Here is a 57,671-nt window from a genome sequence, read left to right as displayed (position 1 = left end):
GCTGGCGGTTTGAAGGACATCATATCTCATTCAATTTCTCTTTCAACAGAAAAACGCTTGTGGCAGGTACTCCCGGGTTCATGGGAAGTAACCCGGCAATTGTACTTAACGGACCAATGGCTGGCAAACAAGTCTTGAAACAGGAATCTGACAGAGGCTTTGCTGTAATCAATTCATTTACTTCAACGCAGTTAAAAAAGGCCATCATTGATACAGTAGCTTTTAAAGATATTTTGACCTTTGATAAGCGCAAGGCTCTTCTGGGTAAACCCGAAGGAATCAGATTTTCAGAATTATCAAGAGAACAACAATCTTTATTGTTACAACTAATCAGAGTTTATGTTCACAGATACAGGCATGATTTCGCTAAAAAAATGATGCAGGAAATCCAGAAGGAGGGTTTAGACAATATTTGGTTTGCCTGGGCGGGATATACTAAGCCTGAGATAGGTAAAGGATCATATTACCGCGTTCAGGGTCCTACAATCGTCATTGAGTATGACAACACTCAAAACAATGCCAATCATGTTCATTCCGTAGTCCGCGATTTAAAAAATGATTTTGGCGGGGATCTGTTATTAGAGCATTATAAAAAGGGCCATTCGCATTAATTAGAGATTGTTAATATAGCAATGAAAGGAAAAGCCCCAATACAATTTCTTGTTTGGGGCTTTTTTATGAACGAATAATTTATTCTGTCAGAATAAATCTGAATTATATTTCAAAAGAGAAATCATCGCTTTCCTTTGCAGGCTCAGTATGATTTTCTGAATATTCATAACGCTTTTCTACTACTTCCTGGTGAGCTTTGATATAATCTATAGTTTCTTTAAGACCTTCAGCAAACTTTTCAAAGTCCTCTTTGTAAAGGAATATTTTGTGCTTGATAAAAACACCATCTTCTAAACGCTTCTTACTTTCAGTTACTGTAACATAGTAATCGTTTGAACGTGTAGCTTTAACATCGAAAAAGTAGGTGCGCTTCCCGGCTCGTACCTTCTTCGAAAAAACCTCTTCTCTTTCTTTGTTGTCGAAATCTCCCATAGTCATAATTTAATTTGGTAGGGGTAAATATAATAGATATTAGTAAAGTAACAAATTGATTTTTTTTTGAACAAAAACAGATTTCAGTTGATAGTTGAGAATGGAGAGTTGAGAATTAAATTGATAATTGACAGTGGATTTTAGCCATTGAACAAAATCCCATTATCCATTCTCCATTTCCTAATTGCTATTCCCCCGCCGTTTGCTCCTCCAAAAGTTGCTTTTCAAACAAATCAAAATAACTGCCTTTAAGATCCATTAGTTCGTCGTGAGTGCCCTGTTCAATGATTTCTCCACCATCCATAACCAGTATTCTGTCCGCATTTTTAATAGTTGATACCCTATGAGCAATCAAAATGCTGGTTTTGTTTTTCATTATCCTGCTCAAATTATTAAGAATTTCTTCCTCTGTTCGGGTATCTACGGCAGAGAGGCAGTCATCAAAAATAAGAGTCTGTGGTTCTTTAATTATTGCCCTGGCAATAGAGAGCCTTTGTTTTTGTCCGCCGGATAAGGTAATTCCCCGCTCTCCAATCATTGTTTCGAAGCCCTTACTAAACTCCATGATATTTTTGAATACTGCTGCATTTTTTGCTGCCATTTCAACTTTGCCAGCATCAGCTTCCATCATTCCAAAAGCAATATTATTATAAATTGTTTCAGAGAACAGGAAAACTTCCTGCGGAACAAAGCCTATTTGCTGCCTGAAGTGTTGCAGATCAAGCTTTTCAATGGTTTTGCCATCGAGTAATATTTGTCCATCATCTGCATCATACATTCGCATCAAAAGATTGGCAATGGTGGATTTTCCTGAGCCTGTTCTACCAATAATGGCAAGAAACTCACCGCTTTTTACCTCAAACGAAATATTTTTTATCGCCTGTATACCTGTATCAGGATACCTGAAGCTCACATTCTTAAAGCTAACATTTCCTTTTAACTCTGTTTTTTCTCCGGAGACGGAAATAATCTCTGGCTTCGTATTTAAAAATTCATTTATCCTTTTTTGGGATGCAGCTGCCCTTTGTATCAGGGAGGTAACCCAACCGAGAGACATGACCGGAAATGTAAGCTGATTAACATAGACAATAAATTCAGCAATATTTCCGGAAGTGATATTGCCGTTCATAACTTCAACACCTCCGATATAAACTGTTACGATCGTACTAAGTCCCACAAGCAAAAGCATCATCGGATAGAAAAGTGCCTGAACCTGCACCAACGACATGGAATGTGATTTATAGTTTTCGCTTTCATTATTGAACTTTTTCCGGATATCACCCTCCCTGACGTAGGCTTTAATCACCCGGATACCTGAAAAGGTCTCCTGAACAAAACTTGATAATGATGAAAGCTGCTGCTGTATTTTTTCACTGCGATGGTTGATCATTGAATGAACATAATAGATCGTAATCGCCAGAAGAGGCAAAGGCAGCAATGAAAATACAGTAAGTCTTGTATTAACATTAAACATGGATATGATGATCAGAATAAAAAGTACGCTGGTATTAATTGTGTACATGATCCCCGGTCCAAGGTACATTCTGACTCTGCTTACATCCTCAGTTACCCTATTCATCAGATCACCTGTATTATTTCTGCGATAAAAGGCCATCGACAGTTTCTGATAATGCTGATAAATCTCATTTTTAAGATCATACTCAATATGTCTTGACATCAGAATGATGGTCTGACGCATAAAAAACAAGAATATCCCTCTGAGCAGGGCCAATAGCAGGACAATTATTCCAAACAGCAATAAACTGTGGCCAAAAACCCTCGAGATTAGTTCCTGTCGGTCGAATCCATCAAAAAGCCTGAAAAGTGCTATGTTTTCATTCACAAGGTCAAAAGCTATCCTTATCACCTGAGCCGGAAGTACTGCGAAAAGGTTTGAAATTATAACGAAAAGTATGCCGGGCAACAAGCGCCAGCGATATTTATAGAAGAATTTATTGAGATAAGCCAGTTCTTTCATCTGATCCTTGTCTTGCAAAAGTAGATAGAATTTAGGGAATTGGTAGCTGACAATGGACAATAGTGGAACGAATTTTTTGCGGGTCAAGCCCGCCATGACAATGTATTGCTGAGAGAATAAGGAGATCTCCAATCATTTCTGACATCCGACATCTGACAACAGGTAACGGGTAACAGGTTTTAAGAAAAACTATTACAAACCATTATGAATAATTAAAACAACATTTTTTACTACTTTTGTGGCGTAAAGCCAGGCATCCAACATGATTTTATCTCAATTTGAAGAACATTCAGTTTTTAGTCAGCTTGACACATTCGGTCATCAAAAATTAGTTTATTGCAGTGATCCGGGTACCGGATTAAAGGCAATAATTGCAATACATGATACCACACTTGGCCCTGCATTGGGTGGGACCCGTATGTGGCCTTACAAATCAGAATCAGAAGCACTTCATGATGTTTTGCGTTTATCACGAAGCATGACCTACAAAGCAGCCATAACAGGTTTAAACTTGGGCGGAGGTAAAGGAGTAATTATCGGGGATAGCCGAATACATAAATCAGAGGCTCTGATGCGCAGGTATGGCCGTTTTATTGAAAATTTGAACGGATCATTTATCACAGCCGAAGAAGTAGGAACCAATCCAAGGGATATGGAATATATCCGTATGGAAACAAAATATGTTACAGGTGTACCAGAATCTATTGGTGGAAGTGGTGATCCCTCTCCGGTAACCGCCAGGGGTGTATTTATGGGTATTAAAGCCAGTTTGAAGGAGTGTTTTGGGAATGATAGTTTGGCTGGGAAAGCTGTTGCGGTGCAGGGAATCGGGCATGTTGGTGAGAGTCTTGTTTCCTTACTTAGAAATGAAAATGCTAAGGTTTATATCAGTGACATTAATGAGGAGCGTTTGGGCCAGATTGCACAAAAATATGGGGCAATAGCTGTTGCCAATAATAAACTGTTTGATCTCGATATTGATATTTATTCACCCTGTGCATTAGGTGCTACGGTTAATACAGAAACTATAAACCGTTTAAAATGTTCCATTATTGCGGGATCTGCAAATAATCAGCTTGCTGATGAAGTTGTTCATGGCAATATGTTACTCGAAAAAGGTATTATGTATGCCCCTGATTACCTGATCAATGCTGGTGGCCTGATCAATTGCTATTCAGAAATTGCCGGTTTTAATAAAAAGAAAACATTTCAGATGGCCGAAAATATTTATGAAGCCACCAGAAGGGTGTTACAAAAATCAAAACAAGAGAATATTCCGACCAATGAGGCAGCAAATAAAATTGCTGAGAAGCGGATTGAGGATATCAGAAAAATAAAAGCTTCCTATTAATTTAGGATCAACAAAAAAAAATCGTTCTTATACATGTTAAATAGAAGGCATCTGAGGGTTAAAGCATTGCAGGTTTTGTATTCCTACCAGCAATCGGAAGTAAAGGAAATATTGCCTTTTGAAAAGGCGCTTTTACAGAGTGTTGATAAGGTACATGAGATGTATTTCTGGTTACTTTCACTTTTAATTGAGGTTGCAGATTACAGTATCATTGATGCAGATGAACGGGCCAATAAACATTTGCCCTCTGAAGCTGATCTTAATGCTAGTGTTAAACTCCAGAACAATCTCTTTATCAGCTTATTAAAGCAAAATTTAGAATACCTGGCAGCTGTAAAAAAATATAAAATTTCCTGGAATTTTGACCCTGAAGTAAGTAAATCAATTTTTATTTCCTTAAAGAGTTCTGCTGAGTACGCAAGCTTTAATAGCCTTCCGGTACATACAATTCAGTCAGACAAGGATATCATCAAGTATATCTTTAAAAAGCTGATTCTTAAATCACCGGGTATTGAGCAAATCTTCGAAGAAAAGTTTATTAACTGGCCGGTAGATAAGGAAGTACTTCAGGCACTGGTGGCTAAAACATTCAAAAACTTTGCAAGTGAAAATCCTGATGATAACAATCTTGCTCAGGTTTGTCCTAACTGGGATGAAGACCGGCCATTTATGCTTGACCTTTTTAAAAAGGCAGTCGCTTTTGAATCTGAATATCAGGAAATGATAGCACAGAAGACAAAAAACTGGGATTCTGAGCGTATTGCGGTGATGGATACCCTATTGATGCGAATGGCCATTACTGAACTCATTCATTTCTCTTCAATACCTGTCAAAGTTACCATGAATGAGTATATTGAAATCGCAAAAGAATTTAGTACACCCAAGAGCAATTCATTCATAAATGGTATTTTAGATAAAATTTTAGCAGATCTGAAAACTTCAGGAAAGGTTCGTAAGTCAGGACGTGGATTAATGGAGTAAATTTGAACATATATTTTTCATAGTGTTATTTTGTAAATCATAAATATTAATTAGTAATGAGAAAAATTTTTTTATCAATCGCTTGCCTTGTTGTTTTAGCAGCATGTAATAATCAGAAAACAGTTGAAAGCACGGCAGATTCGAAGGAAACTAGTGAAATTGCAGCAGTTGACACAGCCAGTGCACCCGCATTCAAATTTGAAAAGGAAGTTTATGACTTTGGAAAAATCACAGATGGAGATGTTGTTACCTACGATTTTAAATTCAAGAATATTGGGAACAGCCCTTTAATTATAAGTAGTGCAACAGCAAGTTGTGGTTGTACCGTACCGGAATATCCTAAAGAGCCCATAGCTCCGGGTGCTGAGGGAGTTATTCGTGTGGTGTTTAACAGTGCAGGAAAACCGGGGATGCAGAATAAAATAGTAAGTATCACAGCTAATACAATACCATCGCTAACCGAACTGAATATACTTGGAATGGTTGATGCGGCTAAAGCAAAATAAAAATCAAAATTAAACAAGAATAATATGGATATGCAACAGATCGGCCAGTTTTTACCAATGCTACTAATTATTGTGGTGTTTTATTTTTTTATGATACGCCCGCAAATGAAGAAAGCAAAGGATCATAAAAAGTTTGTGGAGGAACTAAAGAAGGGTGATAAAGTTATCACAACCTCGGGGATACATGGTAAAATTGTTGACTTGAACGAAACTACATTTCTAATTGAAGTTGAGAGCGGTACAAAGATTCGTTTTGAAAAATCTTCTGTTTCTCTGGAATCTTCAAAAGCTCTTAGTCAGTCAGCAGCTAAATAATACGATCGTTAAATTAATATGAACGCCGCTTCATTTTTGAAGCGGCGTTTTTATTTGACTAAATTTGATTAATTCATCTGATATGCCTTTAATTAAATTTACTAAAATTGAAAGACGCAGGATCTCCCTGTTTTTCCTCTGCTTACTATTGGCAGTGGGAGCATGGTTGTTTTTTGCACTTTCCAATAGGTATGTTTATCAGGTTCAAACCTTGGTTCGGTTTGTTGATCTGCCTGAAAATAGGGCATTTCATCCGCTTCAATCAGATACCATCAGGCTTCAGGTTGAAGGAACGGGCTGGCAATTATTGTTTTCCAAACTAAGGATAAGTCCACCTTCAGTTAATATTGAATTGAAGGAATTACAGAAGCAGACTTTTATCGAACTTTCTGATCAGATTCAAAAGATCAACACTCAGGTCGGCTCTACACAGAAAGTGGTTTATATTCATCCGGATACACTTTATTTTGATTTTTCTTCAAGTACAGTCAAAAAAATCCCTGTCGTATTGAAACAGGATATTCAATTTAAAGCGCAATTTGGTATTTCAGATTCGGTTCAGATTAGTCCCGCATTTGTTACTATTACCGGACCCGTTAAAGAACTTGCAAACATAAAAGGCTGGGAAACAGAACTACTGAGTTTGGATAAAGTGAGTGAAAGTGTAAATATGAAAATTAATTTGAAGCGACCATCCAAGGCGAATATTACAATTCATCCTGGCTTTGTTGATCTCAGATTAAATATAGATGAGTTCACTGAAAAAGTAGTTGAAATACCTGTTAAGGTTCTGAACAATAAAGAGTTCAGGAATGTAAAATTACTTCCTGATAAAGTGAAGGTTACTTTGCTTAGCCCTTTGAGTAAATATCCGGAAACTGATAGAAGTGATTTTGAATTGTTTGTTGATCTGAATAACTGGAAGGAAAATGGATATACCCAGTTGCCGGTAAGAATAATCCGCATTCCTGAATTTTCCAGACTTGTAAAAATTGAACCTCAGACATTAGATTTTATTATTCAAAAATGATGCTGAAGATTGGTATAACAGGTGGAATAGGTAGCGGTAAAACTACGGTTTGTAAAGTATTCGAACTGTTAGGTGTACCTGTGTTCTATGCTGATGACGTCGCCAAGTCCATAATGCATACTGACCCGATATTGAAATCGGAGGTTCTTGATGCATTTGGACAGAATTCTTATACCCAAAGCGGTGAATTGAACCGAAGCTATATCTCATCAATAGTATTCAATGATAAGTATGAACTGGAGAAATTGAATTCGCTTGTACATCCGGCAGTTTTCAGAGCATTTGACACCTGGGTTTTAAGTCAAAAGGAAGCATCCTATGTAATTAAAGAAGCAGCGCTCTTATATGAAAGTGATGCCTATAAGATGTGCGATCAGTCGGTCCTGGTAATCTCACCCATTGAAACCAGAATAAGCAGAGTTAAAGCCAGAGACGGGATTAGTGCGGAAGATATTCAATTGAGAATGAACCGCCAGTTTAGTGACGAGCAGAAAATGAAGTTTGCAGATCATGTTCTGAATAATGATGAGAGGCAATTATTAATACCCCAAATTATTCAATTGCATCAGCAGTTTTTGATGATTGGATCCTGATATGATTATTAACGATTTTTTGGTCATTAACGAACGTGGTTTGTATTGCCGTTATGGCGATTTTTACCTGGATCCCCAATTGGCTTCTGCGCATGCTGTTATTTCACATGCACATGGTGATCATGCTGCCAGAGGCAATGATAATGTGTATTGTACACCAGCAACTGCTGCCATTATGCAGCATAGGTATCAAAAGAATGCCGGTAACAATATCCGGACTTATACTTGGTCAGAATCATTTGATTTAAATGGAGTATCCATCAGCTTCATTCCAGCCGGGCATATTCTGGGCTCAGCCCAGGTGCTGATGGAGTACAAGGGTATAAGATATTTATATACAGGTGATTATAAATTACAGGATGATGCTACCTGCGAGAAAATTGAGTTTGTCAAAGCAGATGTTTTGATTAGCGAATCTACTTTTGCAGATCCTGCTGTTCAACATCCTTCAGCATCTGATGAGATCAAAAAACTGAATTTATTCAATCACAATGTTTTACTTGGAGCCTATTCACTGGGTAAGGCACAAAGGCTTATTAGTCTGATGTCTGATTATTGTCCGAAGCGTCAGGTGCTGGTCCACCATTCTATTATCGGGCTGAACAGGATTTACGAGCAATTTGGCTTTCATCCGGGTAAGTATGAACTTTATACCCGTAAACGAATGAAACAGCCAGATCAGAATTTAGTTTATATAGTACCTCCTTTAACATTTAATAGCTATATCAGGGCTAAGAATGTGGTCAGGGCATTCGCATCGGGATGGATGAATTTGCAGACAAATAATGACCTTAAAATCTTGATTTCGGATCATGTAGACTGGAATGATATACTCAACATGATCAAAAAAGTTGAACCCTCTGAGGTTTGGACACTTCATGGTAATGGGAAACATTTGAAATCTTATTTCAAAGACCAGTTAACTGTAAAATTGCTTAATCATGCTGATTGAAAATGTAGACTTTTACATCAACGAAGAGGGTAATCTTGTGTTTACAGAAAAGTACCATTTAAAAAGAGGATATTGCTGTAAGAATAAGTGTTTAAATTGCCCCTGGAAATATGGGCAGGATAAAAATATAAAGGCTAAGGTTAAATAATTTGTTATTAATTTTGAATACCTTTTTGGTTTTAACACTCAAATTAAGCCAGCTAATGTACTAAGCATCAAAATGGAAATAGAAAAGGAAATTTACAACAAAAAATTTGAGGATAATCATCAGAAAGTGGTTGTAAACCTGATATATACCTACGGATGGATAACCAATTTACTCAAATTAAAGCTCAATAAACATAGTATTACGCTCCAGCAATACAATATTTTGAGAATTTTAAGAGGCCAGTACCCAAATCCGGCAACGGTAAACATCCTGAAAGAACGTATGCTTGATAAAATGTCTGATGCCTCCAGAATTGTTGAGCGTCTGGTACAGAAGGACCTTGTTAAACGATGTGTCAGCAATAAGGACCGAAGAGCAGTGGATATCCTGATCAGTCAAAAGGGTTTGGATATCCTTCAAAAACTCGATAATGAAGTCTCTTTGAAGGATCTGCTTTCCAAAAATATCAGCGATGAAGAGGCCCATACCTTAAGTGGATTGCTTGATAAGATGAGAGGATAGGATTTAGTTGATAATTGAAAATGGAGAGTGGAGAGTTGAGAGTTGAGAGTTGACAGTTTGTCCGTTGACAGTTGACAGTTGACAGTTGACAGTTGACAGTTGACAGTTGACAGTTGACAGTTGACAGTTGACAGTTGACAGTTGACAGTTGACAGTTGACAGTTGACAGTTGAAAAATGCGTACTTAATATAATAAATTTTCTTCGAAATCGGAAATTCCTGCTTTTAACTTTCGGCTTTAAGCTTTTGGCTTTGAGCTTTCTGCTTTTAGCTTAATTAGTGTAAATAAAACCCAATCAGTGCGATACCGATACCAAGCAGTACTGCAGCCATTTTCTTAAGATTAAATTTATGATCTACGCTCGATTCAAATAGGATTGTAGTTGAAATATGAAGGAATATGCCAATAACTACTCCCATAATCCGATCGAAATAAGCATCTATATTACCTATCGATCCTCTGCCAATCTCAAAGCTTAACCAATAGCCCATCGGACTCATAGCAGCAAAAAGAATTAGTAATCCGATGACCTTGGTCTTGCCTAAATTATTCTGCATCAGAACACTCCCCAGTGCGAAGGCGGCCGGTATATGGTGAAGGGCAATTCCAAAAACAAGCTCATTATGCTGTTTCTGAGCTAAAGGCATCCCTTCCAGAAAGGCATGTAAGCATAAACTTGCCATGATCCCAATCGGGAAAACATAGTGTTGATGATTGTGCTTATGGATGTGGCCGTGTTCTATACCCTCAGAAAACTGTTCCATCACAATCTGAAGCAGAAAGCCCCCCAGAATATATAAACCGATCTCCGGGTTCCCCGAATGATAAACATCCGGCATGAGGTGTAAGATTGTAATGGCAAACAGATAGGCTCCACTGAAAGACAATACCAGTTTCAGACGGTTGGTGTTATCCGTCTTTAGAAGAAAGATCCCCAGGCCACCCAGCATGGAGCTGCTGAATAGCAAAATTAATTCCCAGATCCCCATGCTTTAAATGATTTATTCACCATCAAAATTGTACTCATTACATATCCAATCATAGAACCCAGAATAGCTCCTCCCATTATGTCAAGAGGGAAATGTACACCGACATAAATTTGGGCAAAGCTGATAGAAAAAGCCCAGAATAAGCCAATTGGCAGAATTAACCTCCATTTACGATAGAAAACGAGGATTAGAAATACAGCTAATCCAAAATGGTTAGCTGCATGAGATGAAGGGAAACTGTAACCACTGCCACAGGCAATGAGATTTCTGACTTCTTTTTTAATCTCGGGGTCATTACATGGTCTTAATCGTTCAATAGTGGGTTTGATTACTGAGGATGAAAAATAATCTGTCAGACCAAAGGTTAGTATAGTAAACAGCAGGATAAGCCAGCCTTTTTTACCATAGTTTCTTACTAAAAAGATTACAATGAACAAGTAAAGAGGAGTCCAGAAAAAGCGGTTTCTTAAAGCTGGCATAAGCCAGTCGAAAAAAGAATTACTTAGGCCCTGATTGATGCCAAAGAATAAATTCTGGTCAAACTGAATAATCTGTTCAAACATTGGCTTTTTGACAAATAAATATCAGACGGTCTGATTTTGTTTCATTGAATGGATTTAAGGAAAAATCGCCGAAATGATTTAAAATCTTAAAGCCACTTTTTTCGAACATATGTAGAAAGTCTGCCAGAGTAAATGCCTTTACTTCTTCCTTAAATGAATAATCTTTATTCTTATGTTCAAAGGAAATGCTTTTAATGATCTTGCCATCAGCTATTTTTTTGCTGATATAAAAATCTATGCCATCTACATGTTTCACTTCCTGATTGGTAAGATGATGCATGATTTTATGACTGTTAAAATAGTCAAGGACCAGAATACCGCCTTTTTTTAGTGATTTTCTGAACGTTTTTAAGGCATTAATATGATCTTTTTCTGTTTCAAAGTAACCAAAACTCGTAAAAAGGTTAAATGCAATATCAAAGTAATTGATGTAAAATGGATATCGCATATCATGTACATAAAATTGAAGTTTCTCATTTTCAAACTGTTGGGCAAACTTCACATTAGATACTGACAAGTCGATTCCTGTTACATCGTACCCTTTTTTGTTCAGGTATACTGAGTGTCTTCCGCGTCCACAAGCGATATCAAGTAAATTGGAGTCTGCGGTTGGCTTTAGGTATGCACATAGGTTGTCAATAAAAAATTCGGCCTCTTCATCATTGCGCTGATGGTACAGAATATGATAATAAGGAGAATTAAACCAGTTTTGAAACCACTTCTTTGGCATATGCAGATCACAGGATATGGAGGCAAATATATACATTTACTGTTTTACAGTTATGAATAGGATGTAATTGTTATTTTTGCTCAATAATTTTAAATCGTGGCTTTAATAAAATCGATCTCCGGAATCAGGGGTACAATAGGCGGATTGGCAGGAAATGGTTTGACACCATCTGACATCGTAAAATTTACTTCAGCTTATGGCCGTTGGGTCGTAGCAAGTACAGGCAAGAATAAGGTAGTAATTGGCAGAGACGCCAGAATTTCGGGTGAAATGGTCCGTAATCTGGTGGTTGGTACCCTGCAAAGTATTGGAATTGACGTGGTCGATCTGGGCCTGTCAACCACACCAACTGTTGAAGTTGCGGTGCCTGATGAAAATGCCGGTGGTGGTATCATTCTGACTGCCAGTCATAATCCAAAGCAATGGAATGCCTTGAAGCTTCTGAATGATAAGGGAGAGTTTATTTCTGATCAGGAGGGGCAATTAGTGCTTTCTATGGCTGAGGAGAGCGATTTTGAATTTGCTGATGTTAATAGTCTGGGAAAGGTTAGCTACGACGATAGCTATTTACAAAAGCATATAGACAAGGTGCTGGCATTGCCGCTTGTGAATGCTGAAGCTGTGCGGAATGCTAATTTTAAAATAGCAATTGACTGTGTAAATTCTTCGGGTGGGATATTTGTACCTGCACTACTAAAAGCCTTGGGTGTAAAGACCATTTATGAGCTTTACTGCGAACCTGATGGTGAGTTTCCTCACAATCCTGAGCCACTACCTGAAAATCTGATTGATCTTTCACGTATGGTAGTTGCCAAAAAGGCTGATCTTGGTATCGCCGTTGATCCGGATGTTGACAGATTGTGTTTCGTATGTGAAGATGGTTCAATGTTTGGTGAAGAATATACGCTTGTTGCGGTTTCGGACTATGTTCTCAAGCATACCCCCGGTAACACGGTTTCCAATTTATCATCGACCCGTGCTTTAAGGGATGTAACCGAATCTGCAGGTGGAACTTATAATGCTGCTGCTGTAGGTGAAGTAAATGTGGTCAATAAGATGAAAGAGACTCAGGCTATTATTGGCGGAGAGGGAAATGGAGGTGTTATCTATCCTGAATCTCATTATGGACGGGATGCTTTGGTTGGGATTGCTTTGTTTTTGACCCATCTTGCAATAAGCAAGCAATCTGTATCGGTGCTCAGAGCTTCTTATCCTGCTTATTACATTTCAAAGAATAAAATCACACTGACTCCTGAAATGGATATCGATTCTCTCTTAATTGAGGTTGAAAAGAGGTATGAAAATCAGCCCCATAGTACTATTGATGGCTTAAAAATAGAATTTGATAAACAATGGGTACATCTTCGGAAATCGAACACTGAACCAATAATCAGAATTTATTCTGAGAGCAGTTCAGAAACGGGTGCCGAATACCTTGCACAGAAAATCATATCAGATATAAAAGAAATATTGCGTTTAACCTAATAATCTTACCAAAGAACAAGTATTAATTTACTGAGTATATTTTCACTCATTTTTACATCTGCTTTAACCAATTGCTGGTGTAAACTGATTTAATCTGTTGAATAATTTATTATTATGCGTGTATACCTGGATAATGCTGCTACTACCCCTTTAGACAAAGAGGTGCTGAAGACGATTTATGAAGTAATGGAAAGTCATTATGGCAATCCTTCCTCCATTCATGCTCATGGGCGTGAAGTACGTACATTGATCGAAAAGGCGAGAAAGAGTGTTGCATCACTTCTGCACGCTTCGCCCTCCGAATTTTTCTTTACTTCTGGTGGGACCGAGGCAGATAACATGGCTATTCGCTGTGGTATTATTGATCATGGAATCAAACATGCAATTACCAGTGCTATTGAGCACCATGCTGTTTTGCACACCCTTCAGGCACTTGAAAGTAGTGGTTTGATCAAGTTGAGTTATGTAAATATGGATGAAAAGGGGACTATTGATTACCAGCATCTTGAAGAAATCCTGAATACAAATGAACGCAGTTTTGTTTCACTGATGCATGCCAATAATGAATTAGGAACACTTACAGATATTGAAAGGGTAGGTGAATTATGTGAAAAGTATCATGCAATCTTCCATTGCGATACCGTGCAGAGTATGGGGCACTATCCACATGATCTTAGCAAATTGAAGGTACACTTTCTCGTTTGTGCTGCACACAAACTGCATGGCCCAAAAGGAGTGGGCTTCCTGTACATTAACCATAATATTAAGATCAATCCGATGATTTTTGGTGGTTCTCAGGAGCGAAATATGCGGGGTGGGACAGAAAATGTCTATGGCATTGCAGGTTTAGCAAAGGCACTTGAAATTGCTTATGCAGAGATGGCTGAGCATCATGAATACATTCAGGGGCTTAAATCTTATATGATGCAGGAGTTAGTAAAAAACATACCCCGAATTGAATTTAATGGTGACACTGAACCTGAGAAAAGTCTTTATACTGTACTAAATGTTTCATTTCCTGAAATGGAGATGGCAGAAATGCTGCTTTTTAGTCTGGATATTTCAGGTATTTCTGCATCTGGAGGCAGTGCGTGCAGCTCCGGAACCAATATTGGCTCGCATGTTTTAAATGGAATTCAGGCTAATCCAAATCGTCCTGCGGTACGGTTTTCCTTCAGCAAATACAATACAAGGGAAGAGATCGATTATGTTGTTCTGAAGCTAAAGGAAATTGTCATGTTGAGGTTTAATGCTGAATACTGATTCTTTACATCAAATCAATCTTGCTTTTTTATTCAATTTTTTGTAAATTGTATAAATACTTAAGAAAAGGAGGAAATCATGGCTAAGAAGCATGTCCCCAAACATTCAGTAAAAGGTATTCCTAAAGATGAGCAGACAATGCTGATACATGAAAAGCATTTTATTACAGGCTTAGTTCGGGGATACAGTTTCAGTCACCATTCCCATGGGCGTGTTAATCATCATTCGATCGGATTCAATCATGAACCCGGAACGATGTAAATTTTGAATCCCGCAGTAGCGGGATTTTTTTTTATTTATATTTAGAATCATTTAATCTGATTTTTGATGCAACGTAGAAAATTTTTACAAGGTACAGGACTTTCATTGGCTATGTTAGCCATGGCGAATAATAAGACTCTGGCTAATTTTTTAATGCAGCCGGCGTATAAATTTACTCTTTTGAGAAATGATGTTGGAATATTTACCGAGCAGGGTGGTACAATAGCCTGGTTATCAAATAATTCGGGAATGGCAGTGGTCGATACACAATTTGTTGACCCGGCAACTCATCTGATAGCAGAACTTAAGAAAATTTCGTCAAAGCCATTGAATTATTTGATCAATACCCATCATCATGGTGATCATACAGGTGGAAATCATGCATTTAAAGGTTTGGCTGAGAAGGTGGTTGGACATGCTAATTGTCTTGCTAACCATCAAAAAACAGCAGCTGCACAGAAGTCTGAAGACAAACAACTATTTGCTGATACCGTATTCCATGATAAATGGAAGGCTAAAGTAGGTTCAGAGCGTATTCAAGCTCATTATTTTGGGGCAGGACATACCAATGGAGACATCATTGTGCATTTTGAGCATGCCAACATTGCCCATATGGGAGATCTTATGTTCAATAAACGATTTCCTTTTATTGACAGGCCCGGAGGTGCAAATATTCAGAGCTGGGTGAATGTCCTGGATAAAACTATTGCTAAATTCGATAAGGATACCTTATTTGTATTCGGTCATTCTGCTGATCCTTTAAAAGTTACAGGTGGCAAAGAAGAAATTAGAGCCATGCAGAACTACCTTGAAAAGTTGCTTCTGTTTGTAAAAAATGAGATGAAAGCAGGAAAATCTAAAGAAGATATCTTAAAAGTACAAAGTATTCCTGGTGCCGAAGATTTTCATGGTCAGGGTATACAAAGGAGTTTGACGGCTGCTTATGAAGAATTAAGTTCTTAGTTATGGTCAATTAGACCCATAAAATGCGAACATGACGCTTCTTATTTGATAAAACGATTACCTTGAAAAAGCAAAATCATACTAATCAAAAAAATCATACTAATCATAGTTCAGACAATTAGGCAAGCATCTTCAGGAAAGATCCCAGTTTGGCCTTCATTTGCCTTCTGTCTACAATAAAATCGAGAAATCCATGCTCCAGCACAAATTCTGAGGTTTGGAAACCTTTAGGAAGATCTTTTTTGATGGTTTCTTTGATTACCCTTGGTCCTGCAAAGCCTATTAAAGCGCCAGGTTCTGAAATATTAATGTCACCAAGCATCGCATAAGAGGCGGTAACTCCACCTGTTGTCGGATCAGTCAATAATGAAATATATGGGATCTTAGCTTTGCTTAACAGCGCTAATTTGGCCGAAGTTTTTGCCATTTGCATCAGTGAAAATGCAGCCTCCATCATCCTCGCTCCACCTGATTTTGAGATCATCATGAAAGGAATCTTATGTTTGATACTGAAATCAATTGAACGGGCGATCTTCTCGCCAACAACAGAACCCATCGAACCTCCAATAAAATTAAAGTCCATACAGGCAATTACCAGATTCTGCCCGGCTAATTTACCTGATGCAGAGCGTATTGCATCGTTTAAGCCGGTTTTCTCATAACTCTCTTCTAGCCTGTCTGTATACTTTTTAGTATCGGTAAAATTCAAAGGATCAGCTGATCGTATATTTGGAAATAATTCAGTGAATTCGTTATCGTCGAAAAGAATTTCAAAGTATTCTTTTGAGCCGATACGTAAATGGTAGGCACAGTATTGGCAAACGTATTTATTCTCTACCTGTTCTGCGTAATGCAGTGGTTTCTTACATGATGGACATTTATTCCACAACCCATCGGGTGTCTCTTTCTTTTCCTCTGTGGAAGTTATAATCCCCTTTTTTTCTCTCTTAAACCAGGCCATTTCGGATGTGTGTATAGCCTACAAAGAAACAAAAATTTTAAGAAAGCAATGCCCCTCAAAATGACAGAATGAAACTTATCCATAAATGGATAGATTAATTAAGCTTATTGCTTGATTTTGAGCCTATTTTTCATAATTTCGATCATCTTATAAAAAACTAAAATCATGAGTTTAAAAGAATTTAAGGGGGTTTTGCATGGTGATGCTGTTCAGGAATTATTCGAAGTAGCCAAAAAACATCAGTTTGCCCTGCCAGCGGTTAATGTAATTGGTACAAATTCAATCAATGCTGTAATGGAGACAGCCAAGGCTGTTAATTCCCCTGTAATTATTCAGCTTTCAAACGGGGGGGCACAGTTCTATGCCGGCAAATCCCTCAATAACGATAATTTAAATGCCTGTATACTTGGAGGAGTATCAGCGGCCCAACATATCCATCTTCTGGCCGAGCATTATGGAGTAGCCGTTATTTTACATACAGACCACGCAGCCAAGAAACTATTACCCTGGATTGATGGTCTTATGGATCATGGAGAACGTTTTTTTGCTCAACATGGTAAGCCACTTTATTCTTCGCATATGCTCGATCTGTCTGAAGAACCGATTGAAGAGAATATTGAGATCAGTAAGAAGTATTTAAGCCGGATGAAGGGATTGGGAATGACTCTTGAAATTGAACTCGGCGTAACCGGCGGGGAAGAAGATGGTGTTGATAATAGTGATGTTGACAGTTCAAAATTATATACTCAGCCTTCTGAAGTTGCTTATGCCTATAAAGAGTTAAGTACTGTAAGTGAGAAATTTACCGTTGCTGCTGCCTTTGGGAATGTTCATGGCGTTTATAAGCCAGGAAATGTGAAATTACAGCCTGTCATTCTGAAGAATTCTCAGGATTTTGTCCGTTCTGAGTTCAATATAAGCTTAGAAAAGCCTGTAAATTTTGTGTTCCATGGCGGCTCAGGATCCTCACAGGAAGAAATTCGTGAAGCGATATCCTACGGAGCTATTAAGATGAATATTGATACAGATATGCAATGGGCATTCTGGGAAGGTATAAAGGATTATTACAAGTCAAAGGAGGCTTATCTGCAAAGTCAGATCGGTAATCCGGAAGGGGATGACTCACCAAATAAAAAGTATTACGATCCGCGTGTCTGGCTGCGAAAAGGAGAGGATAATTTTGTTAAAAGACTGACCCAGGCTTTTGACGACCTTAATTGCATTAATGTCAACGACAAACTCTAAACTATTTTAAAGGGCTTTTTTGTACAGAAAGGCCCTTTTATTCTTTTTTAAATAATTTCAGGAAAATGGAAGATCAAATAAAAGTTGAACGGGTTGCTAATGAGGCAGATCTTCGGCAGGTTTTTGCCATCCGGAGAAAAGTGTTCGTTGATGAGCAAAATTGCCCACCTGAGCTGGAATGGGAGTTCGAAGATGAGTCTGTACATTTTCTGGGTAAGTTCAATGGTGCTCCTGCGGCAGCCTCGCGCTGGCGAAAAACTGAAAAGGGATACAAACTCGAGCGTTTTGCCGTGTTAAAAGAATTCAGAGGAAAAGGAATGGGACAGGCACTGGTGGCTGCGGTTTTAAATGACCTTCCCCAGGATGCTGAGTATGTTTATCTGCACGCACAAATTGATGCAATGCCATTATATGCCAAATTTGGATTTAAAAGGGCAGGTGAACAATTTGAGGAGGCGGGCATACGGCATTTTAAAATGATCCTCCAAGCTTAAAGCAGAAAGGTTAAAGCTGAAATAGGATACCGTTATCAACTGTCAACCCGATAGCTATCGGTTCTCAATTCTCCACTCTCAATTAATAAAACACCTTTGAAGAATAGCTAACAGCTTCCTCCCATTTTTCAATGTTCAGCCCATGATCTTCTCCTTTTGCTTCCAGAAACGAAATGAGGCCCTCTGTTGCAATATTTCCGGTGAGTTGATCAGATGCCATCGGACAACCTCCGTAGCCTTTCAGTGAACTATCAAATCGTCTGCAGCCACTTTTCCAGGCTGCCTCTATTTTTTCGTGCCAGGTAGATGGGGTGCTGTGTAGATGAATCCCAAATTCGATTTCCGGGAAGCAGGATACCAGGTGTGGATACAGATAGCTGATCTTTTCAGGGCTGGAAACCCCTGTGGTATCGGCAAGTGATATGATCCCGGCACCTCTTTTTGCCAGTTCAGCAGCCCAATGTTCTACAATTTCATTACTCCATGGATCTCCATAAGGATTTCCAAAGCCCATGGATAGATAGATAACCGCTTGTTTACCAGACTTTTCACAGTAATTAAGTAATTCTTCAACTGTTTTTAAGGATTTTTCAATTCCGGCATTGGTGTTTCGCTGCTGGAATGTTTCAGAAACCGAAAAAGGAAATCCCAAATAAGAGATTTGTGGATGCTTAATGGCCTCTTCAATACCTCTCAGATTGGCAACAATTGCCAGAAGCTTTGTTTTTCCCGCACTGAGATCTAGTTTGTTCAGTACTTCGCTGGTGTCTTTTAGCTGTGGGATGGCTTTTTCTGAAACAAAACTACCAAAGTCAATCGTATCGAACCCTACCCCTAAGAGCAGATTGATATATTCGGCCTTGATTTGAGTGGGAATAAAATCATGAATTCCCTGCATTGCGTCACGCGGACATTCGATCAGTTTTGTCATGGAAGCTTAATTAACTACTAAATGTCACGAGATTGCTTCGTCGTGCCTCCTCGCAATGACATTCTTTTGATTAAATTACTAAATTATACTTTGTCATTCCGGACTTGATCCGGAATCCGGAACCGAATCATTTAGCCTTTGTATCCTCAGTCATCGATTCCCTGCTAAATCTCCTGATGATCAGCCTTGTTCCACGGTCATAGCTGAAATAACTCCAGACCCAGTTTACAAAGGTGACAACTTTATTCCGAAATCCAACCAGCGACATCAGATGTACAAACATCCAGACAAACCAGGCAAAAATACCCTGAAAGCGAATTTTACCAATATCAACTACCGCAAGGTTGCGGCCAACAGTGGCCATTGAACCTTTGTCAAAGTATTTAAAAGGCTCAGGATCTTCGTTATTAATGATATGAATGATATTTTTTGCTAGTTGAGTGCCTTGCTGTATCGCCACCGGAGCAACTCCCGGTAAGCCATTTGGTTTTTCCGCACTAATGCATGCTGCCACATCGCCAATTGCAAAAATATGGTCTTCTGCCTTCACCCTGTTAAATTCATCTACAAGGATTCGGTTTCCACGGGTTATTGATTCTTCTTTCAATCCTGCAGGTGTTGCACCTTTAACTCCTGCCGACCAAAGGACATTTTTAGTATCAATTGCCTGTCCGTTAGAAAGCTTAATGATTTTACCATCATAACTTTCAACCCTCAGATCCGTAAATACCTCAACCCCCAGTTTCAGCAGAAAATCTTTTGCTTTTCCTGATGCCTGGCTTGACATAGAGCCTAATAATTCCGGCGATCCTTCAATCAGATATACTTTGATATCCTCAACGCGCAGCTCTGGATAGTCTGTCGGAAGTACGTGTTTTTTTAATTCTGCCAGTGAACCTGATAACTCCACACCGGTGGGACCACCACCAACGATAACGAATTGCAGGAGGGCACTCTTTTTTACCGGATCAGATTCAATTAATGCTTCTTCAAGATTCTGAAGAATCATGCTTCTGAGGTTTAATGCTTCAGGGATGGTTTTCATCGGCATTGAAAAATGCTCAATTTCCTTCTTTCCAAAGTAATTTGTATCAGAACCAGTGGCAATGATCAGGAAATCATATTCAATTTCGCCAATTGTTGTATGAACGATCTTTTTTTCAGGCTCAATACGCTCCACCTCGGCTACCCTAAATGTGAAATTTTTCTGATTTTTAAATATTTTCCGCAAAGGGAATGCAATAGAATCAGCTTCAAGACCACCTGTAGCCACCTGATAAAGAAGGGGTTGAAAGGTATGGTAATTATGCCTGTCGAGCATAATAATTTCAACTTCCATGTCTTTTAAACGTTTGGCTATTTCAATTCCACCAAATCCACCGCCAATAATTATTACTTTGGGAAATGCAGTCGATTTATTCATAGGTTTTTCCATAGCAGCAGTTTTATTCTTTGAATTTATTTTAACAGAGTTAAAGTTCATCCCCTCTGATTCGAAAAATCATGCCATTCAAATTCTCGGTAATTCTGATCTGGCAGGCAAGTCTGCTATCAAATCCAGCATCAGGTAAGGTGTCGAGCATGTCCATTTCTTCATTGCGGGCTTCCGGAAGATCTTCCAGCCCTTTGAGAACCTGCACATGACAAGTTGCACATAAAGCCATTCCGCCACAGGTCGCCAGGATATTGTAATCTGAGGCCTTCAAAACCTCCATTAAACTCAGGCTTATTTCTTCTGGAATCTCAATGGGCTGCTGCTCCCCGTTTCTGTCTTCAATTGTAATGTTTATCATTTTAGAATGCGTTCACGCCGTATACTGTCGTGTATTTAAAACTTAATTTCTGGTCTGGATACACATATTTGAAGGCACTTTGTACCATTAATGCTGCTTCATGGAAGCCGCAGAGAATAAGCTTTAGTTTCCCGGGATATGTGTTTATATCTCCAATGGCATAGATACGTTCCACATTGGTGGAATAATCAAAAGTATCAACCTGTATCGCAGATTTGTCAATATTTAGTCCCCAGCCCGCTATCGGACCCAGTTTCGGGCTTAATCCAAATAAAGGGATCAAATAATCCGTTTGAACTGTTCTTGTAAGCTGATCACGTCCAACAAAGGATACTTCTTTCAGACTGCCATTACCGCCAACACTCAACAGGTTTGATTGAAGAATCAGATCGATCTTGCCTTTGCTAGCCAGTTCATGAACTTTTTCTGCTGAATCGGGTGCTCCCCTGAAGGTGTCACCACGGTGGATCAGTGTAACCCTTTCGGCAATATCAGCCAAAAATATGGTCCAATCCAATGCAGAATCACCACCACCTGCCAATACAACCCGTTTGTCTCTGAAGTTTTCAGGTTTCTTAACCATGTATTCCACTCCCTTGCCTTCAAAGTCAAGTAATCCCTGAATTTCTGGTTTGCGTGGCTCAAAACAACCTAATCCGCCGGCAATCACCACCACCTGGCAATGTACCTGGGTTCCATCATTTGTTCCAACAATAAAAGAACCATCATCCTGCTTTTCAAGAGATTCCACACGTTCTCCTAAAGTAAATCCGGGATCAAACGGTGCAATCTGTTCCATCAGACGTTCAACCAGTTCCTGCGCCTTAATTTCAGGGTATCCGGGTATATCATAAATGGGCTTTTGAGGATAAATTTCTGATAACTGTCCTCCAATCTGTGGCAGGGTGTCAATCAGATGGCATCTCATTTTTAGTAGTCCGGCTTCAAATACGGCAAAAAGTCCCACAGGACCGGCTCCGATTATGCAAATGTCTGTTGAAATCATTTTAATATGTATTGTGTTAATGTTTGTCTATAATTCTGGTAAAAGTTTCTCCTGCTCGTCCAGATTCGTATAAATCGTATCCAGAATCCGCTTCAGATTCTTATAATCTTCTTCTGTAAGATTCTGCCACGCTTTCATTCTAATCTCAGCCATTTTTGGACTCCACTCTGCAACACGCTGTTTGCCCAGTTCGGTAAGGTGTATGGTGAAGCAACGGCGGTCATTCGGCTGAATCTTTCTTTCTGTGAGGCCTTTCTTGCATAAGAGGTCGATGATACGGGTTAGGGTTGGATGATCCTTACCTGTAATCTCAGCTAACTGGCTTTGATTCATATCGTTAGCGTTGTTCAGGTTTTTTATGATTAACCATTGGTCAACAGTGATATCGTAGTTTGCAGCATTAAAGCGTCTTTGAGCATATTGCTTTACTTTTCGTGCTGTGCGATCAAGCAGATAGGAATAGGTACTGAATAATTCTGTTGCCATACTTATTGTTCGTATGACAAATATCTTAATAAATTAATTATTAAACAAAAAAAAAGCATCCGCCCGGGGGCGAATGCTTTAAAAATATTTCTGGAAGAAAATTATTAAGCCTTTGCTTTGTCTTTGTCTTTTTCTTTAATGAATTCTACAACGAATGGTGTTGCAACGAACAGGGAAGAATATGTTCCGAAGATCACACCAATTAACATCGCAAAAGAGAATCCTCTCAGGATCTCACCACCAAAGATGAAGATGATTAATAATACAGCAATAGTACAAATACCAGTGATTACTGTACGGCTTAATGTACTGTTCAGCGCATTGTTGATTACAGAAGGAAGATCCTCGTTTTTGGAGTGATGCTGCCCGATATATTCACGTACCCTGTCAAATACAACCACGGTATCGTTGATTGAATAGCCCATCACGGTTAATATAGCCGCTATAAATGCCTGATCAATATCCAGTGAGAAAGGTAACCAGCCATTAAATATGGTGAAGATTGCAAGTAATACCAGCACATCGTGAACAAGTGCCAGAATCGCAGCAAATCCAAATGCCATTCGCCTGAATCGTGCCAATATATACAGGAAGATGACCATTATAGCGAATATCGTAGCGTAAATAGCTGAGGTTTTAATGTCTTCGGCTATTGTTGGGGTCACTTTTTGTGAATCCTTTATCTCGTAGACGGGATTAATTTTCTTAAGACCAGATGCAAGTTTTTCGTTAACCTGGTCATTGGCCTGATCTGAGTTGTCATTGATAAGGTAGGCAGTAGTGATCTTAACCTGATTGGAAGAACCAAAGGTTTTTACTTCAACCGCTGTTCCGAATTCATCAACTAAAACAGAACGTACATTTTCAACTTCAACTGGTTTGTCGAATGCAACAAAATAAGCTCTACCACCCTGGAAATCTACTCCGAGGCTGAATCCCTGAGTAAAGGCAGAGATGATTCCGGCAACGATTATTGCTGCTGAAAGGATATAGAAACGTTTTCTGCCAGTGATGAAGTCAAACTTCGAATCTTTAAATAAGTTTTGTGTTGCTTTAATTGAGAAGCTGATAGGTTTTTTTCTATCAAGAAGCCATTCAAATACCAGTCTTGAAATGAATATTGCTGCAAACAGGGAAGTGATAATACCGATCATCAGTGTAGTAGCAAAACCCACAATTGGTCCCTGTCCGAAGATATACAGAATTACACCTGTTAAGAAAGTGGTGATGTTGGAGTCAAGGATAGAAGGCATTGCTTTCTTGAAGCCTTCAGTGATTGCTAATCTTGCAGATTTCCCTTCTGCAAGTTCTTCCCTGATTCTTTCATAGATCAGCACGTTTGCATCAACAGACATACCCAGAGATAGAACGATACCTGCAATACCAGGTAAGGTTAATACAGCACCTAAAGATGCTAGTACGCCCATCAGGAAGAATAAGTTTACCAATAAGGCAATGTTTGCAACTAATCCGGCTGTACTATAATACATTCCCATGAACAGGAGAATAAAGATTATACCTGCGATGGTAGAAATTAAACCTGCAGAGATTGAAGCTGCTCCTAAGGATGGACCAACAACATAATCACTCACAATTTTTGCTGGAGCAGGTAATCTTCCTGCTTTCAAAACGTTTGCAAGATCCTGAGTGTCTTCAACTTTAAAGCTTCCACTGATTGATGAAATTCCGTTTGGAATTTCTCCCTGAACTGTAGGAGCAGAGTAAACCAGATTATCAAGTACAATAGCAACACTTTTTTTATTGTTTGGATCAGCAGATGCAGCAGCAGTTATTGAACGCCAGGCACGTGCACCATCCGCATTCATAACCATTACAACTTCAGGATTGCCTTTCTGATCGTAATCAGAACGTGCGTCAGAAATCACATCCCCCTCTAAAGCAGGACCACCACCTAAATTGCTGGTTTTAAGAGCATAAAGTTCAAAAACCTTGCTGTCTTCCGACATGGGCTTAACGCCCCAGTATAATCTAATATTTTGTGGGATAACAGCTCTGACAGCTGCTGAAGAAAGGTATGAGTTTACTTTTGCAGTGTCTTTTAAAGCAGCATATCCAACAACCGGACCCGGGCGTAAATTAACCTGTCCGTCCTGACCCTGATAAGTTGCGGGATTTAAAAGGGCAAACAGTGGATTTTGTTTTGCCTGCTCAACTTGTACTTTACTCAAAGCTGCAGCACTGTCGACAGCAGAACTATCTTTCTTACCTAAAGCGGCTAGTTTACTTTTGCTGGTATCCTGAGTGGCAGATGCACTCGCAGTATCTGTTGATTTAATAGTAGATGCCAGAATACTGTTCACATTCTGAAGTAAACTGAAGATCTCAGCATTATCATAGGTTTCCCAAAATTCAAGTTTTGCAGATCCCTGAAGTAATTTACGTACACGATCCGGATCAGTTACACCAGGAAGTTCAATCAGAATGCGGTTGGTGCCCTGTTGTTTTTGAATGTTAGGAGAGGTTACTCCAAACTTATCAATACGGGTCCGAAGAATATTGAATGACAGGTCGATTGCCCCATCAGCTGATTTTCTCAGGAAGTTTAATACATCCTGATTGCTTGCATCAATCTTCAGGTTTGCTGAATTCTCTTTTGTAGCGAATAATGGGGATAGTTTACTGTTTGGACTTATTTTTTCAAACTCTTTTCCAAAAACGCTTATGAAATCACTTTCGCCTGTTGCCATAGCGGCCTCAGCATTTTTGATTGCCGCATTAAAGTTTGCATCAGTACTATTATTTGCAAGGTTACGAACCATGTCGCTCAAAGAGATCTCCATGGTTACGTTCATACCACCCTTAAGATCAAGTCCTAGTGGAATTTCACGTTCCTTTGCGTACTGATAGGTGATATAACTCAGGCTGCTATACACTGGTAATGAGGCTACTGAATCAAGATAAACTTTCTCTTTTATAGCATCACCTTTTGCAAATTCCTGTGCATCTTTTTCAACTTTATTCGCTATCCACGTAAACGAGAGGGAATACAAACACGCTATAGTGAGCGCTATTGCTGCGAATTTTACTAATCCTTTACCTTGCATTTTATTTTAATTGTCTATTAATGTTGATTTAAGCCTATTTTGGTTAAGACGCCAAAGCTAACTAAATTTTTGTTTTTTGGAATAATTCTTTAACACAGAAAATTACAGAAGAAATTCAGGCTTTTTTATATTTGATAAAACTATAAGAATATAAGTTCTTTTCATCAGGTTCATGAAGAATTTTTTCTTCCTCAGTCCATTCATTCATGTTAATCACGGGAAAAAATACATCGGCATCAAAATCCTCATGAATAATAGTAAGGTAAAGGATGTTAGCAACAGGAAGTGCCTGTTCAAATATTTGTGCTCCGCCAATCACAAATATATCTTTCTCGTCTTTGCATAATTTAATTGCATTATTCAATGAACTGCATAATTCAGCTCCCGGGATGACCAATCCGGATTGTCTGCTTATGACGATATTTCTTCTGTTTGGCAGGGCTTTCCCGATAGAATCAAAGGTTTTTCTTCCCATAATAATCGGATGCCAGGTAGTAATCGTTTTAAAATGTTTCAGATCTGCCGGTAGATGCCATGGTAGGAGATTGTTTTTGCCAATTCCGTTCTTTTGGTCAATGGCAACAATCAGATTAATATTCATATGCTTAGATTAGATAGCTACAGCTCCCTTTATGTGGGGATGCGGGTCATAGTTTTCCAGACTGAAGTCTTCAAACTTAAAATCAAAAATATCCCTGATCTCCGGATTTAGCTTCATTATAGGAAGCGGTTTGCATTCCCGGCTTAATTGTAGCCTGGTTTGCTCCAGATGGTTATTGTAAAGATGTGCATCTCCAAAAGTGTGTACTAAATCCCCTGCTTCCAATCCGCAAACCTGTGCTACCATCATGGTCAGCAGGCCGTATGAGGCAATATTAAATGGAACCCCCAAAAATATGTCGGCACTACGCTGATAAAGCTGGCAGCTTAATTTTCCATCTGCAACATAGAATTGAAAGAAACTATGGCAGGGTGGAAGTGCCATATTTTCAATTTCTGCAACATTCCATGCAGACACAATTAAACGTCTTGAATCCGGATTATTGCGAATCTGTTTGATTACTTGTGTAATTTGATCAATATGTCCGCCACTAGGTGTAGGCCATGAGCGCCATTGGGAGCCATAAACAGGCCCAAGTTCACCATTTTCATCAGCCCATTCATCCCAAATACTGACCCCATTATCCTTTAAGTATTTAATATTGGTTTCACCTTTCAGAAACCAGATCAATTCGTGAATAATAGACCTCAGGTGCACTTTCTTAGTGGTTACCAGCGGAAATCCTTCCTGAAGATTGAAACGCATCTGGTAGCCAAATACACTGATCGTACCGGTTCCTGTGCGATCATGCTTTTGGGTTCCGTTTTGCAGAACATGCTGCATCAACTCGTGATATTGTTTCATTCTTTTAATTCTTGGTTTGTTGTGGCCGTACTTTCAACTTTTTGCTTTCAGCTTTATGCTTTTCAGTGCAAATAAAATAAATGTAATTTTGGCATCCTAAAATTGTTCATAAATATATCAGTATGTTCACAATATGATTCTTTTTCCGAATGCTAAGATCAATATAGGCTTAAATATTATCAGTAAGCGCGCTGATGGATACCATAATCTGGAGTCGATCTTTTATCCCCTCGCAATCAAAGATGCCCTGGAGGTGATCGAGGCTGATGAGCTAAATTTTAGTTCCTCTGGCGTAAATATTCCGGGGAATGCAGATGATAATCTTTGTCTGAAAGCCTATCATTTGCTTAAAAAAGATTTCACTGAGCTGCCTCCGGTCAGTATTCATTTACACAAACATATTCCAATTGGTGCCGGAATGGGAGGTGGATCTTCAGACGCTTCATTTTTCATCAGGCTAGTGAATCAAAAATTCAGCCTGCGTATGGAAAATTCCAAAATGGAGCAATATGCCTCAAAAATTGGTTCTGATTGTGCTTTTTTTATTCAGAATAAGCCGGCTTATGCTCTTGAAAAGGGAGATCAGCTGAGTCCATTGGATCTGGATCTGAGCAATTATTTCATTGTATTGGTGATGCCGGATGTGCAGGTGTCGACCGCAGAGGCTTATCAGGGCGTTCGTGCTGCTCCGGTTTCTACTCCCTTAACCGAGCTGATCAAACTTCCAATAGAGGATTGGAAATTACATATCAAAAACGACTTTGAACTTTCAGTATTTTCAAAATATCCTGCGATTGCCCGAGTAAAGGCTGTATTGTATGAGTCCGGTGCCCTTTACGCCTCAATGAGCGGCAGCGGTTCATCGGTTTACGGAATATTTGAGGAGGCGCTGAAATTGCCGCAACTGGAGAAGGAAAATAAGGTTTATTATGTATAAAGTTGATAATTGAGAGTGGAGAGTTGAGAATGAAGCTAATAATTCTCCACTCTCAACTAATCCCTATCATTTCATCAGTTTTCTTCTTAAAAAATCAGCAGTAACCTCAGTAACCTTTAATGCATTGGTAAATTTCATCCAATGGTGGGTATCATCCGGAATTGCAAGGTATTCAAAAGCGAATTTTTTGTCTTCAAATCGTCTGGCTAAATCCACACTCTGACTAAAGGAAACATTACGGTCATCATCAGCATGAATGATTAAGGTAGGAGAGGCCCATGTATCCAGATAGCTCACAGGAGAAGATCTGATCATCGCCTGTTCTGCTAATTCGGCATCCGGAGCAAGTGCTCTGGAGCTTGAATTTGCACTGCTAAAACGGTTATTGACTCCATGTATATCAACCCCTGCAGCAAATAGCTTTGAATCCTTTCCTAATCCCAATGCAACGAGGAAGCCTCCATAGGAACCTCCATAAATACCGATCCTTTCTGGATCAATACCTGGCTGTGCAGCAAGCCATTCACCTGCAGCTTTAACATCCTGATATTCTGAAGCTCCTAAAGCACCTGCGTTTATAGCTTTCTGGAATTTGAAACCATATCCGATTCCCAATCTGTAATTGACCGACAAGACTGTAAATCCTATGCTTGTCAGATACTGATTCAGAGCATAGTCGATTGAATAATAATCCATGAAATGCCATCCTAGAAGCATTTGCCTTTGCGGTCCGCCATGGACATAAACAATGGCTGGTCTTTTAGCTGAAGAGGGATTTTTGGGTTCAAATAATTGACCGTAAACTGTTTGACCATCCGCCGCTTTAAAAGTGATATGCTTCGGACTTACCAGTTGTTTTTGAGGGAAATCTGTAGGTATCAAATCCTCACAAAGTACTCTGTGAGATTTTCCATTAGCATTCATTACTGCTGGTAGAACAGGCCTTTGTGCTGTTGAACTTAAATAAGCAATTGTATTCTGATCACCGGTAAACACGGGATTTGATTCGATCCCGTTTCCCTGAGTCAGGATTTCAATTCCCGGTTGATCGATACTGACTTTGCCAATATGTCTTCGATCCAGGTCGAATCTGTCTTTACCTGTATTGGCAGCAAAGATGAGAGAGTTGCTGTCAGGACTTAATTTTATATGTTCTACCATGAAATTTCCCGGACTTAACAGCAGTTCTTTGCCTCCTTTTGCCGGAATAGAATACAGATGGGGCCATCCATCCTGAAATGAGACGAACACGATCCTGTCTGTTTTGGCCCACATTAAGTTTGTGCCGCCTTCTGTGGATGGAAATGAGCCTTCGAGAGTCTCCGGAGCTTTCCATATTTGTTCTCCACTGCCAGCTGCGATATCTGCATTCCAGATTGCCCAGGGCTGATGTTTTCTTGCGAAGATAGAATCAGGAGCACCACCGGAACCTGGTGTTCTGATAAATGCCAGTTTTTGTCCGTCAGGTGACCATCTGGGCGATGTGTCCCTTGAAAATGATGGCAATATCCAGTTGATCGGAGTTTCATCGTTTGTGTAAATGCCAATGAACGAATGATCACCCCTTGAAGATACAAATGCTAATTTTGAACCATCCGGGGACCATCTGACCGATCCATTCGAACCACGGGCATAAAAAAGAGCTTTGGCAGGAGCAGAATTATTTATTGCGGCTGACCATACCTGTCCGCCTTTTATAAAGCTTACCCGATCGCTATTCGGTGAAATTTCAGGATAATCAGCTTCTGCAAGGACGATAGGCATCCCTCCGTCAAATGGAATACTGATCACCTGTACCTTTGCTCCAAGTGGGTCGAAAGCGGCTTGTACGGGTACACTAGCTTCCCTTGAGCCATGATCACCACCACGGACAAATACAATCCATTTCCCATTCGGAGAGATCGAAAGACTGCTAATCTCCTGACCATCATCTTTAGTATAGGCCGTTAATTTTCTAGGAGTAAAATCGGGCCCTTCAGCGACATAAACATTTCTCAAGCCTTTTTCATTCATTGCCCAGGCAATTTTAGATCCTCCTGAGCTACTTACAAGTTCAGATGGAAATGGATAGCTTAATATACTTTCTACTGAAAAAGATTGGGCTGAAAGCTGTGGACTGAGAAATATAAAGTTTAGTAGGAGACAAAAATATAGCTGTCGATTTTTCATAAAATTTTGATTTTCAGGTACAATTGAAACTATTTCTGAAATAATTTTGCTTTGATTGCACTTTAAGACATAAAAAAAGCCCCAATTGATTTAGGGCTTTCTCATTTATTATTCGGGATTAATTATAAATCCCACCATAGTTTAGTAGTTCTTGCCACTCCGGCAGGAACGTTTGCGCCATTTTTGCTTCTTTCTCCCAATGGATAATCAAGTCTTCTCAGGTAAGTAGTAAGCACTGCATTTAGTGGCATAGTGAAATCCTTGTATTTGAAATCATTTCTGCGCACATCATTGAATGCTTCAGGATTCAGGTAAGTTGCAACATATTTCTCTTTAAAGATCAAGTCCTTTGTAAGATTAGCCGAGCCTACTGCAACAATTGGGTCTGCAAGATATGCATCACGCTCAGCTGCAGGAACGAGTAATTTATCCATGTTGGCTTTGATTCCGGCTAGGTAGGCTGAATATGCTCTGGTGCGGTCTGAGGCGAATGCAGCTTCAGCTTCAATGAATTTCAATTCGGCAAAAGTTACAATCAACAATGGCGCGGTATCATTAGTCCATGGAGAGTTGAAAGAAATGTAGTTCTCATCCTTCACGGTATTGTTGTGTGGAGGATTAATCCGGTTGCCAGCACCGTTTACCGTACCTATATAAGCAGGATAAGTTGAATTTCCGGGAACAACGGTTACATCAGTAATTTTCTTGATCCTTGGATCTAAAAGACCATAGGTTTTTCCGTTCAGGTGGTCAATAAATTGTTCTGATAACCATCCTCCAAGACTTAAAGCGGCATTATTTCTGGAAACAGTTGCCCAGTTATTGCGCAAAACAAATGTAGCCATACCAGCGTCGTCGGTATTTGAAGTGTATGAACTTCCCAGAGCTGTTAAAACAGATGCAGCATTGAAGGTGGTAGTTTTGCTAGCTTTAATCAAAAGGCGGGCTTTCAGCGCATAGGCTGTTTTTAGCCATTTGGCGCGATCTCCGGCATGAATCAAATCACTGGCGGCGGCTAATTTAATGGTCGCAGTAGTTTTAGCCAATTCAGTAATTGCCTCATCAATAAGAGACATGGTCACTGCATAAACTGCCTGATCTGTATCATATTTCGGTGTAAAATTACTTGGATTAAATGCCTCAGAGTAAGGTGCTGCACCCCAAAGATTGTTAACCAGCATCAGGTTATATGCTAGTAAAACATTAGCAACACCAAGGTATTCACTTGAACTCTGACTGACAGCAAGTTTTTTCATCTGATTAACATCAGCCATAGCGAAATAAAGGGCATCCCACATTCCAGTATAATCAATTGTTTCATAGATATCGCTTGCAGCAGCAGCAGTGGGGTTGGCTGTATACTGTACATAAGCCGAGGTATTACTACCAACCGTAAAGGTATTGATTCCAGCCTTACTCGTTGAAGTAGCCAGAAGAGCCGGGAGTGTAGCATTAGTTACCTGATTTGGATTGGTACTAAGCTCATCAAAATACTCCTTTCCGCAGCCATTTAAGGCAAGTACGGATGTGGCTAAGATGATCAGGGTATATTTATATAATTTATGCATTTTCATATTCTTTAAAAGCCAACATTAAGTGAAAATAAGAAAGTTCTTGCAGCAGGGTAGGTCATACCGGCAGAACCATCTACGTTACTTCCGCTATCCGCAGATAAGGATTCCGGATCCAGTCCGTAGTAATCTGTACGTAAAAACAAGTTATTACCTGTAACTGCTACAGATGCGTTACGAATTGCTTTTTTAGGCAGCCATTTTGATGGTAATGAATACGAAAGGCTTGCAGTACGTAAACGAATCCAGGACGCATCCTGAACAAATGGCTCAGAAAGTGATCTGTGGTAAAGTCTGTAATATCCTTCACCATAATTCACTCCATCAGGACCCACTGCCTGACCTAACCAGACTTGTTTGGTATTTGGAGTACCATCCGCAAGATTTCCAGGGAAAGTGTAATAGCTTCTGCGATTAGCAGTATAATCTGCAATACCAAATGCTGAATTAAAGTTTTCCAGTCTGTTGAACTTTTCAAAGCCCCAGCGTGCATCTATCAAAGTTGACAAACTCAATCGCTTGTAAGTGAAGTTATTTGATAATCCACCTATCCAATCAGGTTGTGAATTTCCTAATAATTTTCTCCGGGTTAGGGATGAAATTGGGAAACCGTTAGCACCAATCAATAAAGGTTTTGATTTATCGGTACGGTTTGGATCTTCTACATCAGTTCCATAAGAACGAAGATAATAAGAACCATAAATATTGCCATAAGGCTCTCCAGGGATCAATTTGAACTGTACAGGTGAGTTAATATAACCACCCGTTCCAGCACCATAAATAATCTCAGTTAAACCCTCTTTGAGGCTCATGACCTTATTTCTGTTTGCAGAAAAGTTAAGTGATGCATCCCATGTGAAATTCTTAGTTTGAATTGGTGTTCCACCTAATACAAGCTCAATACCTTTGTTACGGATAGAACCGGCATTGATTGATGCAGTTACATAACCTGTTGTAGAGGATATTTGAGCCTGTGTGATCTGATCCTTACTTAAAGAGTAATAGTAAGTAAAGTCAAAACTCAGACGATTTTTAAGAAATGCCATTTCAAGACCAGCCTCATAGGTGTCTGTAAACTCTGGTCTTAAATTGATATCACCCAAATTAGATGACATGGTAAGTCCGGTGCTTCCTGTTGGTAATCCTGTATAGTTTGAAAAACCGGAAGATGTAGAATAAGGAGATGCGTCCTTACCAATCTTAGCATATGATAATCTCAGTTTACTCTGACCAATAAATTCAGGTAGTTTAACATTATCAGAGAATACATAACTCAAACTTGCTGAAGGATAAAAGAATGATCTGTTATCTGCAGAAAGGGTAGAGGTGATATCATTTCTTCCTGTTAAGGTTAAGAAAAGGTAATTTTTATAATCAAAAGTTGCCTCTCCAAAGAAACCATTTGAACGATACTGATTTAATCCCTGACTTACAGCAAGTGTTTTTGCGTTCATCAATCTGAAATCGTTGTAAATGCTTAATACACTACCTAAAACACCATGATCTTTTGTACTTCTGTCATACAATTCATAACCTAATCTCAATGTTCCATTGATGTCTTTTGTGATTTGTTTTGAAGCAGTTGCCAGGAAGGTAGAGTTGATTGCGCGATATTGAGTAAGGTATTCACCTACAAAACCATCGGCATTATCATATACTGCTTCACCCGGAATACCTAATCGTCCAGGTGCAGTGCGTTTACGTGCATCTGTATAGGTATCAACACCCATACGATAATTGAAATTTAACCAGGAGGTTGGTGAGTAACCAACATTTGCTCCTGCAATAAAACGGTTTACATTATCTTTCAATCTGTTTGTAGCCGCTCCGAAAATCGGATTATTAGTTCCTCTGTATTTTTGAGTTCCATTTTCATTTATGTAGTCTCTCACATCCCAGCGACCTGAGTAGTAAGTTAAACTTTCTCCAAATCGGTCGGCATCAAAACGATAACCTCCTGAATTGTTATAGCTCATATTTACTCCGGCAATAACCTTAGGACTAATTTTAATATCCGTATTTAACCTTGCAGATAGATTTTGATAATCTGTAAATGGAAGCATACCATCGTGATTAAACTGAGATACTGATGAAAAGAATTTTACAGCATCTGAACCTCCTGTTACTGAAACTGAGTTTCTAAGCTGGCTGCCGGTATCAAAAGCATTTTTGTAGTTCTCGTAAATAAAATCAGGGTGAGTAGGGTCTAAAGCCTTCGCTTCTGCGATGGTTGGTCCCCAAGCCGGACCAAGCCCTATTGGAGTATAGACACCTAAAATACCTGCGGTATACTCTTTCTGAATTGCAGGCGTTTTGTTAATGTTCTCTAACCCATAAGTACTTGAAAAATTGGTTCTGACTTCATTTCCTTTTCCTTTTTTTGTAGTGATTAAAACAACTCCGTTTGATCCTCTAAGACCATACATTGCTGTTGCAGCACCTCCTTTTAGAATATTGATGGTTTCAATATCATCCGGATTTATATCAGATACCCTGTTTCCTACAGAACGTACGTTTGCTCCTGCTCCAGCGCCCTGTGTAGAAGTAGAGTTGTCAATCTGTACTCCGTCAATAACATAAAGCGGATCGTTTGATGCTGATGCATCAATAGAGTTGATACCCCTGATGCGGATGTTTGCACCCTGACCGGGACCTCCACCTACACTGCTGATGGTTGCACCTGCAACTTTTCCCTGCAATGCGTTCAGAATGTTTGGCTGACGGTTAATGTTCAATTCTTCTGAATTTACACCCTGTGCAGCATATCCCAGTGATTTTTGTTGACGACTAATGCCAAATCCCGTGGTTACGATAACCTCCTGAAGTTGTTTGCTGTCAGTATTCATTGCAATATTTATTGTGCTCTGTGTGCCAACAAGTACTTCTTGTACAGAAAAGCCAATGAATGTGAATACAAGAGTAGATTCATTACCCGGAACCTGAATACGGTAGGTACCGTTAGTACCTGTAGTAGTCCCGATACTGGTACCTTTAACCCTTACGCTTACTCCCGGAAGACTGGATTGGTCTTCGGCGATGGTGACTTTACCACTTATCTCCCTAACCTGTGCATTGACGCTTATGGTTAGAAACAACAAAATGGGTAAAAATAATAGTGTAGAGATTTTTTTCATAATTGATTGGTTTAGTTAAGGAAATGTGAAATTATGAATATTTAAGGAAATGAAACATTCTTGATACAAATTTTTAAGGAACTGATATTATTTTCTAAAAAAAATATCAAAATAATTTGTTGAATAGTGAATTTTGAAGTGAATCAATTGAAACAGGGGACATTGTTAAATTGAGTTCATTGAAAAAATAAATAAACCCAAGTCACAATGGCAAGTGTAATAGAACTTAAACACTCAATTAGAATTGGAAATCAGTTATAAAAATCAGAATCTATACTACCTAATATAATCACGGTCCTCATCGCTCAGTTGGTCAGCATCATTTCTGGTATATTCATGATCTTTATCCTGAAGAGGTTCTGCTGAGTTGAAAGAATCAGGTTGGATTTTCTTCCGTGGCCTTCCGGCCATGAATCCTATAATCAGACCAAGTCCGAACATTACCCCAAGGACAGCTAGTTTGGGTACCCTCGCATTGCCAAAAATCCAAAAGTTTACCTCATCGGTATTATTCATGAGTACGATGGTCACAAGTACCGAGACGACGATTATGAAGATAGTTTTAAAGGTCATACTGTGAATAATTTATTAATGTGCTGAATATCGGAATTGAAATGTGAAATTAATAAAATTATCTCTGTCCTCCGAGTCTTAGAAAAATCTCATGAGTATTATGGTTCAAAATTTATACCAGTATTTTGTTTGGTCGGATTATCTGTCCTGATTCCTAGAAATCATATGCAAATCCAAGTTCAAAGATCGGCTTGTTAAGTGCTTTCTCTCTCACAAATATCAGTTTACCGGCAAGTTCAAAATTCGGAAGCATGAATCGCATAAGATTCATATCTGTGCTTAATTCCAGTCCGAAAGTGCGTGGCTGGAATGGGTTTCCCTTTCCGATATTCTCAAAATCAGCAAAAAAGCCGCCCTTCAATCTTTTAATGTAGGCAATGGGACCTAGCTGGGCATCTGGATAGAATAGTGGAAAACGATAATCAAGCAACAAAGTGTTTCTAAGACGTGTATTTAAACTTAAATTTCTGTATCCGCTGATTCTTGGGATCTCTACACTAAAATCATAAGCTCCCCTGCTTTCCTGATAGTTGAAGCTTGCCTGAAAAGAATGGTTGTTTAAAAGTCCGGGAGTATAAAAGACAGTTCTGAATGAAAGGAGGGAGCCATCGAGTAAATTCTGGAAGGGAAGATGAAAATAGGACAATGAAAAATTTTGTCCCCAGCCTGGCGCGAGATCCCTGGCACTCCGCTGGGAATTCCGGCTAAAGTAAAGCTGATATTTCATCGGGAATTTCAATTTTTCAATAAAATTAGCGGGCTTATTCTGAATTTCATACCTTGAAGTGAAGCTACTGGAACTTCTGATACCCATGCTGTAATTCTTATTGAGACGATTAAATGTAAAGGGAACACTCAGTTCAGCTTCAGTGATATTCTCGCGCCAGCTTACCGGAACCAGACGATTGTTTTGCCTCGAATAGATCAAATTGGCCCTGTTTGAATAGGTAATATCCAGAATAGGATAGAAGCGTTTATATCTTAGCCCTGCCAGGTATTCACTTTTCCTTAGTCCCGAATTAAATTGGTAGCCACCATACAGATCGAGGGTATTTAGCTGATTGTTTGATTTGAACTTTAGGCCAATGCTCAGATCATCATTAGTGTCGCTGTTTTCAGCAATCGGTGACAGACTATGGAAATTGAGCAAATTACTGAATTCCCTGTAAGGTTTGGATGGGTAATTTTTTTGAGGTATTGAGTCGAGGATATTAGCGTTTGCCTCCTGACTCACCAGTGGTGATGCATAATCAATGAAGGTGTCAGTGCTTTCCTGTTTCTTTTGTAATTCAAAGGGTATGCTGGCAATATCATATCCCCTTATTTGATAATTATTGAACAGCACCCTGTTTCTTTCCTGATCATAGGACGGATTTGTAGCCCCGTAGGGCGCCGAAGTAAGCGGTATGGTCTCTTGTTCAGGTGTGAGGCAGTAAATATTGTTCAAGCCCTTATAATGAGCCCTGAACAGAATATTATTGCCGGCATAAACCGGACGGATAATCTGCTGCCTTTGAAATGGGCTGATGATTTTATTGCTTGCATCTGCTCGCTTGAATTCCATTAAAGCAGCACCATCTTTGCTCATCACAACACAGATTATTTGATCTCCATGTTCATTATATGATGGGTTTTGCAAACTGAAACCCTCCTTAACCGGATATTCCCGGAGGACACTTCCATCTTCAGCATTCAGCTCAATTAATGAGAACAGGTTTGAAGTACTGATTTTTACAGCCACAATTTTTTTTGCATCGGCCGAGAGGCTGGGGGAGAATAAGCGGCTTTTGTGGCTGATTTGCTTAACCTGATCAGTCGCTAAATTAAAAATATTGATCACATTGTAAGATCGTTTTCGATATCGTTTGTCAAATCTGAGTTCATCCCATACAATTTTTCCTGCGGCGTACCTGAAATTATATTCCGTTTGATAGCCGATTTTACGAAGTATGCGCTCCCGGCCTACCGAATCGATGAGAATTAGTGCAGGTGTATGAGTCAGATTTTGTCTTAGAGCAATAATCTCACCATTGAGATTGCTTACCGGTAGCAGGTAGTCGGCAGGTATTGAATCTTTTCTTTTGTTAATTGCAGTATAATTTACCTGCATCAGATCAGCGGACTGTTTTTGCCAAAGTGACTTCAATTCAGCAATGGTTGAGTCATGAAGCATTCTGCTGTTAAGTCCGGTAAATTTTTTAATTGAATTACTAAGACTGTAAGGTCTCAAAGGATTTCGCTTAATCCTTGTCATGATGCTGTCGATTATTTCTTTGCCGTAGTCCCTTTTTAGTTTCGTGGTCATAAAATAACCTAACTGATAATAGCCCGGTGTCAGATCCCTGAGTGAACCAAAATAATTCTTTGAGTAAGAGTAAGGATGGGTACTTAGTGTATTAGTTCTGAAAATTAACTCCCAGTCGGGAAGCCTTCCACGACCGGCGTGACTCAGTGCCGTTTCGATACCGACAGCGTCCCCCTCATAGAACCAGGGAGGGAGGGTGATTCCGAAAATGGCAAGTGCTAATTCTTCAAAAAAAGGAGCTTTAAGTCCGCTGCTTAATTTATCAAATTGAACCACATGTCTGAGTTCATGTATAGCCATACCATTGAGCCAATCCTGGAAGTCGAGGTTCTGGGGTGGGGTAGTGTAGAACTCCGAGCGCCGGGGTGCAAGCTGTACAAAACCATTCGAAATGACACCTTGATTTTGCAGAATAATCGTTATGGGCCGGGGCCTTTTATTAAGGGATTTGCTGACTCCGGCTATCAGATGTTCGAGGGTGTTTGACATTCTCTGAGCTTCATCTGACAGCTCTCCGGAGTAGATGATCTGAAAATTTTCTGTCCTGATCTGCATCCATTTTATGCCAGGAGGGTTCTGTTCAGCATCAAAAATCTGAGCAAAAACAGATGCTATATTTAAACATAATATAAACAATACAAATGCACTGATATATAGTCTATTAAGTATTGATATTTTCATCTATTTTATGCTTTGCTAATGATTTTAGTTTTTTAATGGGATTTAATGAATTTTAATTTAAACTCATTATTTAATATTGTATTGTAAAATATTGATTATTAATTATTTATGATTATTTTATTTTGTCTTTACTTCATTAAAATTCGATAATTTATCAAAAAATATGCCCTCTTAATGAAATTTTTGCGCAATTGAAAAAATACTTATTTCCCGGGCGAAAATGAATTTAGATATTTTCTTTATTATGAATTACGATAAATGATAGCTTTCAGGTTTCCATCAAATAGGACTTTAAAATTCTACTAATTCCGAAATGGAGTTTTGATTTTATTCAGCACTTTATCGCCCCATTTTTAAAGGTATGAAGAAGCTCCTTAATTTTCGTGTTATTTAACTGAATCTTCTTTTTTCATGAGTTGGTATTTCGCCTTAATGCATGATTTTCTTTTGGCTAAATACAACGTCCCTAAAGGAATCATTAAGGCTTGTAATAAAAGCAAATTCGCATTGCCTCTGTCCTGAAACCTTCAGGAAAAATGGAAACTAAATGCGGCTAATATCTATGACTTAAAGCACCATTTTTTTCAACGATCAAAGCCCATTTTAAGATAGGCTTAGTGTAAAAACTCCTCCCCTACCCGATGGGGGTTTTGGGATTTGGCTTTCTTTTTATGTTTTTTAAATAGGGGTACAGGAAGATTGTACCCAGCACAATTATTGCTCCGGCATAAAATCCAGGAGTCATTTGTTCCTTCTTTCCAAAGAACATGAAGGCCAGAATAATACCATAAACAGGCTCCAGGTTCGTGATAAGAGCAACCCTGAAAGCAGATAATTCTTTCATCACAGCCACTCCTGCAACGTAGGCAAGTGAGGTACAAACGGTTCCAAGGATCAATAAAAAGAACAAATCAGAAGGATTGAGGCTAACAGGGGCCTTCAGGCCTTCTGAAATTAATAAATAAAGAGAAATCCATACCCATGCTCCAATGAGCTCATAGAAGCTTATAATCGGTGCAGGGCGATTTTGAATTTGTTTCGAATTTATGATTGAGAAAATACTGGCGCACAGAGCACTTAGCAAACCGCTGATTATTCCTATAGAGTACCGGGATTCAAACTTAAAAATCATGTAAATACCGGAGATGATCATCAAGCCGGTGAATATTTCGAGACCTGATATTTTTTGTCTTTTCAGCAGGGGTTCTAGTATCGCCGTGAACAGGGTAAGGGAGGAAAGACTGACCAAAGCTACCGAAACAGTAGACAGTTTAATTGATTGAAAGAACAGAATCCAGTGAGCTGCTACAATAGCTCCAGTGAAGAATAATTTCAAAAAGGTTTCTTTGGATACCCGGATCGATATTTTCTTAAAAAGGAAATATCCATACAAACTAACAAAGGCGATCAGAACCCTGTACCATACGAGATGCGCGGCATCGATAGAGATCAAGGCACCCAGGATTCCGGTAAATCCCCATATAAAGACTGTGATGTGAAGAATGATCAGATTTTTACTGATCTCAGGTTTTTGAAAAGGCATGATGGTTTATTTTGGTGCTTTCATCAATAAATAGATGCCCAGAATTCCAAAAACTATATTGGGGATTAAAACGGCAATTAGAGGTGGTAATCCGCCTTTTAAGGCAAACATGCTTGAGAATCTGATGAATAGGATATAGGTGAAGCTTAAAAATATACCTATTCCAAGTGGAAGGCCAACCCCGCCACGTACCTTGCGTGAAGAGAGGGAAACGCCCATTAAGGTTAGAACAAAAGCCGACAAGGGATACACAAAACGCTGGTATTTTTCAAGTTTTAAATCCGCCATTACCCCGGTGCCTCGTATTTCTTCCTTCTTAATACGATCGTTTAACTCACCCATATTCATCGCCTGGTAAATATTATCATAAATTTCGAAGTCTTTCGGGCGCATATCCAGTGTGGTATCCATTTGTAAACCTGCGGTCATAGACTCCTTCAAACCATCAATTTTCCGGATAGAATAGTTTTCAATTTTCCATTTTGTTTTAACTGAATCCCAACTGATTCTATCGGAAACGAGCTTTTCTTTCAGATCCATCCCCGAGAATTTTTCCAGCGTGAACTTATAACCGGTTTTTAAATTATTGTCGAAATTTTCAATGTATACCAACGTGTTTTTATCAATCTGCATATGCGTATACATCTTGGAATTGTCTGATTTCGGATTCACATAAACATTCTCAAAATCAATCTTCAGCCGGTTAGTTTCAGGAATGATGAAGAGATTAAAGATCAGTGTAACTAGAAAAATGACTGTAGATGAGATCAGGTAAGGCCATAGAAATCGTTTAAAACTTACCCCGCTGCTAAGTATCGGTACAATTTCTGTTTGATCGGCCATTTTAGCCGTAAAGAAAATAACAGCTATGAAATTTATTAAGGGAGATAGAAAATTGAGATAAAATGGAATAAAACCGACATAATAGCTGAAAATAATCTCTTTCATCGGTGCCTGATGCCTTAAAAAGTCATCAAGTTTTTCGGAAACATCGAAAATTACAATAATCACAGTGAAAATTGTCAGGGTAAAGGCAAATGTCCCCAGATATTTCTTTATGATGTACCTGTCGATAATTCCGATCATATTCTAATGCTATAAGCGTTGTGCTAATTGAACAACCATTTTGTTTTTCCAATCGTGAAAATCACCGGCTATAATTTTCTCTCTGGCCTCATTCACCAGCCATAAGTAAAAGTGCAGGTTATGTAAGGTTGCAATCTGAGCACCCAGTATCTCTTTTGAATGAGCCAGATGTCTAAGATACGCCTTTGAATAATTTCTGTCTGTAAAAAGATCACTATCTTCTTCCAGTGGAGAGAAATCGTTCTTCCAGCGCTCATTACGGATATTAATGATGCCATTTTTAGTGAATAACATCCCGTTTCTGGCATTTCGTGTTGGCATTACACAGTCGAACATATCTATTCCCAATGCAATATTTTCGAGGATATTTACAGGAGTACCTACCCCCATAAGATAGCGTGGCTTATCTTTTGGAAGTATATCGGTAACGATATCTGTCATTTCATACATCTCTTCAGCAGGTTCTCCAACTGAAAGTCCGCCGATTGCGTTTCCTTCCCTTTCAAAAGAGGCGATAACTTCTGCAGATTGTTTTCGAAGGTCTTTATAAACCGAGCCTTGAACAATAGGAAACAGGGTTTGATCAAATCCATATAGGGGATGAGTTGTATCAAAGCGTTCACAGCAGCGCTTCAGCCAGCGATGAGTCATTTCCATTGAACGACGGGCATAGCCATATTCGCAGGGATAGGGTGTACATTCATCGAAGGCCATGATAATATCAGCACCAATAACCCTCTGGGTATCCATTACCGATTCAGGGGTAAAAAGATGTTTTGAACCGTCTATATGTGATCTGAAGGTCACACCTTCCTCCCTGATTTTTCGTACTCCCGACAGAGAATAGACCTGATAACCGCCGCTATCAGTCAGCAGGGGTTTATCCCATCCATTAAATTTATGCAATCCGCCCGCAAGCTGGAGGGTTTCCAAACCTGGCCTGAGGTATAAATGGTAGGTATTGCCAAGAATGATCTGGGCCTTAATATCTTCCGAAAGTTCATGCTGGTGCACAGCCTTTACCGAACCTGCAGTGCCCACAGGCATAAAAATGGGGGTTTTGATGATGCCATGGTCAGTACTTATTTCGCCTGCCCGTGCTTTCGAAGATTTATCTGAAGCCTCTAATTTAAATTTCATTCAATTGCAAAATATCAGCCGCAAAAATAGCAAAATATAAACTGTAGCAGGTGAGAGCCAGAAATATGCCCTGATTATTTCTTTTATTTTTTAAAAATGACAATAGTTAGCTGAAAAATTAGAAATTTACCCCTGTTTAAAGCTCATTCTAACGCGTGGATTATTTAGTTATTTCGATTTCAATTTCCCTACTGATTTGTTTGATCCTGCAGTTATATTATACTCTTGCAATTCATAGAAAATTAGCGGTTTATAAAGGTTATGAAGGCTATAACCAGGTTTTGGAGCCGATCTCGGTCATCATTTGTGCAAAAAACGAGCTGGAGAATTTAAAGCAGAATCTCTTGCCATTTCTTGAACAGGATTACCCTGATTTTGAGGTGGTAATTGTAAATGATTGTTCAAATGACGGGTCCGACTGGTTTTTACGCGACTTATCCCTGCAGCATAAAAACCTCAAGGTCGTTACAATTAACGATCATCCCCGTTTTAAGCACGGAAAGAAGTTTGCAGTAACTCTCGGAATAAAGGCAGCAAAAAATGACAACCTGGTCTTTACCGATGCAGATTGCAGACCTGCATCAAACCAATGGCTAAAGTGTATTCAACGAAATTTCAATGAGCATACCGAAATTGTCCTGGCTTATTCACCCTATGAATTTAAAGGGAGTCTGCTTAATCGCTTTATCCGTTATGAAACATTCATTACTGCCCTTAATTATCTTTCCCATGCTTTAAAAGGTAATCCTTATATGGGAGTAGGAAGAAATATGGCCTACAAGAAATCCCTGTTTTTTAGAGGTAAGGGCTTTGCATCACATATGCATATTTTATCGGGGGATGATGACCTGTTTGTAAACCAGAACGCCACCAATACTAACACAAGAATTGAAATCGATTTTGATTCCCATATCTGGTCTGAACCCAAAAATTCACTTTCCAGCTATTTTTCACAAAAATTTCGTCATCAGGGTGCCGGAAAAGCATACAAAAGCAGCCATAAAAAAATGCTGGGAGTGCAGGTGATATCAGGTTTTCTGTTTTATGTATTCCTGATTGCTTTAATTGTAATTAAGGCCGATTGGTGGATTATTGCTGCATTTTATTCGATCAGGTTATTGGCGCAAATTCTGGTTTATATCCCTGTTTTAAAGAAATTAAAGTATATTGATCTGATTTGGTGGGTACCGGTATTTGATTTCATTTATTACATTTATATAGTGATTTTAAACTTTATAGCCTTATTCAGAAAGAGGGTTGAATGGAAATAAATCCTAACTTTTCGGCAAATGCCAAAAATGATTTTATGCTGGTCATCAGAGCAAAAGATGGGGATCAGAAGGCCTATGCCGAATTAATGCAGAGATACAAGGATTCCATTTACTTTATGGCCCTTAAAATGGTCAACAATAAAGACGATGCAATGGATCTTACAGTTGAAACATTTGGGAAGGCATTTGAAAATATTGAGAAGTACAAACCTGATTTTGCTTTTAGTACCTGGTTATTCAGGATAGCAACTAATAATTGTATAGATTTCATTAGGAAGAAGAGACTAAATGTGGTTTCCCTGCAATCTTTATCTGAGGAGGGTAAGGATGAGAAGCAATTGCAGATTGCATCTGATACCTTAAACCCTGAACAAACGTCAATAAAGAAGCAGGAAAGTGAGAAACTGAAGAGTATTGTAGATCAGTTACCTCAAAGGTATAGAACCCTGATTGTTTTGAGATATTATGATGAACAATCCTATGAAGAGATCGCTCAGCAGCTCGATCTGCCTTTGGGTACTGTAAAGGCACAGCTTTTCCGCGCAAGGGATCTGATGTCGAATATAATGAACCGTAAAAAGAAAAACTTGAGAAGTGACTTCTGATATCATATCATATTATTTCCCTGACCTCAGCCAGAAACAAAAGGAGCAGTTCGCCGAACTGGATGAGCTCTACCGTTTCTGGAATGCCAGAATCAATCTGATTTCAAGGAAGGATATCGATATGCTATATCTTCATCATATTCTTCATTCCCTTGCTATTGCAAAGCTTATTTCATTTTTGCCTGGTGAAAAAGTGCTTGATGTAGGTACTGGTGGGGGATTCCCCGGAATTCCACTTGCCATCATGTTTCCGGAAACTGATTTTCATCTGGTAGATTCTATTGGAAAGAAGATAAAGGTTGTTCAGGAGGTTGCTTTGGGATGTGGGTTGACAAATGTTCGTGCAAGTCATGCAAGAGCTGAGCAGATTGATGAGAAATTCCATTTTGTGGTTTCCAGAGCTGTAACCCGACTATCTGAATTTTATCCCTGGGTAAAGGGAAAATTTGAGAAAAAGTCGATGAATACCCTTCAAAATGGTATATTGTACTTGAAAGGTGGTGATCTGGCTAAGGAAATTAAAGAATCGGGTTTAAAAACAGAACTTATACCTCTTTCAAAGTATTTTAAAGAAGATTATTTTGATTCTAAATTTGTGGTTTATATCCCTCAATAAGTTTTAGTATTATTTTGACTGAATGCGACATCCCCAAATGTCCTTTCTGTTGTTTGCTCTATTTTTTATTCTTTCGTTAAATTCTTAGAATATGGCATTGCTTCATCAGCTTGCATTATCATGTATCCCTGGCATAGGCTCAGTACTTGCCCGAAATCTTCTTAGTTATTGTGGCAATGCCGAGGAAGTGTTTAAAGCAAAAACTAAGAATCTGGCCCATATCCCGGGTATTGGTCCTAAAACTCTCGAATTTCTAAAGGAACATTCAGCATTAAAACGGGCTGAACAGGAACTTAAATTTATTGATAAGTTCAAGATCAAAGCATTTTTTCTTACAGATGATGATTACCCGAAACGCCTTAGAAATTGTGCAGATGCACCCATAGTAGTATATTTTAAAGGAAATGCCGACCTGAATGCCGGCAAGGTAATCAGTATTGTAGGTACCAGAAATGCAACTGATTATGGTAAGGGGATATGCAGAACACTGATAGAAGACTTGAAGGTTCATCAACCTTTGATTATCAGTGGACTGGCTTATGGGATTGATGGAGCGGCACATAAAGAAGCTCTTAAAAATGATATTCCTAATGTTGCTGTTCTTGCACATGGGCTGGACCGTATTTATCCGGCGCAACACCGGGCAATGGCCGAAAAAATTCTGGATTGTGGCGGACTTATCACCGAATTTATGTCGGGTACAATTCCCGATCGGGAGAATTTCCCTAAGCGGAACCGGATCATCGCCGGTTTGGCCGATCTGACCATAGTCGTGGAGGCTAACATCAAAGGAGGGGCATTAATTACTGCTGAGCTGGCCAATTCTTATAACAGAGATGTATTTGCTTATCCGGGGAGGATTAATGATGAATTTAGTCAGGGATGTAATTTTCTGATCAAAACCAACAGAGCAAATCTGATGACCAGAGTGGCCGATCTGGAATATCTGATGGGATGGACCAGAGATCAGTTATCACCTTTAAAACCTCAACTTAGTCTGCCAATCAATCTGACAGCTGACGAGCAGATCATTGCAGATATTCTATATGCCAAAGGAAGTCTTGGAGTTGATGATCTCGCTATTTTAAGTGGGTTTCAGCAAAGTAAGCTGGTCATGATCATTCTGGGCATGGAAATGCAGGGAAGTATCATTTCATTACCCGGAAAGTTTTACAAAATGACTTAATGCTCATTTTTCGGATAATCATAGAGAATCAATTCTCCTGTCCTCCCACTTAGCATTTTCCAGCTGTCGAAAGGGAATAGTATCAACGCGATGCCACATGTTGGAATATTGTCAATATCTGCTCCACAGAATTTATTGACGAGATCAGTGATTGACGGATTATGGCCAAACAGGGCAACAAAATCTGCCTGATCATCCAAATTGTTAGTACAATCTAGCAGTGTATCCGTCAGCGCATCATATATTTCTGGATCCTGAATGATTTCTGATTGTGCTATTCCTAATTCATGTGCAAAATACCTGGCAGTCGAAATGGCCCGCAATGCCGGGCTACTATACAGTATTTGAGGGTGTAAATTCTTTGTTTTTAATCTTTTGGCCATTTCCTGAGCATTTTTTTCACCCCTGTGACTTAATGCTCTTTTGAAATCCGGTTTTTTGAAATCGGCTTCTTCTGCTTTTGCGTGGCGAATGATCAGTAATTGTTTAGGCATTGCTTTCTTTGATAATTTGATTCAGATCTATAAGATTCATGCATTTAAAATGACCCTTTGGACAGTTATTAAATCCAATTTTTGAACATGGACGACAGCTTAGACCATTAACCTGAATAATTTGTGAATGATCTGCTTTGTATGGATACATTCCAAACTCGGGAACCGTATTCCCCCAAACGGATACAATAGGCTTATTGAAGGCTGCTGCGATATGCATGAGGCCGGTATCATGTGTAACTACTTTATCAGCTCTGCTGATAAGAAATGCAGATTCATCAAGTTTAAATCGGCCACAGCCGTTAAATACATGAATGCCTGCCGCTTGAGTAATTTCTTCAGATTGCACTTTGTCCTCAGGTCCTCCGAGCAACACCACAGGGCCATTAATTTTGCCGCAAAGTTCGGTCAACTTATTAACAGGAAGCCGTTTTGTTGCATGCTGGGCACCAATAACTACTGCAATGAACTTCTGATGTGAAGCTGGTAACAGTTCAGTAAGATTATATTGCTTCAGTAAAAAGTAATCAAGCCCTTTAGAGTCGTTTTTTACACCAAGAAATTCTACAGTCTGAAGATACCGGTCAACAATATGAACAGGAGGGAGGACATTCATCTTAAAATTGACCAAAAGCCACTTTTGGCGGTTTAATTTGTCAAAAGAGCTTGATCTTACACCCAATTTTGTCTTGATCCATAATGTTCTCAGATTATGATGCAGGTCAATTACATAGTCAAACTTCTCTTTTTTCAGTTCTGTAATACAATCAGAAAGGGATTTCTCAAGGTAATGGATTTTATCAATGTGCGGATTTCCAGTTAATACAGTTTCATAGGACTTCTTGGTTAAATAATGCAGTTCAAGACCTTCCAACTGCTCTTTCAGACATCTGATTACCGGACTGGTAAGTACAATATCCCCAATTGAACTAAAGCGGATGATCAGTATTTTCAGTTTTATGTCTTTCAAAGCTGCTGTTTCTTTTTTTTCTGTTCAAACAGGATGCTGATCTGATCAAGATTCATTGCATTGAGACAATTTTCCTTGCTTAATCCTCCTTTTCTTGCGACAAGAGTCCCGTATTTCATGTCATTAAATCCTTCTTTCCTGTGAGCATCCGGATTTATCGACAAAAGCACACCCCTTGATATCGCATATTGATGCCATCTCCAGTCCAGATCGAGCCTGAGTGGGTTGGCATTTATTTCAATGATTACCTGATTTTCGGCACATGCATCAATAACCTTTTTATGATCAATTGGATATCCGCTTCTGCTGAGCAGTAACCTGCCGGTTGGATGTCCCAGAATCGTTGTGTATGGATTTTCAATTGCTTTTATCAAACGCTCAGTTGCTTTTTCCTCATTCATATTCAATATGGAATGTACGGATGCGACAACAAAGTCGAAGCTGGCCAGAACCTCATTGGAATAGTCGAGAGAGCCATCATATAAGATATCAGATTCAATTCCTTTAAATATCCGAAATGGGGAAAGCTTTTTATTCAACTCGTCAATTTCACGTTGCTGGGCTGCAAGCCTCGTTTCATTAAGGCCATTTGCATAAAAAGCCGATTTCGAGTGATCGCAAATCCCAAAATACTCCAGTTTTAAGTCGTTTTTACAGAAAAGTGCCATTTCTTCCAAAGTATGGATTCCATCGCTCCAGGTACTATGGTTGTGCAGGCTACCTTTAAGGTTAGAATATTGAATTAGTTCGGGTAAGGAATTTGATTCTGCGAGTTTAAATTCACCATTGCCTTCCCGTAATTCAGGTTCAATGAAAGGCAGGCCAGCCAGTTCATAAATTTCTTCTTCTGACTTACTGGACACATCAGCTCCTTTAAGCATAGCTCTTAGAGTTTCCACATGCTCCGGATTTCCTGTTTGAGAGATTAATTCCCATCCCAGCTCAGCTTTTTTGACAAAGATTAATTTAATTTTTATGCCCTGTTCGGTCTGAGAATTTATCTGATTATCAATGACTTCCAGATCTTTCAGATCCCAGCTTTCGAGTTTTTGTAAGATGCTATTATCAAGTTCTTTTACCAAAAGAAGATCAATGCTATCAATGATCTCAGATCTTCGGCGGTATTGCCCTGTCAGACAAGTTAAATCAGGCTGGATTTCTACTTTAATTCTTTCAAGGATGGCTTCAGCAAAGCTTTCAACCTGTGCATAGAGAAAGCGGCCATTGCTGGCCATATTAAATTCGATGGTCTTCTTTATTTCTTCCTGAGTTTTGAGTCCGAAACCTTTGGCCTCAATCAGGCGATTTTCATTACAGGCATAATACAACTCCCCAACACTTTCAATACCAAGATCCTTCCAGATAACCAGGATTTTTTTTGGTCCAAGGCCTTTTATTTTCATCATTTCAACTATTCCCGGGGGAGTTTGCTTGAGAAGATCCGAGAGGTCCCCAATGGTATTTGAATGCACAAGTTCCCAGATTTTGGATGCTATACTTTTACCAAGACCATCAAGCTGTTCCATTTGATCAAGCGTTTTGGTCGCTATGGGATAGGGAAGTTTATCAACTTTAAACGCGGCATTCGCAACAGACTTCACCTTGAAGGGATTTTCATTATGAAGTTCCATCAATTGACTTAAAAGTCTTAAAGTCCGGGCGATTGTTTTGTTTTCCATAAAGCTAAAAGCTCAAAAATAAACAACCCTTCCCTGAAAAGGGAAGGGTTTGATTATTTTTTAAGGAGAATTTGTTCTTTAATTGAATTATTTCACCTGAATATTGTATGGCATACGAGCCTGGATACCAGAAAGATTAATTGCTGACTTCATTTGCTCATAATAAATAAACTGATCACCTAATTCCTGTTTCATAAAATAGGTTTTTACTTTATCGCCGGTATGTTCAAACAGTGATTTAAGAGGATCAACCTGATCAGGATAACTTACAAGTTTATAATCAGTTATCTTGGCTTTTTTTGCTGCAGAAGCTATAGCATCATCAATATTCCCTAATCTGTCAACCAGGCCGTTCTGTAAGGCTTCAGTACCACTCCATACTCTTCCCTGGCCGATACTGTCGATATAAGCCTGAGATTTTTTACGCCCATCAGCCACCTTTTGTGTAAAAGTACTGTAGACTTTATTTACTTCCTGCTGAATGATCATTCTCTCAGCATCTGTCAAGGGGCGGCTCACTGTACCCAGATCTGCAAATTTGCCGGTTTTAACTCCGTCAAAAGTGATTCCAAGCTTGTTTTTAAAGAAATTCTGCATATTGGGAATGATACCAAAAACTCCAATGGAGCCAGTAATTGTATTGGGCTGTGCAAAAATTGAATCTGCTGCACAGGCAATATAATAGCCTCCTGAGGCTGCTACATCACCCATAGAAACGATTACCGGTTTAGATTTCTTTGCCAGAACCATTTCTCGCCAAATGACATCTGATGCCAGGGCACTGCCACCCGGAGAGTTTACCCTGAGGACAATAGCTTTAACCTTAGTATCCGTCCGTGCTTTCCGGATGGCCCTTGAAATTCTTTCTGAGCCAATTGATTCATCATTACCTTCACCACTGATGATATTACCATTAGCATAAATAAGGGCAATACGATCCGATGAGGATGCTTTCTTTTCATTCGGAGCTGGAGCGTATTCTTCAATACTTACCGATTTGAGGTCTTTTTTCTTGTCTGTTCCAGTACGGGATTTTAACTCATCAAGTACCTCATCTTTATACTTAAGGCCATCGATCATCTTGTAAACCAGGGCGTCTTTTGGATTTCTGACTTTAGCACTGTCTGCGAGAGAGAAAAGTGTGCTTTTCGGAATTTTTCTACTTTTTGATATTTCTGTAAGGAAATGGTCATACATAGATCCAAGGAAAGAATTTACCTGCAGACGGTTTGGCTCACTCATCTTATCCAGAATAAATGGCTCAACAGCACTTTTATAGGTTCCAACTTTTATAATCTGTGCTTCAATTTCAAGCTTCTCAAGTGAACCCTTAAAAAACATCAGCTCTGAGCTCAATCCCCTGAAATCGATCATTCCTTCAGGATTGAGGTATACTTTATCTGCTACAGAGGCCAGGTAATAAGCCCCCTGAGTATAAACTTCACTATAAGCCAAAATGAACTTTCCGCTCTTTTTGAAATCGATCAACGCATTTCTGATCTCTTCAATTGTTGCAAAACCTGCAGCTAAGGATGAAACATCAAGATAGATGCCTTCAATATGATCATCATTCTTGGCCTCTTCCAGACTTAAAAGAATTTCGTTAAGTCCGAGAGTTTTTTTATTGTCAAAACCCATGAAACTGAATTCAGAAAATGGATTCTTATCCGTTCGCTCTTTGATTGAGTAATCCAGACTGATATGCATGATACTGTTGGATGTTGGAATCACTTTACCATCACTTCCTGCTGAGGAAACCATCCCAACAATCAAGGCAATCAAAAGTATGAAAACAAGGAAAAACGACAGGATAAAACCTACCATTGAAGCGAAAACAAATTTGAAAAACTCTTTCATATTCAGAAACAAATATATTATCTATGCAAGTATACTAATTTACAGATTCAGTATTTGGCTATTTGTTACATGGAATTACTTAATTAGATGTATATCACCTATTTATTACTTGGAAGTAATCTTGGTAACAGGAGAAAATACATCGCATCCGCTATTTCTGAGATAGAAGCAAAGCTCGGAAGTATTGGTCAGCGCTCATCCATCTACCAGACAGCCTCATGGGGGAAGCATGATCAGCCTGATTTTTTAAATCAGGTTATTGAACTTAAAACGATTCTGAAACCGCAGGATTTGTTGTCCGGAATCTTGAGTATTGAGGCCGATTTGGGTCGTAAGCGTGTGGAAAAATGGGGTTCCAGGATCATTGATATTGATATTTTACTTTACGAAGATCAGATAATTAATGAACCTGAACTAAGTATTCCTCATCCTTACCTGGCCTTCAGAAGATTTTGCCTAATGCCATTGTGTGAAATTGCTCCCGAATTCATTCATCCGGTCTTGAAAAAAAATATTCAGGAATTGCTGCTTGAATTGTCTGATGATTTATTTGTAAAAAGGCTATCTTAGAAAATTGTTTTCAAATTAAAGATTAAAGATGGATAATGCTGGTTTCAAGGTAGATTTAACATACCTGAAAGATGTTGCAAGTGGCAGCGATGAATTTATGATTGATATGATTGATCTGTTTCTTGATCAAACCCCTGCTTATTTTGAACAGCTTGAGCAGTTTATTATTGAAGAAAACTGGTCAAAAGTAGCCGATATCGCACATAAAATTAAGCCAACCCTGGCTTTTATGGGTGTCGACTCTGCCAGAGAGAGTATGGCCGAAATTGAGCAGAATGCCCGAAATTTAATAAATCTGGAAACTATATCCCCGTCTTTTCAAATACTTAAGGAAATGTCTGTACAGCTATACAAACAATTAGCTGAGGTGAAAGCCAGTTTACAGAATCCTTCTTAAATCTATATCCGCTATACAGTATGCCAATTTTGTCTGAACCGTGATTTAGATGATTTATTTGATTAATATGATTGTCTGAATCATATTAATCCTAAAATCCTAAAAATCATAATTCAGACAAATAGCTTTAATACTGTTTATTTCCTCAATAGATCTTTGTCTCCTGTTCTGAACTGAACCAGAGATACCAGAAAATAAATTATAATAATAACCGGAACTGCTTCAAATTTTAAGAACAATAATAGGAGCACAGATGAAATGATCAGAATATAGCGAAGCAGATTCTCCTTAAACTTTAATGATTTAAATTTCAGTGAAATTAATGGAACCTCTGCTACCAGCAGCAAGCTCATGACCAAGCTGAATATCGCCAGAAACCATTGATTCAGGATAAAATCGGCAAAATAAGTACTGCTATCACCAATAATTAATGGAAATGAGGCGATTAAAAGTGCATTCGCAGGAGTAGGAAGGCCTATAAAATTCTCGGATTGCCTGGTGTCTATATTAAACTTGGCGAGTCTTAAGGCCGAAAATACAGCGATTATAAATACCGAAAAGCTCAGCCATGAAGCTCCAAAATCTATTTGCGGAGAAAGGGCAAAGAGTTGGTAGACAATTACTGAGGGTAAAACCCCAAAACTTACCATATCTGCCAGTGAATCCAATTCCTTACCGATATCTGAATAGGCTTTTAACAACCTAGCCAGCATCCCATCAAAAAAATCAAACACTGCTGCAATTACTATCGCATAAGACGCCCAGATCAGATTTCCCTGAAAGGCAAAAACAATCCCAAGACAGCCGCTGAACAGGTTCAGGCAGGTTACAGAATTAGGGATGTGCTTCTTCATCTGAAATTAAGGTTGGCTCTAAACTAATAAATACCCGCTGCTTTTAATCAGTCAATTGAACGATGAGTTTTTCAGATCAGGAGTTCATTGATATCAGGAATTCCTCATTTGTTTTTGTACCACGCATTTGTGATTGTAAAAACTCCATCGATTCCTGAGAATTCATGTCAGCCAGGTGATTACGCAAGATCCAGATCCTTTGCAATGTATCCTTATCAAGCAGCAAATCATCACGACGCGTACTTGAGGCGGTAAGGTCGATCGCAGGGAAAATACGCTTGTTAGAAAGTTTCCTGTCTAACTGAAGTTCCATGTTACCTGTTCCCTTAAATTCTTCAAAGATCACTTCATCCATTTTAGAACCGGTCTCGGTAAGAGCCGTCGCAAGGATAGTTAATGAACCGCCATCTTCGATGTTTCTGGCCGCACCGAAAAAGCGTTTAGGTTTATGTAATGCATTTGCATCCACACCCCCGGATAATATTTTACCTGAAGCAGGTGCTACAGTATTGTATGCTCTTGCCAGACGGGTAATGGAATCGAGAAGAATAACCACATCATGTCCGCATTCGACCATACGCTTAGCTTTTTCGAGCACAATGTTGGCGATCTTAACATGGCGTTCTGCAGGTTCGTCGAAGGTAGAAGAAACTACCTCAGCACGTACGCTTCTGGCCATATCTGTAACCTCTTCCGGACGCTCGTCAATCAGCAAAATGATCAGATAAACCTCAGGATGGTTTTTAGCAATGGCATTCGCCACATCCTTAAGAAGCATTGTTTTACCTGTTTTGGGCTGTGCCACGATCAATCCACGTTGTCCTTTACCAATAGGGGTAAACAAATCAATGATGCGTGTAGAGTGATTTGCAGTATCTACAAAAAGGTTTAGTTTTTCAGTTGGAAATAATGGTGTAAGGTAATCAAACGGTACTCTATCGCGTACCTCTGCCGGAATACGGCCATTGATTGCCTCAACTCTTACTAAAGGAAAATATTTTTCACCTTCTTTCGGCGGACGGATGCTGCCTCTTACGGTATCCCCAGTCTTAAGTCCGAAAAGCTTTATTTGTGATTGAGAAACATAAATATCATCAGGTGATGAAAGATAATTATAATCAGATGATCTTAAAAAACCATAACCATCTGGCATGATTTCCAAAATTCCCTCATTGACAATAACATTATCAAAATCCATATTGATTACAGGAGCATCCTGAGTTCTTGGGTTTTGATTTTGCCTGCGTTCAAATTTTCTTGGCTCTGCCTGTTCTGCTGGTTTTACATCCTTACTTTCCTGTACTGTATCCATAGGACTTTCAGAATCACTTACATTCTGAACAGGATCAATTGCCGGGATATCATCATCTTCAGGAAAATCAAATGTGCGGGTATTATCCAGCGGGACTTCCTTATGTTGTTTGCTTTCAGCAACAGGTTTAGTGCTGCGAAGACGTTTCCGTGGTCTTGCACCCGAATCAGAAGATTCAGCTGCATCAACACTCTCGGTTACTGCTTCATTATTTTCGGTCGCAGGGGAGGTTTCTGCAAATTCAAGAATCTTGGATATCAGATCCTGCTTGCGTAGGGTATCAGTATCCTGTACACCTAAGGTTTGAGCAATTTCACGTAGCTCAGAAACGAGCTTATCGTTCAATTTATTACTATCCAGCATTAAATTTGGTTTATATGTTTTTGGGATTTTAGTTCAAAACATCTATCCTGGAAATCGACGACACAAGAATTCTTGCAAAAGAAATGCTTTGAGAGAATTTTTGTGATTTCCTGAATTCAGGGATAAATTGAGATTATGACACAATTCTATGCAATAATATCAAATAAAACAAAACTTTATTTATTTTTTTAATGCCCTGCGCTCATCTTTAATTATTTTCGCTCCAATATTGCAGGAAATAATGAACAGAGAACAGTTAATTGAGCAGATAAAAATCAAGAAATCCTTCCTTTGTGTTGGTCTGGATACCGATATAACACTCATTCCAAAGTTTTTACTGGATTTTGAAGATCCTGTTCTTGAATTTAATAAGAGGATCATTGAAGCCACTCATGATCTTTGTGTAGCCTACAAGCCAAACAGTGCATTCTACGAAAGTCGGGGAATTGCTGGCTGGAAAAGTTTAATCGAGACTTCTAAACATATACCTTCTTCCTGTCTTGGGATCATAGATGCCAAACGTGGCGATATTGGAAACACCTCATCCATGTATGCCAAAGCCTTTTTTGATCCAGCCTCTTCAGGGATGAATTTTGATGCAATCACCATTGCCCCCTATATGGGAAGTGATTCGGTGAAACCATTTCTCGCATTTCAGGATAAATGGGTCATTTTATTGGCATTAACATCCAATGAAGGAGGGAAGGACTTTCAGTTTATTGAAACTGGAACCGGTCGTTTGTTTGAAAATGTGATTCAAAGGGCAAATACCTGGGCAGGAAACGACCGCCTGATGTATGTAGTTGGTGCGACCCGCGGAGAAGAGTTCCTGAATATCCGTAAATATGCACCTGATCACTTTCTTCTCGTTCCCGGAGTAGGAGCACAGGGTGGGAGCTTACAGGAAGTTTGTAAATACGGCTTATCCAAAAGCTGTGGTTTGCTTGTAAATTCCTCGCGATCAATAATCTATGCCTCATCAAGTGAGGATTTCGCAGAGCGGGCAAGGGAAGAAGCGAAGAAACTTCAATCTGAAATGGAACTATTGCTGGAGGGTATTGGGTTTTAATAGGGAATATGCCACCCAGAGTTAGGATTTAATGATTCATGGATTTTAGGATACCTAAATCCTAAAAATCCTACCATCCTAAAATCCTACTAATCCTAATTCAGATATTATGCTGTTTGCCTGAACCGTGATTCAGGTGATTTATATGAATAATATGACTTAGAAAATCCTAATATCCTACTAATCCTAATTCAGATATTATGCAATGTTTGTCTGAACCGTGATTCAGGTGATTCACGTGATTCATATGATTTTCTAAATCCTACTAATCCTAATATTCCTACTAATCCTAATCCAGACAATTTGGACAAGCCACATATTCCTTTAACAAACCACTTAAACAATCCTTAATACCGTTTAATCATATTTTTTTACTGCCGTAATTATTTTCAGCATATTAATTCATGATTCTCAATGAAGATTTACTGCATTTTATATGGAAATTCCGGCTTTACCATGTATCAGGTCTTAAAAGTACCTCAGGAGAGAGCCTGGATATAATCCGTCCCGGACAGCATAACCACCATGCCGGCCCCGATTTCTCCAATGCAAAAATCCGGATTGGAGGTACTTTATGGGCTGGGAACGTAGAAATTCATATCCGCTCTTCAGATTGGTACCGGCATCAGCATCAGTTCGACAAAGCCTATGACAATGTGATCCTACATGTGGTGGCTTATCATGATCAAGAAATTTTAAGGACTGATGGGACAGAGATTACTGTTTTGGAGATCGGAAACCTGATCCCTGAAGATATCGCTCAAAATTATGAGGACCTGATGGCCGGATTGAACTGGATTCCCTGTGAAAGGAAAATAAAACAGGTTGAGGAATTTTTCATAAACACTTGCCTAATAAGGGTTTTGATAGAGCGTCTTGAGGAAAAAAGCGATATGATTGATGCACTCCTCATTGAAGTAAAAGGCAGCTGGGATGATGCATTTTATATTAGCCTGGCCCGGAATTTTGGTTTTAAAACTAATGCCTTACCCTTTGAGATGCTTGCCCGATCCCTGCCGCAGTCTTTACTTGCAAGATATAAGGACCGTCCATTTCAGATTGAGGCTCTTATCTTCGGACAGTCAGGCTTTCTGGACACTAAACTAAAAGATTCCTATCCGCAATTGCTCAGAAAGGAATATCAATTTTTGCTTAAAAAGCATGATTTAAAGCCTGTGGATAAGTTTTTATGGAAATATATGCGATTAAGGCCCCGTAATTTCCCCTCTGTCCGGCTCGCACAGTTTGCAGCTCTGATTATCCGTTCAAACCATTTATTCTCAAAAATTATTCATGAAAAGGATATTGCTGTCATTACTGCGATGTTTAATAAGTTAAAGCTCAATGAGTACTGGAATACCCATTATCGCTTTGATCAGGAATGCAAACATTCGGCTGTTACCTTGGGGGAGGAGGCCATAAATAATATTCTTATTAATACAGTTTCAGTTTTTTTGTTCGCATTTGGTATCAGAACAGGAAGTGTAATACACAGGGAAAGGGCATTAATGCTGCTTGAAGGCCTCAATCCCGAACGAAATGCAATTATCAGAAAGTTTAATGAGATTGGAGTAAATTCAAGTAATTCTGCAATAAGTCAGGCACTTATACAATTAAAAAAATCATATTGTGATCAAAAGAAATGCTTATCTTGCGGGATTGGAATCAAATTTTTGAGCAAGTAAAATGTTTCAGCAGTTTCTTACATTTTTCGAAAAACGTTCTTTTGGGGTATGTACCTATCTTGGGGAGCGATTTAATATATCCATTTCCAAGATCAGACTATTTTTTATTTACTCCTCATTTCTGGCCGTAGGCTTTCCATTGATATTTTATGTATTTGCAGCCATTGTTTTGGATGTGAGGCATTATATTAAAAGGATCAGGGCCAGTAGTGTTTGGGATTTTTAACCGCGGGTCAAGCCCGCGGTGACAAAGGATCAAGTCCGGACCCGGATCGAGTCCGGGGTGACAGCGGATTAAGCCAAGGTGATACTTAAGTTTCACCACAAGTATTTTTTCACAACGAATTTTATTAATGAACCGATTCCAGGAAGGCTGGAATCTCTTCAGCCCACAACAACGTTTGTCATTCCTTTGGTCAATGAAAGAATATTTATTAGCTATTGTTATTGTTGAAATGGGGGGTCCGGGGGGTGTTAAAAAACTAAAAGCATTGTGGATAACGTTTTAATAAAAGGCAGGGTGAACTATTGTCATTCCTAGTT

The 57,671-nt window shown here is 39.1% G+C and carries 54 protein-coding genes (1 of these 54 running past the window's edge); 26 read left to right on the top strand and 28 right to left on the bottom strand.

The genetic code is table 11. The features are described from left to right. On the top strand, window positions 1–611 hold the 3' portion of the coding sequence (locus Q8M41_RS02685) for a DUF3500 domain-containing protein (RefSeq protein WP_305363697.1). It extends 406 nt beyond the left edge of the window; the window shows 611 of its 1,017 coding nt (coding positions 407–1,017); the start codon falls outside the window, past its left edge; its stop codon occupies window positions 609–611. Between the two features lie 103 nt (window positions 612–714). Here Q8M41_RS02685 and Q8M41_RS02680 read toward each other — a convergent pair whose 3' ends face one another. Both Q8M41_RS02680 and Q8M41_RS02675 read right to left on the bottom strand, forming a co-directional pair. Then, on the bottom strand, window positions 715–1,044 hold the full coding sequence (locus tag Q8M41_RS02680) for a DUF3276 family protein (protein ID WP_305363696.1): 330 nt from the start codon (window positions 1,042–1,044) through the stop codon (window positions 715–717). A 187-nt stretch (window positions 1,045–1,231) separates the two neighbouring features. Beyond that, entirely contained in the window at window positions 1,232–3,022 is a 1,791-nt protein-coding gene (locus tag Q8M41_RS02675; RefSeq protein WP_305363757.1) for an ABC transporter ATP-binding protein, read from the bottom strand. A gap of 262 nt (window positions 3,023–3,284) precedes the next feature. On the opposite strand from Q8M41_RS02675, the gene Q8M41_RS02670 reads away from it, so the two are divergent. From Q8M41_RS02670 to Q8M41_RS02630, 9 genes are all read left to right on the top strand, one after another. After that, window positions 3,285–4,373: a Glu/Leu/Phe/Val dehydrogenase dimerization domain-containing protein gene (locus Q8M41_RS02670; protein ID WP_305363695.1), complete on the top strand. Its 1,089-nt coding sequence runs from the start codon at window positions 3,285–3,287 to the stop codon at window positions 4,371–4,373. A 33-nt stretch (window positions 4,374–4,406) separates the two neighbouring features. Further along, window positions 4,407–5,354, top strand: coding sequence for a transcription antitermination factor NusB (gene nusB / locus Q8M41_RS02665; RefSeq protein WP_305363694.1), 948 nt, complete (start codon window positions 4,407–4,409; stop codon window positions 5,352–5,354). A gap of 56 nt (window positions 5,355–5,410) precedes the next feature. Then, the gene (locus tag Q8M41_RS02660; protein WP_305363693.1) at window positions 5,411–5,860 is read left to right on the top strand and encodes a DUF1573 domain-containing protein; all 450 of its coding nucleotides are present in this window, start codon (window positions 5,411–5,413) and stop codon (window positions 5,858–5,860) included. 24 nt (window positions 5,861–5,884) lie between these two features. Then, window positions 5,885–6,175 carry a preprotein translocase subunit YajC gene (gene yajC, locus Q8M41_RS02655; RefSeq protein WP_305363692.1) on the top strand — a complete coding sequence of 97 codons (291 nt, stop codon included), beginning with the start codon at window positions 5,885–5,887 and terminating at the stop codon, window positions 6,173–6,175. 82 nt (window positions 6,176–6,257) lie between these two features. Next, a complete protein-coding gene (locus Q8M41_RS02650) occupies window positions 6,258–7,205 on the top strand; it encodes a YbbR-like domain-containing protein (protein ID WP_305363691.1) in 948 nt (315 codons plus the stop codon). Beyond that, window positions 7,202–7,798 carry a dephospho-CoA kinase gene (coaE, locus tag Q8M41_RS02645; protein WP_370870427.1) on the top strand — a complete coding sequence of 199 codons (597 nt, stop codon included), beginning with the start codon at window positions 7,202–7,204 and terminating at the stop codon, window positions 7,796–7,798. The genes Q8M41_RS02650 and coaE overlap by 4 nt, the downstream gene beginning before the upstream one ends. A gap of 1 nt (window position 7,799) precedes the next feature. Beyond that, a complete protein-coding gene (locus Q8M41_RS02640; RefSeq protein WP_305363690.1) occupies window positions 7,800–8,750 on the top strand; it encodes an MBL fold metallo-hydrolase in 951 nt (316 codons plus the stop codon). Then, entirely contained in the window at window positions 8,740–8,898 is a 159-nt protein-coding gene (locus Q8M41_RS02635) for a DUF5522 domain-containing protein (protein WP_305363689.1), read from the top strand. Before Q8M41_RS02640 ends, Q8M41_RS02635 begins: the two co-directional genes overlap by 11 nt. Window positions 8,899–8,970: 72 nt before the next feature. Further along, window positions 8,971–9,420 carry a MarR family winged helix-turn-helix transcriptional regulator gene (locus Q8M41_RS02630; protein WP_305363688.1) on the top strand — a complete coding sequence of 150 codons (450 nt, stop codon included), beginning with the start codon at window positions 8,971–8,973 and terminating at the stop codon, window positions 9,418–9,420. 276 nt (window positions 9,421–9,696) lie between these two features. On the opposite strand, the gene Q8M41_RS02625 is transcribed toward Q8M41_RS02630, so the two are convergent. The 3 genes from Q8M41_RS02625 to Q8M41_RS02615 are packed head-to-tail and all read right to left on the bottom strand — an operon-like array spanning window position 9,697 to window position 11,703. Next, window positions 9,697–10,410: a ZIP family metal transporter gene (locus Q8M41_RS02625; protein ID WP_305363687.1), complete on the bottom strand. Its 714-nt coding sequence runs from the start codon at window positions 10,408–10,410 to the stop codon at window positions 9,697–9,699. After that, complete coding sequence (locus tag Q8M41_RS02620) at window positions 10,392–10,973, bottom strand: phosphatase PAP2 family protein (protein WP_305363686.1); 582 nt, start codon at window positions 10,971–10,973, stop codon at window positions 10,392–10,394. Before Q8M41_RS02620 ends, Q8M41_RS02625 begins: the two co-directional genes overlap by 19 nt. After that, on the bottom strand, window positions 10,966–11,703 hold the full coding sequence (locus Q8M41_RS02615) for a bifunctional 2-polyprenyl-6-hydroxyphenol methylase/3-demethylubiquinol 3-O-methyltransferase UbiG (RefSeq protein WP_305363755.1): 738 nt from the start codon (window positions 11,701–11,703) through the stop codon (window positions 10,966–10,968). The genes Q8M41_RS02620 and Q8M41_RS02615 overlap by 8 nt, the downstream gene beginning before the upstream one ends. A gap of 96 nt (window positions 11,704–11,799) precedes the next feature. Between Q8M41_RS02615 and glmM the strand changes: the two genes are divergently transcribed. From glmM to Q8M41_RS02595, 4 genes are all read left to right on the top strand, one after another. After that, window positions 11,800–13,188: a phosphoglucosamine mutase gene (gene glmM / locus Q8M41_RS02610; protein WP_305363685.1), complete on the top strand. Its 1,389-nt coding sequence runs from the start codon at window positions 11,800–11,802 to the stop codon at window positions 13,186–13,188. Between the two features lie 114 nt (window positions 13,189–13,302). Further along, window positions 13,303–14,451, top strand: coding sequence for a cysteine desulfurase family protein (locus Q8M41_RS02605; RefSeq protein WP_305363684.1), 1,149 nt, complete (start codon window positions 13,303–13,305; stop codon window positions 14,449–14,451). A gap of 78 nt (window positions 14,452–14,529) precedes the next feature. Next, window positions 14,530–14,712, top strand: coding sequence for a hypothetical protein (locus Q8M41_RS02600; protein ID WP_305363683.1), 183 nt, complete (start codon window positions 14,530–14,532; stop codon window positions 14,710–14,712). Between the two features lie 66 nt (window positions 14,713–14,778). Then, on the top strand, window positions 14,779–15,675 hold the full coding sequence (locus tag Q8M41_RS02595; RefSeq protein ID WP_305363682.1) for an MBL fold metallo-hydrolase: 897 nt from the start codon (window positions 14,779–14,781) through the stop codon (window positions 15,673–15,675). Between the two features lie 118 nt (window positions 15,676–15,793). Here the strand turns inward: Q8M41_RS02595 and accD are convergent, their stop codons facing one another. After that, on the bottom strand, window positions 15,794–16,636 hold the full coding sequence (accD, locus tag Q8M41_RS02590; protein WP_305363681.1) for an acetyl-CoA carboxylase, carboxyltransferase subunit beta: 843 nt from the start codon (window positions 16,634–16,636) through the stop codon (window positions 15,794–15,796). Window positions 16,637–16,801: 165 nt separating this feature from the next. Between accD and fbaA the strand changes: the two genes are divergently transcribed. Further along, window positions 16,802–17,881 carry a class II fructose-bisphosphate aldolase gene (gene fbaA, locus Q8M41_RS02585; protein WP_305363680.1) on the top strand — a complete coding sequence of 360 codons (1,080 nt, stop codon included), beginning with the start codon at window positions 16,802–16,804 and terminating at the stop codon, window positions 17,879–17,881. Window positions 17,882–17,946: 65 nt separating this feature from the next. Beyond that, the gene (locus Q8M41_RS02580) at window positions 17,947–18,375 is read left to right on the top strand and encodes a GNAT family N-acetyltransferase (RefSeq protein WP_305363679.1); all 429 of its coding nucleotides are present in this window, start codon (window positions 17,947–17,949) and stop codon (window positions 18,373–18,375) included. Window positions 18,376–18,457: 82 nt separating this feature from the next. Here the strand turns inward: Q8M41_RS02580 and Q8M41_RS02575 are convergent, their stop codons facing one another. The 8 genes from Q8M41_RS02575 to Q8M41_RS02540 form a co-directional block, all read right to left on the bottom strand. After that, complete coding sequence (locus Q8M41_RS02575) at window positions 18,458–19,306, bottom strand: hydroxymethylglutaryl-CoA lyase (protein ID WP_305363678.1); 849 nt, start codon at window positions 19,304–19,306, stop codon at window positions 18,458–18,460. Between the two features lie 127 nt (window positions 19,307–19,433). Beyond that, a complete protein-coding gene (locus tag Q8M41_RS02570) occupies window positions 19,434–20,729 on the bottom strand; it encodes an NAD(P)/FAD-dependent oxidoreductase (RefSeq protein WP_370870430.1) in 1,296 nt (431 codons plus the stop codon). Window positions 20,730–20,778: 49 nt separating this feature from the next. Further along, complete coding sequence (locus tag Q8M41_RS02565; protein ID WP_305363677.1) at window positions 20,779–21,099, bottom strand: 2Fe-2S iron-sulfur cluster-binding protein; 321 nt, start codon at window positions 21,097–21,099, stop codon at window positions 20,779–20,781. 1 nt (window position 21,100) lies between these two features. Next, a complete protein-coding gene (locus tag Q8M41_RS02560; protein ID WP_305363676.1) occupies window positions 21,101–22,105 on the bottom strand; it encodes an NAD(P)/FAD-dependent oxidoreductase in 1,005 nt (334 codons plus the stop codon). Between the two features lie 27 nt (window positions 22,106–22,132). Beyond that, on the bottom strand, window positions 22,133–22,591 hold the full coding sequence (locus Q8M41_RS02555; protein WP_305363675.1) for a MarR family winged helix-turn-helix transcriptional regulator: 459 nt from the start codon (window positions 22,589–22,591) through the stop codon (window positions 22,133–22,135). Between the two features lie 104 nt (window positions 22,592–22,695). Beyond that, the gene (gene secDF / locus Q8M41_RS02550) at window positions 22,696–25,656 is read right to left on the bottom strand and encodes a protein translocase subunit SecDF (protein ID WP_305363674.1); all 2,961 of its coding nucleotides are present in this window, start codon (window positions 25,654–25,656) and stop codon (window positions 22,696–22,698) included. 115 nt (window positions 25,657–25,771) lie between these two features. After that, window positions 25,772–26,257 carry a dihydrofolate reductase gene (locus Q8M41_RS02545; RefSeq protein WP_305363673.1) on the bottom strand — a complete coding sequence of 162 codons (486 nt, stop codon included), beginning with the start codon at window positions 26,255–26,257 and terminating at the stop codon, window positions 25,772–25,774. A 9-nt stretch (window positions 26,258–26,266) separates the two neighbouring features. Beyond that, window positions 26,267–27,061, bottom strand: coding sequence for a thymidylate synthase (locus tag Q8M41_RS02540; protein ID WP_305363672.1), 795 nt, complete (start codon window positions 27,059–27,061; stop codon window positions 26,267–26,269). 133 nt (window positions 27,062–27,194) lie between these two features. Between Q8M41_RS02540 and ispE the strand changes: the two genes are divergently transcribed. Further along, complete coding sequence (gene ispE / locus Q8M41_RS02535; RefSeq protein WP_305363671.1) at window positions 27,195–27,998, top strand: 4-(cytidine 5'-diphospho)-2-C-methyl-D-erythritol kinase; 804 nt, start codon at window positions 27,195–27,197, stop codon at window positions 27,996–27,998. A gap of 66 nt (window positions 27,999–28,064) precedes the next feature. Here the strand turns inward: ispE and Q8M41_RS02530 are convergent, their stop codons facing one another. From Q8M41_RS02530 to tgt, 8 genes are all read right to left on the bottom strand, one after another. After that, on the bottom strand, window positions 28,065–30,167 hold the full coding sequence (locus Q8M41_RS02530) for a prolyl oligopeptidase family serine peptidase (protein WP_305363670.1): 2,103 nt from the start codon (window positions 30,165–30,167) through the stop codon (window positions 28,065–28,067). Between the two features lie 122 nt (window positions 30,168–30,289). After that, the gene (locus Q8M41_RS02525) at window positions 30,290–31,735 is read right to left on the bottom strand and encodes a SusD/RagB family nutrient-binding outer membrane lipoprotein (protein ID WP_305363669.1); all 1,446 of its coding nucleotides are present in this window, start codon (window positions 31,733–31,735) and stop codon (window positions 30,290–30,292) included. Between the two features lie 11 nt (window positions 31,736–31,746). Then, complete coding sequence (locus Q8M41_RS02520) at window positions 31,747–34,872, bottom strand: SusC/RagA family TonB-linked outer membrane protein (RefSeq protein ID WP_305363668.1); 3,126 nt, start codon at window positions 34,870–34,872, stop codon at window positions 31,747–31,749. A gap of 276 nt (window positions 34,873–35,148) precedes the next feature. Beyond that, window positions 35,149–35,445: a hypothetical protein gene (locus Q8M41_RS02515; RefSeq protein WP_305363667.1), complete on the bottom strand. Its 297-nt coding sequence runs from the start codon at window positions 35,443–35,445 to the stop codon at window positions 35,149–35,151. Window positions 35,446–35,599: 154 nt separating this feature from the next. After that, complete coding sequence (locus tag Q8M41_RS02510) at window positions 35,600–38,431, bottom strand: hypothetical protein (RefSeq protein ID WP_305363666.1); 2,832 nt, start codon at window positions 38,429–38,431, stop codon at window positions 35,600–35,602. 634 nt (window positions 38,432–39,065) lie between these two features. Continuing rightward, complete coding sequence (locus Q8M41_RS02505) at window positions 39,066–39,974, bottom strand: DMT family transporter (RefSeq protein ID WP_305363665.1); 909 nt, start codon at window positions 39,972–39,974, stop codon at window positions 39,066–39,068. Window positions 39,975–39,980: 6 nt separating this feature from the next. After that, window positions 39,981–41,060: an LptF/LptG family permease gene (locus Q8M41_RS02500; protein WP_305363664.1), complete on the bottom strand. Its 1,080-nt coding sequence runs from the start codon at window positions 41,058–41,060 to the stop codon at window positions 39,981–39,983. Window positions 41,061–41,069: 9 nt separating this feature from the next. Further along, window positions 41,070–42,200: a tRNA guanosine(34) transglycosylase Tgt gene (gene tgt / locus Q8M41_RS02495; RefSeq protein WP_305363663.1), complete on the bottom strand. Its 1,131-nt coding sequence runs from the start codon at window positions 42,198–42,200 to the stop codon at window positions 41,070–41,072. A gap of 200 nt (window positions 42,201–42,400) precedes the next feature. On the opposite strand from tgt, the gene Q8M41_RS02490 reads away from it, so the two are divergent. The 4 genes from Q8M41_RS02490 (at window position 42,401) to dprA (ending at window position 45,878) form a co-directional block, all read left to right on the top strand. Next, the gene (locus Q8M41_RS02490) at window positions 42,401–43,471 is read left to right on the top strand and encodes a glycosyltransferase (RefSeq protein ID WP_305363662.1); all 1,071 of its coding nucleotides are present in this window, start codon (window positions 42,401–42,403) and stop codon (window positions 43,469–43,471) included. Further along, window positions 43,462–44,076, top strand: a complete 615-nt coding sequence (locus Q8M41_RS02485) for an RNA polymerase sigma factor (protein ID WP_305363661.1) — start codon at window positions 43,462–43,464, stop codon at window positions 44,074–44,076. Before Q8M41_RS02490 ends, Q8M41_RS02485 begins: the two co-directional genes overlap by 10 nt. Further along, entirely contained in the window at window positions 44,066–44,692 is a 627-nt protein-coding gene (gene rsmG / locus Q8M41_RS02480; protein WP_305363660.1) for a 16S rRNA (guanine(527)-N(7))-methyltransferase RsmG, read from the top strand. Before Q8M41_RS02485 ends, rsmG begins: the two co-directional genes overlap by 11 nt. A 91-nt stretch (window positions 44,693–44,783) precedes the next feature. Then, window positions 44,784–45,878 (top strand): DNA-processing protein DprA, encoded by a 1,095-nt coding sequence (gene dprA, locus Q8M41_RS02475; protein WP_305363659.1) that lies wholly within the window; start codon window positions 44,784–44,786, stop codon window positions 45,876–45,878. Here the strand turns inward: dprA and Q8M41_RS02470 are convergent. From Q8M41_RS02470 to sppA, 4 genes are all read right to left on the bottom strand, one after another. Continuing rightward, on the bottom strand, window positions 45,875–46,372 hold the full coding sequence (locus Q8M41_RS02470; RefSeq protein WP_305363658.1) for a histidine phosphatase family protein: 498 nt from the start codon (window positions 46,370–46,372) through the stop codon (window positions 45,875–45,877). The two genes, dprA and Q8M41_RS02470, sit on opposite strands and share 4 nt — an antisense overlap. Beyond that, window positions 46,365–47,342, bottom strand: a complete 978-nt coding sequence (locus Q8M41_RS02465) for a glycosyltransferase family 9 protein (RefSeq protein ID WP_305363657.1) — start codon at window positions 47,340–47,342, stop codon at window positions 46,365–46,367. Before Q8M41_RS02465 ends, Q8M41_RS02470 begins: the two co-directional genes overlap by 8 nt. Further along, complete coding sequence (locus Q8M41_RS02460; RefSeq protein WP_305363656.1) at window positions 47,339–49,021, bottom strand: DNA polymerase/3'-5' exonuclease PolX; 1,683 nt, start codon at window positions 49,019–49,021, stop codon at window positions 47,339–47,341. Before Q8M41_RS02460 ends, Q8M41_RS02465 begins: the two co-directional genes overlap by 4 nt. Window positions 49,022–49,108: 87 nt before the next feature. After that, window positions 49,109–50,878 (bottom strand): signal peptide peptidase SppA, encoded by a 1,770-nt coding sequence (gene sppA / locus Q8M41_RS02455; protein WP_305363655.1) that lies wholly within the window; start codon window positions 50,876–50,878, stop codon window positions 49,109–49,111. An 87-nt stretch (window positions 50,879–50,965) separates the two neighbouring features. On the opposite strand from sppA, the gene folK reads away from it, so the two are divergent. Then, window positions 50,966–51,448 (top strand): 2-amino-4-hydroxy-6-hydroxymethyldihydropteridine diphosphokinase, encoded by a 483-nt coding sequence (gene folK / locus Q8M41_RS02450; protein ID WP_305363654.1) that lies wholly within the window; start codon window positions 50,966–50,968, stop codon window positions 51,446–51,448. A 28-nt stretch (window positions 51,449–51,476) separates the two neighbouring features. After that, on the top strand, window positions 51,477–51,845 hold the full coding sequence (locus tag Q8M41_RS02445; protein ID WP_305363653.1) for an Hpt domain-containing protein: 369 nt from the start codon (window positions 51,477–51,479) through the stop codon (window positions 51,843–51,845). Window positions 51,846–51,982: 137 nt separating this feature from the next. On the opposite strand, the gene pssA is transcribed toward Q8M41_RS02445, so the two are convergent. Then, window positions 51,983–52,699 (bottom strand): CDP-diacylglycerol--serine O-phosphatidyltransferase, encoded by a 717-nt coding sequence (gene pssA, locus Q8M41_RS02440; protein WP_305363652.1) that lies wholly within the window; start codon window positions 52,697–52,699, stop codon window positions 51,983–51,985. 76 nt (window positions 52,700–52,775) lie between these two features. Next, on the bottom strand, window positions 52,776–54,374 hold the full coding sequence (gene rho / locus Q8M41_RS02435; RefSeq protein ID WP_305363651.1) for a transcription termination factor Rho: 1,599 nt from the start codon (window positions 54,372–54,374) through the stop codon (window positions 52,776–52,778). A 241-nt stretch (window positions 54,375–54,615) separates the two neighbouring features. Between rho and pyrF the strand changes: the two genes are divergently transcribed. From pyrF to Q8M41_RS02420, 3 genes are all read left to right on the top strand, one after another. Beyond that, the gene (pyrF, locus tag Q8M41_RS02430; RefSeq protein WP_305363650.1) at window positions 54,616–55,443 is read left to right on the top strand and encodes an orotidine-5'-phosphate decarboxylase; all 828 of its coding nucleotides are present in this window, start codon (window positions 54,616–54,618) and stop codon (window positions 55,441–55,443) included. A gap of 404 nt (window positions 55,444–55,847) precedes the next feature. Then, a complete protein-coding gene (locus Q8M41_RS02425; protein ID WP_305363649.1) occupies window positions 55,848–57,128 on the top strand; it encodes a DUF2851 family protein in 1,281 nt (426 codons plus the stop codon). A 1-nt stretch (window position 57,129) separates the two neighbouring features. Next, window positions 57,130–57,354: a PspC domain-containing protein gene (locus Q8M41_RS02420; protein ID WP_305363648.1), complete on the top strand. Its 225-nt coding sequence runs from the start codon at window positions 57,130–57,132 to the stop codon at window positions 57,352–57,354. The last annotated feature ends 317 nt before the right edge of the window (window positions 57,355–57,671 follow it).

It is taken from the genome of Daejeonella sp., assembly GCF_030684675.1.
In the GTDB taxonomy this organism is placed as follows: Bacteria; Bacteroidota; Bacteroidia; order Sphingobacteriales; family Sphingobacteriaceae; genus Daejeonella.
The sequence above is the reverse complement of the archived record's forward strand: the minus strand, read 5'-3'. Positions and strand labels throughout refer to the sequence as shown.

Excerpts from the sequence above, each read along its gene's own strand:
- Q8M41_RS02470 (WP_305363658.1), bottom strand. The coding sequence starts at position 46,372 with ATGCCTAAACAATTACTGATCATTCGCCACGCAAAAGCAGAAGAAGCC.
- pyrF (WP_305363650.1), top strand. The coding sequence starts at position 54,616 with ATGAACAGAGAACAGTTAATTGAGCAGATAAAAATCAAGAAATCCTTC.
- Q8M41_RS02580 (WP_305363679.1), top strand. The coding sequence starts at position 17,947 with ATGGAAGATCAAATAAAAGTTGAACGGGTTGCTAATGAGGCAGATCTT.
- Q8M41_RS02525 (WP_305363669.1), bottom strand. The coding sequence starts at position 31,735 with ATGCATAAATTATATAAATATACCCTGATCATCTTAGCCACATCCGTA.
- Q8M41_RS02630 (WP_305363688.1), top strand. The coding sequence starts at position 8,971 with ATGGAAATAGAAAAGGAAATTTACAACAAAAAATTTGAGGATAATCAT.
- nusB (WP_305363694.1), top strand. The coding sequence starts at position 4,407 with ATGTTAAATAGAAGGCATCTGAGGGTTAAAGCATTGCAGGTTTTGTAT.
- Q8M41_RS02500 (WP_305363664.1), bottom strand. The coding sequence starts at position 41,060 with ATGATCGGAATTATCGACAGGTACATCATAAAGAAATATCTGGGGACA.
- Q8M41_RS02575 (WP_305363678.1), bottom strand. The coding sequence starts at position 19,306 with ATGACAAAACTGATCGAATGTCCGCGTGACGCAATGCAGGGAATTCAT.
- fbaA (WP_305363680.1), top strand. The coding sequence starts at position 16,802 with ATGAGTTTAAAAGAATTTAAGGGGGTTTTGCATGGTGATGCTGTTCAG.
- Q8M41_RS02650 (WP_305363691.1), top strand. The coding sequence starts at position 6,258 with ATGCCTTTAATTAAATTTACTAAAATTGAAAGACGCAGGATCTCCCTG.
- Q8M41_RS02605 (WP_305363684.1), top strand. The coding sequence starts at position 13,303 with ATGCGTGTATACCTGGATAATGCTGCTACTACCCCTTTAGACAAAGAG.
- dprA (WP_305363659.1), top strand. The coding sequence starts at position 44,784 with ATGGCATTGCTTCATCAGCTTGCATTATCATGTATCCCTGGCATAGGC.
- Q8M41_RS02660 (WP_305363693.1), top strand. The coding sequence starts at position 5,411 with ATGAGAAAAATTTTTTTATCAATCGCTTGCCTTGTTGTTTTAGCAGCA.
- ispE (WP_305363671.1), top strand. The coding sequence starts at position 27,195 with ATGATTCTTTTTCCGAATGCTAAGATCAATATAGGCTTAAATATTATC.
- Q8M41_RS02565 (WP_305363677.1), bottom strand. The coding sequence starts at position 21,099 with ATGATAAACATTACAATTGAAGACAGAAACGGGGAGCAGCAGCCCATT.
- Q8M41_RS02640 (WP_305363690.1), top strand. The coding sequence starts at position 7,800 with ATGATTATTAACGATTTTTTGGTCATTAACGAACGTGGTTTGTATTGC.
- sppA (WP_305363655.1), bottom strand. The coding sequence starts at position 50,878 with ATGAAAGAGTTTTTCAAATTTGTTTTCGCTTCAATGGTAGGTTTTATC.
- rho (WP_305363651.1), bottom strand. The coding sequence starts at position 54,374 with ATGCTGGATAGTAATAAATTGAACGATAAGCTCGTTTCTGAGCTACGT.
- Q8M41_RS02485 (WP_305363661.1), top strand. The coding sequence starts at position 43,462 with ATGGAAATAAATCCTAACTTTTCGGCAAATGCCAAAAATGATTTTATG.
- secDF (WP_305363674.1), bottom strand. The coding sequence starts at position 25,656 with ATGCAAGGTAAAGGATTAGTAAAATTCGCAGCAATAGCGCTCACTATA.
- Q8M41_RS02510 (WP_305363666.1), bottom strand. The coding sequence starts at position 38,431 with ATGAAAATATCAATACTTAATAGACTATATATCAGTGCATTTGTATTG.
- tgt (WP_305363663.1), bottom strand. The coding sequence starts at position 42,200 with ATGAAATTTAAATTAGAGGCTTCAGATAAATCTTCGAAAGCACGGGCA.
- folK (WP_305363654.1), top strand. The coding sequence starts at position 50,966 with ATGTATATCACCTATTTATTACTTGGAAGTAATCTTGGTAACAGGAGA.
- Q8M41_RS02530 (WP_305363670.1), bottom strand. The coding sequence starts at position 30,167 with ATGAAAAATCGACAGCTATATTTTTGTCTCCTACTAAACTTTATATTT.
- Q8M41_RS02600 (WP_305363683.1), top strand. The coding sequence starts at position 14,530 with ATGGCTAAGAAGCATGTCCCCAAACATTCAGTAAAAGGTATTCCTAAA.
- Q8M41_RS02460 (WP_305363656.1), bottom strand. The coding sequence starts at position 49,021 with ATGGAAAACAAAACAATCGCCCGGACTTTAAGACTTTTAAGTCAATTG.
- Q8M41_RS02670 (WP_305363695.1), top strand. The coding sequence starts at position 3,285 with ATGATTTTATCTCAATTTGAAGAACATTCAGTTTTTAGTCAGCTTGAC.
- Q8M41_RS02680 (WP_305363696.1), bottom strand. The coding sequence starts at position 1,044 with ATGGGAGATTTCGACAACAAAGAAAGAGAAGAGGTTTTTTCGAAGAAG.
- Q8M41_RS02515 (WP_305363667.1), bottom strand. The coding sequence starts at position 35,445 with ATGACCTTTAAAACTATCTTCATAATCGTCGTCTCGGTACTTGTGACC.
- Q8M41_RS02595 (WP_305363682.1), top strand. The coding sequence starts at position 14,779 with ATGCAACGTAGAAAATTTTTACAAGGTACAGGACTTTCATTGGCTATG.
- yajC (WP_305363692.1), top strand. The coding sequence starts at position 5,885 with ATGGATATGCAACAGATCGGCCAGTTTTTACCAATGCTACTAATTATT.
- Q8M41_RS02420 (WP_305363648.1), top strand. The coding sequence starts at position 57,130 with ATGTTTCAGCAGTTTCTTACATTTTTCGAAAAACGTTCTTTTGGGGTA.
- Q8M41_RS02425 (WP_305363649.1), top strand. The coding sequence starts at position 55,848 with ATGATTCTCAATGAAGATTTACTGCATTTTATATGGAAATTCCGGCTT.
- Q8M41_RS02540 (WP_305363672.1), bottom strand. The coding sequence starts at position 27,061 with ATGAAACAATATCACGAGTTGATGCAGCATGTTCTGCAAAACGGAACC.
- Q8M41_RS02520 (WP_305363668.1), bottom strand. The coding sequence starts at position 34,872 with ATGAAAAAAATCTCTACACTATTATTTTTACCCATTTTGTTGTTTCTA.
- Q8M41_RS02615 (WP_305363755.1), bottom strand. The coding sequence starts at position 11,703 with ATGCCAAAGAAGTGGTTTCAAAACTGGTTTAATTCTCCTTATTATCAT.
- coaE (WP_370870427.1), top strand. The coding sequence starts at position 7,202 with ATGATGCTGAAGATTGGTATAACAGGTGGAATAGGTAGCGGTAAAACT.
- Q8M41_RS02570 (WP_370870430.1), bottom strand. The coding sequence starts at position 20,729 with ATGAATAAATCGACTGCATTTCCCAAAGTAATAATTATTGGCGGTGGA.
- Q8M41_RS02620 (WP_305363686.1), bottom strand. The coding sequence starts at position 10,973 with ATGTTTGAACAGATTATTCAGTTTGACCAGAATTTATTCTTTGGCATC.
- Q8M41_RS02445 (WP_305363653.1), top strand. The coding sequence starts at position 51,477 with ATGGATAATGCTGGTTTCAAGGTAGATTTAACATACCTGAAAGATGTT.
- Q8M41_RS02635 (WP_305363689.1), top strand. The coding sequence starts at position 8,740 with ATGCTGATTGAAAATGTAGACTTTTACATCAACGAAGAGGGTAATCTT.
- Q8M41_RS02555 (WP_305363675.1), bottom strand. The coding sequence starts at position 22,591 with ATGGCAACAGAATTATTCAGTACCTATTCCTATCTGCTTGATCGCACA.
- Q8M41_RS02560 (WP_305363676.1), bottom strand. The coding sequence starts at position 22,105 with ATGATTTCAACAGACATTTGCATAATCGGAGCCGGTCCTGTGGGACTT.
- Q8M41_RS02625 (WP_305363687.1), bottom strand. The coding sequence starts at position 10,410 with ATGGGGATCTGGGAATTAATTTTGCTATTCAGCAGCTCCATGCTGGGT.
- Q8M41_RS02675 (WP_305363757.1), bottom strand. The coding sequence starts at position 3,022 with ATGAAAGAACTGGCTTATCTCAATAAATTCTTCTATAAATATCGCTGG.
- Q8M41_RS02505 (WP_305363665.1), bottom strand. The coding sequence starts at position 39,974 with ATGCCTTTTCAAAAACCTGAGATCAGTAAAAATCTGATCATTCTTCAC.
- accD (WP_305363681.1), bottom strand. The coding sequence starts at position 16,636 with ATGGCCTGGTTTAAGAGAGAAAAAAAGGGGATTATAACTTCCACAGAG.
- pssA (WP_305363652.1), bottom strand. The coding sequence starts at position 52,699 with ATGAAGAAGCACATCCCTAATTCTGTAACCTGCCTGAACCTGTTCAGC.
- Q8M41_RS02545 (WP_305363673.1), bottom strand. The coding sequence starts at position 26,257 with ATGAATATTAATCTGATTGTTGCCATTGACCAAAAGAACGGAATTGGC.